The 40,649-nt window shown below is 44.8% G+C and carries 28 protein-coding genes and 1 pseudogene; 13 read left to right on the top strand and 16 right to left on the bottom strand.

Annotated elements, in window-relative coordinates:
• Positions 1-23 precede the first annotated feature (23 nt).
• The gene (gene malT / locus AB4623_RS15125) at positions 24-2,732 is read right to left on the bottom strand and encodes an HTH-type transcriptional regulator MalT (protein WP_017061867.1); all 2,709 of its coding nucleotides are present in this window, start codon (positions 2,730-2,732) and stop codon (positions 24-26) included.
• A 567-nt stretch (positions 2,733-3,299) separates the two neighbouring features.
• On the opposite strand from malT, the gene AB4623_RS15120 reads away from it, so the two are divergent.
• From AB4623_RS15120 to glgB, 3 genes are all read left to right on the top strand, one after another.
• Positions 3,300-5,753: a glycogen/starch/alpha-glucan phosphorylase gene (locus tag AB4623_RS15120; RefSeq protein ID WP_136981738.1), complete on the top strand. Its 2,454-nt coding sequence runs from the start codon at positions 3,300-3,302 to the stop codon at positions 5,751-5,753.
• Between the two features lie 185 nt (positions 5,754-5,938).
• Positions 5,939-8,119 carry a 4-alpha-glucanotransferase gene (malQ, locus tag AB4623_RS15115; protein ID WP_372100576.1) on the top strand — a complete coding sequence of 727 codons (2,181 nt, stop codon included), beginning with the start codon at positions 5,939-5,941 and terminating at the stop codon, positions 8,117-8,119.
• A 174-nt stretch (positions 8,120-8,293) separates the two neighbouring features.
• Positions 8,294-10,474 carry a 1,4-alpha-glucan branching protein GlgB gene (glgB, locus tag AB4623_RS15110; RefSeq protein ID WP_372146771.1) on the top strand — a complete coding sequence of 727 codons (2,181 nt, stop codon included), beginning with the start codon at positions 8,294-8,296 and terminating at the stop codon, positions 10,472-10,474.
• A gap of 98 nt (positions 10,475-10,572) precedes the next feature.
• Here glgB and AB4623_RS15105 read toward each other — a convergent pair whose 3' ends face one another.
• The 6 genes from AB4623_RS15105 to AB4623_RS15080 all read right to left on the bottom strand — a co-directional run bounded on the left by AB4623_RS15105 (position 10,573) and on the right by AB4623_RS15080 (position 16,174).
• Complete coding sequence (locus tag AB4623_RS15105; RefSeq protein WP_017061871.1) at positions 10,573-11,037, bottom strand: TetR/AcrR family transcriptional regulator; 465 nt, start codon at positions 11,035-11,037, stop codon at positions 10,573-10,575.
• A 223-nt stretch (positions 11,038-11,260) separates the two neighbouring features.
• On the bottom strand, positions 11,261-12,100 hold the full coding sequence (locus AB4623_RS15100; protein ID WP_372135980.1) for an energy-coupling factor transporter transmembrane protein EcfT: 840 nt from the start codon (positions 12,098-12,100) through the stop codon (positions 11,261-11,263).
• Positions 12,097-13,791 carry an ABC transporter ATP-binding protein gene (locus AB4623_RS15095; protein WP_017064242.1) on the bottom strand — a complete coding sequence of 565 codons (1,695 nt, stop codon included), beginning with the start codon at positions 13,789-13,791 and terminating at the stop codon, positions 12,097-12,099. Before AB4623_RS15095 ends, AB4623_RS15100 begins: the two co-directional genes overlap by 4 nt.
• Positions 13,792-13,797: 6 nt before the next feature.
• The gene (locus AB4623_RS15090) at positions 13,798-14,346 is read right to left on the bottom strand and encodes an ECF-type riboflavin transporter substrate-binding protein (protein ID WP_017066579.1); all 549 of its coding nucleotides are present in this window, start codon (positions 14,344-14,346) and stop codon (positions 13,798-13,800) included.
• 302 nt (positions 14,347-14,648) lie between these two features.
• Positions 14,649-15,779 carry an HlyD family secretion protein gene (locus AB4623_RS15085; protein ID WP_017064244.1) on the bottom strand — a complete coding sequence of 377 codons (1,131 nt, stop codon included), beginning with the start codon at positions 15,777-15,779 and terminating at the stop codon, positions 14,649-14,651.
• Complete coding sequence (locus tag AB4623_RS15080; RefSeq protein WP_017064245.1) at positions 15,779-16,174, bottom strand: DUF3302 domain-containing protein; 396 nt, start codon at positions 16,172-16,174, stop codon at positions 15,779-15,781. The genes AB4623_RS15085 and AB4623_RS15080 overlap by 1 nt, the downstream gene beginning before the upstream one ends.
• Before the next feature lie 250 nt (positions 16,175-16,424).
• Here AB4623_RS15080 and AB4623_RS15075 point away from each other — a divergent pair, with 250 nt between their 5' ends.
• Positions 16,425-17,327, top strand: a complete 903-nt coding sequence (locus tag AB4623_RS15075) for a DMT family transporter (RefSeq protein ID WP_017061876.1) — start codon at positions 16,425-16,427, stop codon at positions 17,325-17,327.
• 32 nt (positions 17,328-17,359) lie between these two features.
• Here AB4623_RS15075 and AB4623_RS15070 read toward each other — a convergent pair whose 3' ends face one another.
• The 4 genes from AB4623_RS15070 to deoD all read right to left on the bottom strand — a co-directional run bounded on the left by AB4623_RS15070 (position 17,360) and on the right by deoD (position 22,858).
• Complete coding sequence (locus tag AB4623_RS15070; protein WP_372057814.1) at positions 17,360-18,940, bottom strand: diguanylate cyclase domain-containing protein; 1,581 nt, start codon at positions 18,938-18,940, stop codon at positions 17,360-17,362.
• A complete protein-coding gene (locus AB4623_RS15065; RefSeq protein WP_136979020.1) occupies positions 18,940-20,409 on the bottom strand; it encodes a hypothetical protein in 1,470 nt (489 codons plus the stop codon). Before AB4623_RS15065 ends, AB4623_RS15070 begins: the two co-directional genes overlap by 1 nt.
• Positions 20,410-20,595: 186 nt before the next feature.
• Positions 20,596-22,065: a lactate dehydrogenase gene (locus AB4623_RS15060; RefSeq protein ID WP_017064249.1), complete on the bottom strand. Its 1,470-nt coding sequence runs from the start codon at positions 22,063-22,065 to the stop codon at positions 20,596-20,598.
• 82 nt (positions 22,066-22,147) lie between these two features.
• Positions 22,148-22,858 carry a purine-nucleoside phosphorylase gene (gene deoD / locus AB4623_RS15055; RefSeq protein WP_017061880.1) on the bottom strand — a complete coding sequence of 237 codons (711 nt, stop codon included), beginning with the start codon at positions 22,856-22,858 and terminating at the stop codon, positions 22,148-22,150.
• Between the two features lie 346 nt (positions 22,859-23,204).
• On the opposite strand from deoD, the gene AB4623_RS15050 reads away from it, so the two are divergent.
• Complete coding sequence (locus AB4623_RS15050) at positions 23,205-24,179, top strand: L,D-transpeptidase family protein (RefSeq protein ID WP_029235850.1); 975 nt, start codon at positions 23,205-23,207, stop codon at positions 24,177-24,179.
• A 157-nt stretch (positions 24,180-24,336) separates the two neighbouring features.
• Here AB4623_RS15050 and AB4623_RS15045 read toward each other — a convergent pair whose 3' ends face one another.
• Positions 24,337-24,603: an Lpp/OprI family alanine-zipper lipoprotein gene (locus AB4623_RS15045; RefSeq protein ID WP_017064250.1), complete on the bottom strand. Its 267-nt coding sequence runs from the start codon at positions 24,601-24,603 to the stop codon at positions 24,337-24,339.
• Between the two features lie 361 nt (positions 24,604-24,964).
• Between AB4623_RS15045 and AB4623_RS15040 the strand changes: the two genes are divergently transcribed.
• Entirely contained in the window at positions 24,965-26,296 is a 1,332-nt protein-coding gene (locus AB4623_RS15040; RefSeq protein ID WP_048609810.1) for a DEAD/DEAH box helicase, read from the top strand.
• A 132-nt stretch (positions 26,297-26,428) separates the two neighbouring features.
• Here AB4623_RS15040 and AB4623_RS15035 read toward each other — a convergent pair whose 3' ends face one another.
• Positions 26,429-27,676 (bottom strand): SGNH/GDSL hydrolase family protein, encoded by a 1,248-nt coding sequence (locus AB4623_RS15035; protein WP_372146786.1) that lies wholly within the window; start codon positions 27,674-27,676, stop codon positions 26,429-26,431.
• A gap of 524 nt (positions 27,677-28,200) precedes the next feature.
• On the opposite strand from AB4623_RS15035, the gene AB4623_RS15030 reads away from it, so the two are divergent.
• Together AB4623_RS15030 and AB4623_RS15025 are read left to right on the top strand one after the other, a co-directional pair.
• A complete protein-coding gene (locus tag AB4623_RS15030; RefSeq protein ID WP_372146769.1) occupies positions 28,201-29,142 on the top strand; it encodes a lipase family alpha/beta hydrolase in 942 nt (313 codons plus the stop codon).
• Positions 29,143-29,180: 38 nt separating this feature from the next.
• Positions 29,181-30,068 (top strand): lipase secretion chaperone, encoded by an 888-nt coding sequence (locus AB4623_RS15025; protein ID WP_017060037.1) that lies wholly within the window; start codon positions 29,181-29,183, stop codon positions 30,066-30,068.
• A gap of 107 nt (positions 30,069-30,175) precedes the next feature.
• Here AB4623_RS15025 and AB4623_RS15020 read toward each other — a convergent pair whose 3' ends face one another.
• Positions 30,176-31,819 carry a methyl-accepting chemotaxis protein gene (locus tag AB4623_RS15020; protein ID WP_372146767.1) on the bottom strand — a complete coding sequence of 548 codons (1,644 nt, stop codon included), beginning with the start codon at positions 31,817-31,819 and terminating at the stop codon, positions 30,176-30,178.
• A gap of 485 nt (positions 31,820-32,304) precedes the next feature.
• Between AB4623_RS15020 and AB4623_RS15015 the strand changes: the two genes are divergently transcribed.
• The 5 genes from AB4623_RS15015 to AB4623_RS14995 all read left to right on the top strand — a co-directional run bounded on the left by AB4623_RS15015 (position 32,305) and on the right by AB4623_RS14995 (position 38,367).
• On the top strand, positions 32,305-33,126 hold the full coding sequence (locus tag AB4623_RS15015; RefSeq protein ID WP_017064254.1) for a phosphate ABC transporter substrate-binding protein: 822 nt from the start codon (positions 32,305-32,307) through the stop codon (positions 33,124-33,126).
• A gap of 111 nt (positions 33,127-33,237) precedes the next feature.
• Positions 33,238-34,167: a phosphate ABC transporter permease subunit PstC gene (gene pstC / locus AB4623_RS15010; RefSeq protein ID WP_017064255.1), complete on the top strand. Its 930-nt coding sequence runs from the start codon at positions 33,238-33,240 to the stop codon at positions 34,165-34,167.
• A 15-nt stretch (positions 34,168-34,182) separates the two neighbouring features.
• Complete coding sequence (pstA, locus tag AB4623_RS15005) at positions 34,183-35,046, top strand: phosphate ABC transporter permease PstA (protein WP_017064256.1); 864 nt, start codon at positions 34,183-34,185, stop codon at positions 35,044-35,046.
• A gap of 90 nt (positions 35,047-35,136) precedes the next feature.
• Positions 35,137-35,886, top strand: a complete 750-nt coding sequence (pstB, locus tag AB4623_RS15000; protein WP_004737715.1) for a phosphate ABC transporter ATP-binding protein PstB — start codon at positions 35,137-35,139, stop codon at positions 35,884-35,886.
• A 336-nt stretch (positions 35,887-36,222) separates the two neighbouring features.
• Positions 36,223-38,367: a GGDEF domain-containing protein gene (locus tag AB4623_RS14995; protein ID WP_372146765.1), complete on the top strand. Its 2,145-nt coding sequence runs from the start codon at positions 36,223-36,225 to the stop codon at positions 38,365-38,367.
• 137 nt (positions 38,368-38,504) lie between these two features.
• On the opposite strand, the gene AB4623_RS14990 is transcribed toward AB4623_RS14995, so the two are convergent.
• Both AB4623_RS14990 and AB4623_RS14985 read right to left on the bottom strand, forming a co-directional pair.
• Positions 38,505-40,184 carry a BatD family protein gene (locus AB4623_RS14990; RefSeq protein WP_372146763.1) on the bottom strand — a complete coding sequence of 560 codons (1,680 nt, stop codon included), beginning with the start codon at positions 40,182-40,184 and terminating at the stop codon, positions 38,505-38,507.
• A gap of 2 nt (positions 40,185-40,186) precedes the next feature.
• Positions 40,187-40,649: pseudogene (locus AB4623_RS14985) on the bottom strand (hypothetical protein); the annotation flags it as partial.

Raw genomic sequence — 40,649 nt, 5'->3', positions numbered from 1 at the left:
GAATCTCGAATCTCGAATCCGTTTTAGTACCCCATCAACTGCAGCAAGTTCTCCGCTGTGCTGATTGCTTCTTTACGGTTAGCAATGTTGAGCTTTTGGTAAAGGTTACGGATGTGAGTCTTGATTGTGGTACCCGCTACATCGAGTTCTTGAGCGATCTGCTCATTACTGAATCCTGAGTAGATCAGACCAAGTACTTGCCATTCACGCTGGGTGAGTGGGCTAGTACGCACAAGCTCAGGAATGTTCGGGTGATTAACCAAGTTCTCAACAAAGTCTTCATCGAAGTGAACCGAGCGGCTGCGTTGGGTCGCGGAAATATCTTTCATGATTTGTTGTGCGCGGTGACGTTCTAAATCACCTAAGCCTGGCTTGTTGCTCAACTTATCCAAGATATGCCCGATAGTCCCACCGTCTACCAAGAAGTTACCGACCATACCGGTTTGGTTAGTCATATGAAGCGCTTCTTCGAGTAGTATTCGTGCGCTGTCTTCATCGTTAATTTGTGTACGTAACACGGCTTCAACGATCAAGTTGCGGTTGGTGTCTGTAATCAGGTGCGAACGCTGGGCTTCACTCTTAAGGAAAGTCAGCGCTTCTTCTGCGTCTTCATACTGCTCAAGGATGATGTGAGCACGAACGATGTTTCGCCACTGAAGTTGGCAGAAGTGGTTACTTGCCGATTCAGGTCGAACAGCCACACTCAGCCAATCACGGATAGCTTCTTTATCGCCTTTTACTTGCCAGAACAGAATCAAAGAAAGAGAAGCATTTGCCGTCCAATCTACGTGGTAAGTCGATTGACGCAATAGGTGCTGAATCTGGTCGATAAATTTCGACGCTTTATCAATCTCACCACGGCTCAATGAAATACGAGCCAACATAGAATAGCTGTGCAGGTGTTTACTCGGAGAGTGGTGACCAAGGATATCTAAGCCTTTGTAGCAACACTCTTCCGCTTCATCTAGTCGGTTCCAACACCAGAAGATCTGAGCGCGAACACGCAGCAAGAATTCGTGCAGAGGTACGTATTGCAGCTGATGTTCTTCAATCAATTTGAATGCACTGTCTTGTAGCTCAAATGCAGCTTGAACATAACCTTGAGCAATCAAGATTTCGCTTTGTTGCAGAATCGCCCACAGGGCCTGATGGTAAACCTGATACTGACGTGCCAGTTTTTCTGTTTGTTGCATCATCGGTAGCGCACGGCTTAGGTTACCCATTACGTGATTCACTTCGCCTACAACCGAGGTTGCGACAATGCGGCTACGATAAACGGTGGTGTTCAACTGACTCAACGAAAGCTCAGCCAATTCCAATGCTTTCTCAGGCTCATTGCTGTTGATGGCAACTTGTGCGCGTAAGGCGTTGTATTGGCCTTGCTGCTGAGTATCGAGTTCAATGTTTCGAGCTTGATATTGAGTCTCAGCCTCTTCCAACAAAGTACCCACTTGGTCATAACGGTGCTGACTTTGTGCAAGCCAAGCACGCAACATCGAAAGCTTTGGCTCACTGTAAAGTTGGTCGGTAGTCAGTTGCTTGATCGCCATCTCTAGTGACGACAGCTCACCTTGGTTGAACATCGGCCAACCGTGCTCAGTAAGGATTTGAATGATCAGTTCTGGATCTTCAGCGCGCTGTGCGTGACGTAGTGCTTGGTGCGGTGTGTTTTGCTTGATCCACGCTTTTGCAGCACTTCGATGCAGTTCTGCTTCTTGCTGAGGAATTCGAGCTTGGCGCTCATGTGCGAGGAATTCACCAAATAGATTGTGGAATCGGTACCAGTTTTTCTCGCCTTCAAGCGGGTAGATGAATAAGCCAAATCGGTTGAGTGATTCGATCATACCCAGTGCGTCTTCACGCTGTGTAAGCGCGCAGACTAATTCGTCATTGAAATGATCAAGTACTGAACACTGCATTAAGAACTGTCGGGTTTCTTTATCCAGTAGATCGAATACTTCTTCAACCAAGTAATCCCAAAGGTGGGCATGGTTAAAGTGAGAGAATGACTCTGCGGACTGTGCAAGAGTGCGTTTTTGGTGTTGTGCTTGTAGCGCGATAAGTTGTAGTGCAGAAGGCCAACCTTCTACATAACTACAAATGCTATCTGCCGTGGTGTCATCAATGCCGTCGGCTACGCGTTGGTTGAAAAAGCGTGTGGTTTCTTCGGTATCAAACGCCAACGAGTCATTACCTAATTCGATCATTAAGTCACGAACGCGCAGGTTTGCTGTACCAAGTGGTGGCGTACCACGACTGGTGACAACCAACGTTAGGTTATCGGGCATGTGTTTGAGGAAGAAGCGCATGGCTTCGTGGATGTCGTCATTGTTGACCAAGTGATAGTCATCCAACACCAGAAAGCACTCGTGATGGAATTCCGACATCTCGGCAAATACTTCACTTAATAAAGAATGCAGCGATGAAAACTGTCGCTTTTCTGCCAGTTTTTGGGCATTCGGACAGGCATTTTGAGTCGCTTTATTAAGTGATTGAAGTAGGTAGTTGATAAAGCGGAAGGCATCATTGTCGCTATCATCAATGCTGTACCAACCCACATTAGGTTTATCTACCAACCATTGTGCAGCCATGGTGGTTTTGCCGTAGCCCGCTGGAGAGCGGAACAACACAAGCTTATAGCAATCTGCATTGTGAAGCAGATCGAGAACCCTAGGTCGTAGGATTGCATTATGTAAGCGGCCGGGACGAGTCAGTTTCGAAGGGATCCACATATCGAAGTTTTACACCTATTCCGTGGCTATGTTCTGGAATATCCCAATCTATCGTTGAGTGCACTCCAATGACATGAGCCTAATTACTTAAGTCTTTACTCATATTACGTGAAGCCAAACGTTACCGACTACGATCCTCCTCAGAAACCTTGCACTCCTGCATGTTTTTGGGTGTCTACGCCCTTTATTTGAGACTTTGCTCACATAGCGGGTTGATTTGTGAATGTGACTTCCTTCATTCCAACACGTGAATCTATGCAAAAGATGAGAGTTGGAAATTATTTTCGTGATCTGAGTATCAGATTTGACAATGACTTTAATCTGGTTAAATAAAAGTCACATCAATTGAAGTTAAGTTATCGAACGGGAGCTTGTGATCTTAGTCACTCCAAGTTTTTGTTCTCAGTCAGAACATGAGAGTCAGATCACTAACCCTAAGTCGGTACGCCCCCTACGCCCTCCCATCTACTCCTAGTCAGTTGCATTAGCGGGAGGATGTTTAGTTTATGGTGACCATGCACGATATGTCACAGATGAATTAGAACTATTAAAAGCGAGATTTCTGAAATGAAACCAACTCAGCAAAAAACTTTCGATAAAGTGTCATTCCAAGAGAGTGTTAAGAAACATTTATCTGCAACCTACGCAACAACCGTTGAAACAGCAGACAGCCGTTCATGGTATCTAGCAATGGGTCGTGCTCTTGCAGAGCTAACGACTTTTGACCTGCTAGAAACTGAAAATGATGAAAAAATTAAGAACGCTAAGAGCGTTAACTACCTATCACTAGAGTTTTTGATTGGCCGTCTAACAGGTAACAACCTGATCAGCATGGGTCTATACGAACAGATCACTCATGCAATGGAAGAGCTAGGTCAAAACCTAACTGACCTTCTAGAAGAAGAACGCGATCCATCACTAGGTAATGGTGGTCTTGGTCGTCTAGCTGCTTGTTTCATGGATTCTTGTGCCGCTCAAGAATACCCAACAGTAGGCTACGGTCTTCACTACGAATACGGTTTATTCAAGCAGTCTTTCCAAGACGGTCGCCAACAAGAAGCACCTGACGCATGGCGCGGTGTTGAAGGTTACCCATGGGAAGTGGCTCGTCCAGAACTAGCACAACACATTGGTTTTTACGGTCATGTAGAAGTTGAATTCATCGACGGTAAAGAAGTACGTACTTGGGTTCCAGGTATGGAAGTGAAAGCAATGCCTTGGGATCTACCTATCGTAGGTTACGAGTCAAACACGGTTTACCCATTGCGTCTTTGGGAATGTCAGGCAATTGCACCATTCTCACTAGCAAGCTTTAACAACGGTGACTACTTCGAAGCGCAACACTCGCTAATCGATGCAGGTAACATCACTAAAGTACTTTATCCGAACGACAACCACGAGAAAGGCAAGACTCTGCGCCTAATGCAGCAGTACTTCCACTCAGCAGCGTCTGTTCGCGATATTCTACGTCGTCACGAAGCAGCAGGTTTCTCTCTAGAAGATCTGCCTAAGCAAGAAACGATTCAGCTTAACGATACTCACCCAACGATCGCGATTCCTGAGCTAATGCGCATCTTGATTGACGAGAAAGGTCTATCTTGGGATCAAGCATGGGAAATCAGTGCTCACACGTTCGCTTACACGAACCACACACTACTTCCAGAAGCGCTAGAGACTTGGTCTGAATCTTTAATCAATCGTCTTCTTCCACGTCACATGGAAATCATCTTTGAAATCAACCACCGCTTCATGCAAGAAGTTCGCAAGATGTGGCCTGGTGATGGTGAGAAGCAAGCGAAGCTTTCTATCATCCAAGAAGGTTTCCACCGTATGGTTCGCATGGCAAACCTATGTGTGATTGGTTCTTACAAAGTAAACGGTGTAGCTGCGCTTCACTCTCAACTGGTTAAGAAAGACTTGTTCCCTGAATTCAACGAAATCTTCCCAGGTAAACTGACTAACGTAACGAACGGCATCACGCCACGTCGTTGGTTGAAGTTCTGTAACCCAGGTCTATCTGCGCTAATCACGGGTAAGATCGGCACTGAATGGCCAGCAAAACTTGAGCAGCTAGAAGGCATCGCTAAGTTTGCAACAGACGCGAAATTCCAAAAAGAATTCATGGCTGTTAAGAAAGAAAACAAACAGCGCCTAGCTGATTGGGTTCAAGAGAACATGGGTATCGAGCTAGATACTAACGCTATCTTTGACGTTCAAATCAAACGTCTTCACGAATACAAGCGTCAGCACCTAGATTTGCTACACATTCTATCTCTGTACCACCGTATTCTTAACGAACCTGGTTTCGAGTGTGAGCCACGCGTATGTTTCTTCGCAGCGAAAGCAGCACCGGGTTACCACCTAGCGAAAGAGATCATCTTCGCGGTTAACAAGATTGCAGAGAAGATCAACAACGACCCTCGCATCGGTAACAAACTGAAAGTGGTATTCATTCCTGACTACCGTGTAAGCATGGCTGAAATCATCATCCCTGCAGCAGACGTTTCTCAGCAAATCTCACTAGCGGGTAAAGAAGCATCTGGTACGGGCAACATGAAGATGGCTCTAAACGGCGCGCTAACTATCGGTACGATGGATGGTGCAAACGTTGAGATTCGTGAAGAAGTGGGTGATGAAAACATCTACATCTTCGGCCTAGACGTTGATGGTGTTCAAGCTCTGAAAGCTCAAGGCTACAACCCATACGACTACTACAATGCAGACCCACTACTGAAAGCATCTCTAGACCTACTGACTGGCGATGAGTTCACTCCAGGTCAACCAGGCCTTCTACGTGCAACGTTTGATAGCCTGCTAGACGGTGGTGACCCTTACCTATGTCTTGCTGACTTCGCATCTTACGTGAAAGCGCACGAAGACATGGGCACGCAATACAAAGACCAAGCAGGTTGGGCTAAGAAAGCAATTCTTAACACAGCATTGGTTGGTAAGTTCACATCAGACCGCTCTATCCGCGACTACGTGAACAACATCTGGAAACTTGAAGCGGTTAACCGTTAATACTTCCAAAGTAGCCAAGGCAGTTTCTGCCTTGGCTCAATTAGCTTGTGAGCAAACGAAAGGCTTAAAGGTTTCGTTTATAAACAAGCTGCTTACAAACCGATTGTCACAAGCTAATTGATTAGTAAAAATTAAATTAACAACCCTACAAAATAGAAAGCGTCAGAACGTTTTCGGAGAGAGCGATGAAAGAACAGACCGTATTAAAACAAGTCGCAGAAATGGCAAACATTGCCGACAGTTACGTTAGTGCGTGGGGCGATGAAGCACAAGTATCAGACGAGACGATCACGTCTCTATTGGCTTCGTTGGGCTACGATACAAGCAGCGATGATGCACTGCTTAAGTCAGCAGAAAGAAAACACAAAAAAGATGTACTAGACCCAGTTCTTGTCTTGCGTGACGGTGAGCCAGTAGAAGTGGCGCTTAATCTAGGTGTAAGTGCTCGTGAAAGTGAGTTCAGCTGGCGCTTAGAAACCGAGCAAGGAGAGGTACTTGAAGGCTATCTTCAATCTCAAGTCATTCGTGACGAGCGTGCCGAGGGTGGCCCTTTAGTGTTTGCATTGCCAAGTGATTTGGCATGGGGTTATCACAAGCTCATTGTGAGCCGTAAGCGCCGTAAGAAGCCTTACGAGATGACACTGATTATTACGCCAAAAGCGTGTTTCAAGCAGTCACCAATCGAGCAAGGCAAAAAGCTTTGGGGACCCAGTGTTCAACTTTATACCCTAAGAACTCAGCATAACTGGGGTATTGGTGATTTCGGAGACCTAAAACAGCTTGTTGCGGATATCGCTTCTCGTGGTGGTGACTTCGTTGGTCTAAACCCAATTCACTCATTGTTCCCTGCGAACCCTGAAGGTGCGAGCCCATATAGCCCATCTTCTCGTCGCTGGTTGAACATCTTATACATTGATGTGAGTTCAGTTCCTGAATTTGCACTAAGTGCAGAAGCACAACAAACAGTCGGCAGCGCAGAGTTCCAACAGCGTCTACAAAAAGCGCGTGAAGCACACTGGGTAAACTACACCGAAGTGTCTGAGCTTAAGATGAGCATCTTGCCTCTGCTATTCGCAGAATTTAAGACTCGTCATCTAGACAAAAACAGCGACCGTGCACAAGCGTTCTTAGCCTTCGTAGAAGAGGGTGGCGATAGCCTGATGCATCAAGCGGCGTTTGATGCTCTACATGGTGAACTGCATGAAGAAGATTCTGGCATGTGGGGATGGCCGGTATTCCCTGAGAAGTACCGTACATTCGACAGCCCAGCGACACAGAAATACATCAAAGAGAACTTAGAAAACGTTCATCTGTACATGTACCTGCAATGGCTAGCAGATTGCCAGATCAACGATGCACAGTCTCTTGCAGAAGAGAAGGGCATGGCTGTTGGCCTGTACCGTGACTTAGCGGTAGGTGTTGCAGATTCAGGCAGCGAGACTTGGGCTGACGAAGGCAACCTAGTGATGGATGCGAGCATTGGTGCTCCACCTGATATTCTTGGTCCTTTGGGTCAGAACTGGGGTCTACCTCCGCTAAACCCAGAAGTGCTTCGAGAAACAAGCTACGACGCTTATATCAAGCTACTTCGTGCAAACATGAAGCATTGTGGTGCACTGCGTATTGACCACGTTTTAGGTCTACTGCGCTTGTGGTGGATTCCAAAGGGTGAGAACGCAACTAAGGGCGCGTACATCTACTACCCAGTACAAGATATGCTGTCTATTCTGGCGCTTGAATCTCACCGTTACCAATGTAGCGTTATCGGTGAAGATTTAGGAACGGTACCGGATGAGATTGTCGACATCCTTGCAGATGCTGGCGTGCACTCTTACAAAGTGTTCTTCTTCGAAACATCAGAAGATGACGGTGGTTTCATCTCACCAAAACACTACGCATCACAATCGATGGCGGCACTGTGTACTCACGATATGCCAACGCTTCGTGGGTTCTGGCACTGTGATGACCTGAAAATGGGCCAAGAGATTGGCTTATACCCAGATGCAGAACAATTAGAAACCTTGTTCGATGACCGCCTAGAGTGCAAGCAAGGTATCTTAGATTCAGTAGCATGGCATGGTTTCCTACCAGAAGGTGTGGGCCGCGATGCGAGCCAAGTACCGATGGACTCTTACCTTGCTGAGGCACTTCAACTGCACGTAGCGGCTGGTGGTTCAACACTACTGAGCGTTCAGCTAGAAGATTGGCTAGAGATGGACAAGCCAGTAAACATTCCTGGCACGGTTGATGAATACCCTAACTGGCGTCGTAAACTATCAATGAACTTGGACGAAATATTTGCTCACGAAGGCGTTAATCGTATCGCTTCTAAGCTGACTGACGTTCGAGAAAAAGCCGCTAAGTAATGACGTGAGTGACTTGAAATTAGGTGGTTTTTTGCTTACGCCGTACGAAACTACAACCTCGGTCACTCAATAATGAATGCTCATCTGGTAGAATAAACCGTCGTTATATTGCCCGCACTAATAGCGGGCATTTTTGTATTATGTTTTTTGGATGTTTGGTTAGGGAGAAACGTTTTGGAACTAAGTTCGATTTCAAAGCAAAAACAAATATATACCCAACTATCACAGGCTTGTTTCACAGACCCATTCGCGTTTTTAGGGCCATACCTACCTTCTGAGCAAGGTGCATTACGTGTGTGGATTCCTGGGGCAGATAAAGTCGAGTTGATTGTTGGAAAGGAACCTCGTATTGAGTTAGCGCGAGAGGGTGAAAGTGGTTTCATTCTTAAGCAAGAGAGAGACTTACGTTTTACTCACTATAAGCTTGCGGTTGATTGGGCTGGCGTAGAACAGATCATCGATGATCCTTACCAGTACCACGATCTGTACGCGAGTTATGAAGATCTTCATACACCTAAAGATATGTATCATCACATGGGGGCTCAGTTTATTACGCTAGAGCGTGATGGAAAGACGATTTCAGGTACGCGTTTCTTGGTGTACGCACCGCATGCAACTGCGGTAAGCTTGGTGGGTAACTTCAACGCTTGGGATGGTCGCCGCCACCCAATGCAACGCCTAGATTACGGTATGTGGGGCTTATTCATTCCTGAACTGGAAGAAGGCGCTCAATACAAGTTTGAATTAAAAGGACCAAATGGCGAAGGCTTACCACACAAAGCTGACCCATGGGGTTTCTACTCTGAGCAATACCCATCGTTCTCATCTGTAACTTACGATCACGCTCGTTACCAGTGGCAAGATACTCAATGGCAAAATCGCCCGGTAACGCAAAAGCGCAAAGAAGCGCTTTCGTTCTATGAATTGCATGCAGGTTCTTGGAAGCGTAACGCTGAAGGTGAATTCTTAAATTATCGCGAGCTTGCGGCAGAGCTGATCCCATACCTAACGGATCTTGGCTACACGCACGTTGAACTAATGCCAGTTTCAGAACATCCATTCTACGGTTCTTGGGGCTATCAGCCTGTAGGTCTATTTGCACCGACTAGCCGTTTTGGCTCTCCAGATGATTTCAAATACTTCGTCGATCAATGTCACCAAGCGGGTCTTGGCGTTGTTCTGGACTGGGTTCCTGCTCACTTCCCAAGTGATGATCACGGCCTAGCAAACTTCGATGGTACGCCATTATTCCATGATCCAGATCCACGTCGTGGTTGGCATCAAGATTGGAACTCGTACATTTACGATTTAGGCAAAGAGCATGTTCGTCGTTTCTTAGTTTCTAATGCACTGTACTGGTTCGAGCAATTCCACATTGATGGCATCCGTGTTGATGCGGTTGCTTCGATGTTGTACCTCGACTATTCGCGTAGCCATGACCAATGGATCCCGAATGCGGATGGCGGCAACGAAAACTACGACGCTATCGCAACCCTTAAGTGGATGAACGAAGAAGTGTATAAACACTTTCCGAATGCGATGACGATTGCTGAAGAATCAACGGCTTTCCCTGGTGTTTCAGCACCGACTTTTATGGGCGGCTTAGGTTTTGGCTTTAAGTGGAACATGGGTTGGATGCACGACAGCTTGTCTTACATTCAAGAAGACCCAATCAACCGTAAATATCACCACGATACGATTACCTTCCCACTGGTTTACGCACACAGTGAGAATTATGTATTGTCTCTGTCTCACGATGAGGTGGTTTACGGTAAAGGTTCTATCCACAACAAGATGCCTGGTGATGAATGGCAGCAAACGGCAAACCTACGTGCTTATATGGGTTACATGTATGCGCAACCAGGTAAGAAGCTGAACTTCATGGGTGCAGAATTTGGTCAGACGGCTGAATGGAACCATGACGACCAGCTGCAATGGTTTTTGCTGGATTACGAGCGTCATCAAGGTGTTCAGCGTTTAACGAAAGACCTGAACAATCTGTACCGCTCTGAAGCTGCAATGCACGATCTTGATTTTGATCCGAAAGGCTTTGAATGGCGTCTACAGGACTCTGCTGAAGCGAGCATTCTTGCGCACGAGCGCATCAGTGAATCTGGTGAGCGAGTATTGATAGTGTCTAACTTTACGCCAGTGCCTCACGAGCATTTCCGCTTAGGTGTTCCTGCAAAAGGTGAATACGCATTGTTGTTGAATACAGACTCTGTCGACTATGCAGGCAGCGGTTTTGAAGTGAAGCAGACTGCTGAGATTGAATCTGTAGAAAGCGAAGGGCTAGACACATCGATTGAGCTGCGTTTGCCGCCGTTATCGACCGTTTTTTACAAGCTAAATTAGGTCTATAAGTTGAGCAGGTCATCGCTGCTCACTTTTCTGAAAGTCTAAAAAAGGGAACCCTAGGGTTCCCTTTTTCTATTTCAGTAAGCTGGTTAGCGTTACTTGAAGTTGGTGAGATAGAACATTGAGCGTCCGACTACCATTTCAAGGATTCGAACTGAGTTGTTGCCGAAACTGTCCAACATCTTTTCACGAAATTCGCCGTTCGAGCTGAGGTTAAATTGCTCAGGATTCTTGATTTGCGAAGCATGGAAAAACATCAATTTAATCACGTATCGAAACTGCTCATTATCTAGAGCGGCTTGCCAAGATTGGATAAAAAGCGCTTCCGATGAAAAGTCTAGACTGTCTATAACGATCGATAGCATGTGTTCGTGAAGTACTGAGCGAATAGCGCGGGTCGACGGATAATAGCCCTGAAGCGTCGTTAAACTAATGCCAATCTCTTGAGCAATCCTTGCATAAGTTAGTGCTTCATGTCCTTCAGCCAGAAAAAGGTTTAGTACGATCTCATCGTAGTTTTTTTGATTTTCTAGTTTCTGTACTTGAGTAATTCGAGCCATTACAAATCTCTATTGAGTGTAACATTCTGTAAACGAGTATATTAAGAGCTTCTGAATTAAATCTCAAACTCCAAGGGTAAATAACTGGTCAATTTATCGTTAAATATAGTCAGTATTGTGTCATTGGTTCAATTATCAATCAGATTTTGGCATAAACAAAAACACCGCCCTATTGAGCGGTGTGTTATTTAAAGTCTTTGTTTATCTATGCTAATTCAGATGACTAGAACGGATACCAAAATAACTGCGGCTCTAGAATGCGTTTCGCAATGGCTAACACCACGATAAAAGCGATGACACCTAAACAAACAAAGTCGATACGTTTCAAAGGTGCATAGCTATACCAAGTGCGAGCTTTGTGTCGGCCAAAACCTCGTAACGTCATTGCGTTAGAGATCTCGTCTGCTCGGTCCAAGCTAGAGAAAATGAGCGGGCCTAGAACCTTAGCCACATTTTTGATTCGAGTAATTAGAGGCGCTTTCTTTGAGAGCTCTACACCACGAGCCTGTTGAGCATGCATGATATTGATGAAGTCTTTCTTAACTTCTGGCAAGTAACGCAGTGTTAAGCTGACCGCATAGGCGATCTTGTAAGGAACACCGATACGGTTGAGGCTAGCTGCAAACTCAGTCGGATGCGTTGTGAAGACAAAAATCAACGCTATCGGGAACATGCTCATGTATTTGAGCGTCACAGTAACCAAGTAAAACAGAGTCTCTTGGCTCAACGAGTAGTTACCCGGCAATGTCAGCAATAAGGTTTTGCTGCCGATGAGCTCAGTACCTTGCTGTGGAGCCAGCAGATACATGAACAAAGCATTTAGGCTCAATACACTCGCCGTACCCAATAACAGAGGCTTATATACGCGTACAGGCACATTGGTGAGCTTTAGCAGGTATAAACCAGTCACAATAAGCAGCGTAATCAATCTTAGGTCGAACGTAGTCAATACCACGGTTACCCAAGCTAAGAAGAGCGCAAATTTGGTGATGCCGTTAAGTGCATGAAGCGGTGATTTTGTATCAATGTAATTGATGCCGAATTTTACTTTTGATACGTTCATTGAGCGCTTCTCTCGTAGTCGATGAAGTACTGCATGAATGCGTTGGTGTCGTCGATTTTCATCATAGTCGCGAGTTCATAAATGCTGGTGGTACAAAGATTTGCGCGTTCTAACAGCGATGGCTGACTGAATACTTCCGTCATCGCGGCATTGGCAATCAGCTTGCTGTCAGCAATGACAATTGAGCGTGTGGTGTACTCTAGAACAAGGTGCATGTCGTGTGAAATGATCACGACGGTGATACCTAACTCGCGGTTAAGCTTTTGGATAAACGCCAGCATTGAGGTGTAGTTGCGGTAATCTTGACCCGCTGTTGGTTCATCCAAGATCAGAAGCTCTGGCTCCAATACTAAGATAGAAGCGATCGTTACGCGTTTTTTCTGACCGTAGCTTAGCGCTTCGATTGGCCAGTGGCGGAACTTGCTCAAGCCACACAGCTCAAGAACGTTTTCCACCTTCTCTTTGATTTCCTGCTCTGCAACCCCACGATTACGCAGACCGAATGCAACTTCATCAAAAATCATATGATGAGAGATCATATGATTTGGGTTCTGCATCACGACACCGACTTTCTGGCTTCTTTCAAAGATAGAAAGCTCAGATAGGTCTTCACCATTTAGATAGGAAGAGCCTGAATCGGCATCGATCACACCCATGATGAGTTTAGTGATGGTAGATTTGCCTGAACCGTTTTTGCCTAAGATTGAAACGAACTCACCCTTACCAATCTTAAAGCTGACATCTTCGAGAGCGTTCTTTTCACCATCGTAAGAGTAAGTCAGGCCGTGGACCTCAAGCAAAGGTTGGTACTGCTTCTCGGCAACTGGAGTCGGGCGCTCTGCAAACCAAGCCTGAACCGCAGGGCGGAATCTTTTGTAATCGAGAGCTTTGAGGTTTGATAGCTTATCTTCACTGGTCAAAGGTGCTTTCGCTGCCTTCAGAGCAGATAAATAAAGTGGTTCACGAATACCGTGTGTTTCAAGCAGTTCAGAAGCTAAGATTTCATCGGGTGTCATGTCCGCGACAATTTCACCGCGCTCCATCAAGATCACTCGATCGATATCGCGATGTAGTACATCTTCAAGGCGATGCTCGATGATGACTATAGTCTTGTTGGTTTCTTTATGAAGTTGGTCGATGATTTCGATAGTCGCTTTACCCGTTTTCGGGTCAAGGCTAGCCAAAGGTTCATCAAACAACAGGATGTCAACGTCATCAACTAAGATGCCCGCTAATGACACGCGTTGTTTCTGGCCGCCGGATAAATCATGTGGCGAGCGATCAAGCATATCTGCTAAGTCGACCATTTTTGCTGTCGACTTAACCAGAGGGTACATATCAATGTTCGACACTAACTGATTTTCCAGTGCGAATGCGATGTCTTCGCCAATACTCAAACCGACAAATTGGCTATCAGTATCTTGTAATACTGTGCCAACCTGCTCGGTATAGTCGTGCATAGAAAAATCAGAAATGTTCTTACCGTTGATCTCTAGAGAGCCAGTCACCTCACCTTTGATAGCATGAGGAATCAGACCGTTAAGGCATTGACCTAGGGTAGATTTACCACTACCGCTTGGTCCAATAATGACGATTTTCTCTCCTTTCTCTATCCTTAGATTGATATTTTTTAGCGTCGGTTTATCCAGCGACTCATATCTAAAAGAGAAGTTCGAAAATGCTATAGTCATTATCGCTTATGCCTCAGTCAGGTTACGGCTTTGTTTGTTGCGTTTAGCGACTGATTTTAGGATCAGTAAGCCAACAACAGCGATCAGAACGGTGTTACCCGCAGCAATGATAGAGAGTTGAGTGAAGACTTTAGTAAACGGTTCTGCATAAAGGATGGTATCTAGGAATGCAGAGCAGCCGTAACCAACCACATTACCGGCAAGGGCAAGTACCACAAACAGCGCGAAGTCCTTCATAGGCAACTCACCTTGCTGAAGGCGGTTCTTGGTCAACATCGGGAATAAGCCGATAACCATGCCTACGATACCTGAGCCTAAAACCCAAGTTAACCACACACCCCAGCCTGCGAACAGATCCGTTACCCAGTGACCGATAAAGCCAACTAAGAAGCCAACAATAGGGCCGAACAAAACAGAAAACAGTGCTAGAACTGCCATTGCTGGTTTCAATGTCGTGTTAGCAAACACTGGGACACCAAACATAGGTAAACCACCAATGCCGTACAGTGCCGCGCCAATGGCGATAACGACCACTGTTTTAGCTGAAAAGTTCATAGATAACCTCGAATTCTGAAAAATAAAGCAAAATAAAGAATAAATATTCGCCATTATTAATATGCGTCTCAATGAGAACGTTTTTTGGGCAAATATAAAAAATAAGGCGCGCATTATACAGTAGAACCCTTCCATAAGGGAAGGTAAGTGTCTAGATGTCTAAAATTCCATCTGAACACCTAAATATCGTGTAAAAAGCGTAATTTTACGGTTAATCCAGCAACAAAAAAGCCAGAGCGAGTCTGACTTTTTCATTCGTCTTAACAATGTGTTAAGCGGGTTCGTCACGTACCTTTGACCGTTTAGTGGTCTAGGTATAGATAGTTTTGCCAACTCTTCATGCGAATAAGGACCTTGCGCATGATTGAAACGTGGGTGAAGCTGTCAGAATAAACGGCAACTTCAACCGCGGTACCCATAGGTAAATGGTAGTCAGACAGGTCATCAGTGATGCTCAATTTAACAAACACACGACCACTAGTACGCAACGCATCAGTACCTAGAAGCGCGCCTCTAGCTTGGAATTGGCTCTCACCAATAGCTGGAATCACTTCATCAATACGTCCTTTAAATATTTTTCCTGGCAATGCTCTAAACAGGAACTCAGCTTCGTAACCCGGTTGTAGGCGTTGTAAGGAGTTCTGTCTAAATGCAGCGGTATAGAACTGAGCTTCAGTGTGAACAAACGTCATCACGGGAGCTAAAGGAAGTGGTACTGCCATTACACCTGGGCGTAATGCTAGTTGCGTAACGTATCCGTCAGTGGGAGCTCGAACCACGGTTTGTTCTAAATCAAACTGAGCTTTACGTAATTCAGCTAATAAGCTTAAAACCGCTGTATTCTCGCCACCTATTTCAGAGTCCAAGGCGATCTTTGTTTGTTCTAGGTTTGCATCTGCAACTTTCACGGCCGCTTCCGATGCTTTGTAAGCTTGTCTGCGAGTATCCAATTGCTGCTCGGTAAAAGCGCCACTGTCGTAACCGCGCTTGTAACGAGAAAACTCACGTTGAGCTTTATCTCTTTCCGCGATGGCTTTGATTTTTGCAGCCTCTGCTTCAACCACTTCAGATTCCATTCCAAGCGCACCTTGGCTTGCTTCTTTTACCTTAGCTTCTAACCTTGCGACTTCAGCTTCGAATGGAACTGGGTCGATTTTGAAAAGAATATCCCCTTGCTTCAGTGGTTTGTTTGCTTCTACAGGCACTTCGATAACTTTACCCCTAACGCCTGAAACGACTGGCGTTGTTGAGTAAACTTGGTTACCGATTTGTGTAAATGGATGGTTGTAGTTCATTAGTAGAATTAGGGTACCTACTATGATCACACCTCCAAGTACGGCAGTAGGTACTGTCCATTTATTTAGCGGTATATTGAACACCTTGAAAATGGTGATACAAAGTGCCGCATAGGTCATTATCAGCAGTAAATCCATTACTTAGCCTCCTGATCTTGAACGTTGTTTGTCTCTTTCTCTGGACTGCTTTGTTCAGCACCTGCTTGCTTGAGCTGTGCGATTTCTTCCTGAAGAGTACTCACTTGATCGATGAGAATATCGACGCGATGATGAATATCGTGTTGTTCTTCTTCTAATTTAGCGAAGCCCCAACCACGATCTTTGCGCCATAATGTTGCCCAAATCCAAAGAAATGGCCAAATAGTATGTAAAGTGAATAGGCTAACCCAGCCTGAGACGTGAATAGCATCTTGATGAGGGTGATTGCGTTCTTTCGCAATTTCATAGGGAATATCGTGAATAACGATGATGCCGTAAAAGATTACTAATGCTACGAAAATAAGTAAGCCGAGCGCAAAGTAGTCTAAAAACATAACAGATCCTTGTAATGTTAGATATTAGTTATAAATATACTACGCTATCATCCAAGTAATTGTTATAAAAATGATTTACCGAGTTGAAAATAATGTGTTGTCGCTTCTAATGCGAATAAAAGCATTGATGAATCTTATAAAATTTCATCGCGTTTGAAGAGGCTATTTCGGCTTTCTGGTTGGTATTTCAGCTGAAATGATGACAGCTACGATTCTAAATGACGTGCATAACCACAAGGGATAAATACGGATGTATATAGGTGAATTGGCGGCCATTGGCGCTGCAATTGTGTGGGCATGTGCGACATGGATCTATGGGCAATTTGGACATCGCTTCTCTGCGATGCAATTGAACATTGTTAAGGGTGTAGTAGCCTCTGGCATGATGCTGTTGGTCATGCCGTTAATACCGATGCCTGAATTTGAATTGAGTACCAACCATTTTCTGATATTGGCAATTTCAGGTGTGATTGGTATTGCGATTGGAGACAGCGCCTATTTTGCGGCGTTGAAAAGAATCGGTGCCAATAAGACGCTGTTACTGGAATCTTTAGCCCCGCCTCTTTCTGGTGTGCTGGCATTAATGTTCCTGGGCGCTGTATTGACAGTGCAAAGTTGGCTCGGTGTCGTGATTACAACACTAGCGGTGACCTTCGTTGTCTTCCAGCCATCAAAATCGGCGAGCGGTGAATCGAATAACAAAGCGCAGTGGGGTGGCATTGGTTATGGGCTTGTGGCGAGTGTCTGTCAGGCATCTGGTGTGGTTATTTCTCATTACGCGTTAGTGGCGGGTGATATTCCACCATTGTTAGGTGCTTTGATTCGCCTGACGATTGGCGTGTTTGCTGTGATGCTGATTATCCCTTTCGTTGAAAAGAAGCCGTATTCATCGATAAAAAGAGATTTATGGGAAATGACCAAGCTCGATAAACTGTGGTTATTAGGAGCAATCTTTGTCGGGACGTTTCTCGCTCTATGGCTTCAACAAGTGGCGTTGAAGAATGCTAACCCTGCGATTGCACAAACGTTGATAGCGACCAGCCCGGTCTTTATTTTGGTGATTTATGCGCTGAAAGGGGAGAAGGTGTCAAAGCAAAGTATCATAGGCACACTTGCCGCCCTTGCTGGTATTTCTCTGTTCTTTTATCAATAAGCAGTTGGCCTAAGCTACAGAGCTATATGCCACTACTCTGTACACACTTGATTACGGCCGTTGGCTTTAGCTCGGTATAGCGCTTTATCCGCACGGTAGAAGGTGCGTTGAGTATTCTCTCCGTCACGATGCAAAGTGATACCAATACTCACGGTCAAACCGCGCTCCCCAAGTATCTCATGCCAACCGAATTGGAAAATGCGCTCTCGATAATTTTCAGAGTGCGTTTCTGCCTTCGGAAGATCAGTGTTCTCTAGAATGACGAGGAACTCTTCTCCGCCAAACCTGACACACGATGCGCCTCTAAACTTAAAGTATGAACGCAGCTCTTGAGACACGCTAACAATCGCTTTATCACCCACTAAGTGACTCAGTTCATCATTGATAGACTTGAAGTGGTCAATATCAATAACCATCAGCGCGAAAGAGGTATCGTGCAGCAGCATGTCTTTCAGTTTCACATCTAACCAGCGGCGGTTGTGCAACCCTGTTAATGGATCTGTGAATACGTCTTGTTGAAGCTGAGCCACCGCATTCTTGTGTTGTTCGGTTGTCTCTTTGAGCTCTTTGTTCTCTTGTTCAGAGAGAATGAGTTTGAGTTGTAACTCAAAACGAGACAGTCGGCGTAGCTGGCTTGCACCGAGTTCACTGATCGGGATCTGCTTCATCAGATCGGTTTCAATTCGGTAGCCTTTTTTCTCATAGCTTAGCGCTTCTTGAAAACGCCCTTGATTCATACACACATCACTCAGCGAATCGTAGAATCGTTTTGCAAGTACTGGCGACGAGTAGGCTTTCACGCGTTTGTCTGTGCTCGACAAAATCATGCTCGCGTAGTCTTGCTTGCCGGTTGCACTTAGGCAATGTGAGAGCTCTAGACGAGTCATGGTTGCAAGCCAGCTTGCTTGAGTGCTGTTGGCTGGGTATTGAACCTTAGACAGACAGCGTAGCGCTTCATGGTGTTTTTTCTTAGCGCGCAGCACCTTTGCTTGGTAAAGCAGTATTTGAGCTGTGAGCAACTTGTCACTGACCAAAATACTCAGTTCTTCGCACTCATTCAGTAAATCGCTGGCTGCTGTAATGCGATTGAGTAGAAGTAGGCTTGCTACCATATGCAGCTTGAATTTGAGGCGAAGTGAGCGACTGCTTATCGCATGGTCTATGCTGCTGATTTTTTGGTAGTAACGAAGTGCTCTGTTGTGATCGCCATAGGAATCACACAGGTTGCCCATGCCTAAAATAGCTAATACATACTCATCGATATGACCGTGTTCAACCGCGATAGTCGATGAACTGACGAATTCATTGAGTGCTGAGGTGTAATCACCAGTTTCAACTAAGCGGTCACTTAAACTGGTTTTGACTGTCAGAATATCTTCGATATCGGCAGGAAGGTGGAGCAGATCGAGTGCTCGTCTCAACTCTTCGATACTGGTTTGATTTTGTTGTAACTCGGCACGGTATTCAGAGCTAATGATATAGCAGTGCGCTTGCTCTGTTTGCGTTGTCGAAACGTGCTGACGAATGTGGTTCCAGAAGATGATCGCTTCTTCACCTGATACTGATGAAGGGTCTAAACCGGCGTCTGTGATCTTGCTTAATAGAGTTTCCATTATTCTATTACCTCAGCATCGTCTTCTTCGAGTTGTTCAAGCGTGAACGGGAACGTCAAAATATCATTGAGGCTGACGCTTGGTTTCGAACCTTTTAATCCTTTTCTATGCCATGGATAGATATCGAGCATGGTGCTGAGAGTTTGGAAGGTTTTCTCTGCGGCTTCGCCTTTTTCGGAAAGCATAAGGGCCACACGTTCAGAACTTAGCCTTGCGATGAAGTCATTCTGGTTACATAAAGCATGAGCAATCTCGGTACAGACATCTAAGTAATCAGTATCGACATGATGGAACATAATGATGCTGTGGTTTGAACGTTTAAGCTCTGTCTTGAACAGCACCAACTTTTCCCACCAAAAGGTTTCAGAGACAACGTAAGAGAGGTGCTTTTCAGGATCGTACTCGTGCTGACCGCGAATACGATTAATCAGTTTTCGTGCTCTCTGTTCAAGTTGGCGTTTTGAACTGCGTGCTTTGTCCAAACCGACACGTGTCGTTTGCTCTTTGAGCATGCCGATAGAATATTGACGGTACTTTTTAAAGGCGACGAGCGCGGCTTGGAAGTCTTGGTTTTCTTCCGCCACCAAGGATTGTTGGTAACAGATTTGGCTCAGCAACTCGCCATTATCGAACTCGTTTGCGGATTGTTCTGCGAGCCTCAGTAATTCCGCCGCTTGTTCTGGTCTTTTTCTCAGGAGCTCCAATCTAGCTCGGCTGATGTATGAGTGCGCCTTCATCCAAACTAGGTTGTGTTCAACTGCCAGATTGTGCGCTTTGGCCGTGGCGCGCTCCGCGTCATCTAAGCGTTCAAGACCAAGTAGGGCAAGGCCTCGAAAGTCCCATACCTCTGCATGCCAAGTGTTATCTTTATGGTCTTTTAATGCTTCTTCTGCACCGTCCAATACCGACAGCATTTCAACATAGTTGTTGAGCAGGTAGTAATCCCACGCAAGCAGTATTCTGGCTTTACCCTCTAACCAACCAATACGGCTGTTGTTAGCCACTTTCACGGCAAGTTGGTGGGTTGAACGTGCAAGTTTATATTCGTGGGTCATCCGCCATATATTACCAAGGCCAATGAGGCATTCAATTTGAATTTCGACTTCATCAACCAATGCGGACTGCTCTAAGGCATTGATCCAAAACTGTTGGGCGGAGTAATACTTGGCTTGTCCCCAGAACTGGAGCGCGTGTAAATGGAGGATTTCAGGGAGAAAAAGGTCGGTATCTAGTCGGCTTTGGCGCTTGTAGGCTTCCTTGATGTACTTTAAACCTTTTTGGTAATCCATCAGGTTCCAGCTACATCTTGCCATTAACATTAATGACTGGATGGCGCCCTCTTCAAACAGAACTTGCTCTGATCGGACTAGGCACTGCTGGGCAACCTCTAGGATCACCGATGGCTCAGAGTCGACACGAGTTTTAAGTTTTTCTAATTCTGTTTCAAGAAGGTACTGATTTTTGTCCAAGACTTACATCCATGATTATCGAACATATTGATAACACAATCATTATAAGAGTGTGATTTGAGATAAGCACCAATTATCTTTCCTAGAGCGTCAAAGGAACATCGATCTTTTCTAATTATGGGTGTTACCTCATGTTGTTGCTTTAAAATCAATGAGTTCCCGAATAATTACCTAAAGGCTTTGTTGCTATGAAAGTAGTTGCTTTAGAGTTAATGGCAGCTCTGCTACGCCTAAGCGCTGTGCTGCCGTGAGCCCTTGCTTATCTTGGTAGCACAGATTGTGCCAAGCTCTAAATATGTCGAGCAATGGAAGAATGCCCCCAGGACGAAGCTTACGTCTGGGCTCATTAATAAAGCTATCAAATAACAGCTGAAAGCGTTGTTGATAGAACTTAGTTTGTTGAATTGAGGCCGTGTTAAACCACTGTTTTGGTTCTGGATTGTTACCGGTTAGGTAGCAGATACCTTTCTGGTTATCACCTTGATTCGCAATAGCCCAGCGATCGCGCCACCAACTCATGTGAACGATGTCGATCTTTTCAAAACTTTGATCGTCTTGCCAGCCTGAATCTTCCTCGACGTACATAAGGTCAATATTTTGACTCTGAATACGCGGCAAACATACGCTTAAAGCGGCAGATCTTAGTAATGGATCTTGTGGCATATAGATGGCGACATGCTTGTCTTCGTTACACATATCCAACACATGTAAGAAGTGAGCATAAGAGGTATAAGGCGGTCGAATGAGTGCGCCTTTTGAAGGGTAGCTAAATGTGGTGAGGTTACCCATAGGGTCCTCAACGTTACCTCTCGCAAGAATCACTTGGTATTGCTGTTCAATGCGCTCTTTTAGTTTGTCAGAGGGCTGAGGCAGTTCGAGATTTGCTTCTGAAGAGTGCTCCTTGGATACAAAGCGTGCCACATCATCATAAGGGTTGTGGTCGACGTTCCCTGATGGTTCTTCATTTTGAGAGTAGTTGACGTGCTGGCAAAGGATATAACCAGAATGCGCCTCGCCCGTCGCTATCCATACCACACCGTTGTTACTTTGTGGTTGCAGACGCTGGTAGTGAGATGCGAATTCGTAATCTTTTGCATGGTTAACCCATCGTGCATCGATCATCGCTAATTTACGACGACAACGGCTCGCGATATGGTCAACATGATCATAGAAAGTCTTTGGGTTGATCTCTAATTTTCGGCAGATTTCACGTACGGAATAGCCCATGAACAGTAAGCCCATGAGGTTCTCTTGAAATTGGAGTTTTTTATTGGATCCAGACCATTTATCAACGAAGGTTGTTTGGCAGTCTTTGCATCGATAACGCTGCCTGTCGCCACTGTAGCCGAAGGCATGATAAAGATGTTTATGGGTATGAACCGATAAGCCGAAGTTATCGCAATCATCATTACGACAAGCAGGGAGCCCGTCGCTGTGAAGTTGTCTTAGGCGATGAAGTTCGCTTAACACTTCACGATTGTTAAGTAAGGGGGGGAAAGCTCCACATTCACGACAAACCATCGCTGGACGCTTAGGGTTCGCGTGTTGCAAAACATACCGTTTTGCATCGCTCAAGCCAAAGTTGTCACACGCCAATGTTTTACAAAAGTTGAGTTGCAAACCATCCGCATCTTTTGGCAGCTTGTCGTTAGACACGATCTCCCCCTCGGGATTATTTGAGCAGCCAAGCGAGCCTGGCTGCGGGGTAACGCTTTTCAATGTATCTTTTATCAAATCGTTAGATGTTGATTGCTGTCTCTAGAGCAACTTTCATCATGTCGTTGAAAGACTTTTGACGCTCTTCAGAACTTAGTTTTTCACCACGGATGATGTGGTCAGATACTGTTAGGATAGTTAGTGCTTTAGCACCAAGGTCTGCAGCAACGCCGTAGATACCAGCCGCTTCCATATCAACACCTAGGATGCCTAGCTTTTCCATTTTTTCGAAAAGGTCAGCTTCTGGAGTGTAGAAAAGGTCTGCAGAGAATACGTTACCAACTTTAACTGGAACTTCTTGTGCACGAGCTTGGTTTACTGCTTCTTCTAGAAGGCCGAAATCAGCGATAGCAGCGAAGTCGTGGTTGTTGAAACGAATGCGGTTTACTTTTGAGTCAGTAGATGCACCCATACCGATAACAACGTCCATTAGTTTAACGTCGTCACGTACTGCGCCACAGCTACCAACGCGAATTACGTTTTTCACGCCGAACTCAGCGATTAGCTCGTGTACGTAGATGCAGCATGATGGGATACCCATACCGTGGCCCATTACAGAAACTTTCTTACCTTTGTAAGTACCTGTGTAGCCAAACATGTTGCGAACGTCACAAACTTGCTTCACGTCATCAAGGAATGTTTCTGCAATGTATTTTGCGCGAAGCGGGTCGCCCGGCATAAGTACTGTTTCTGCGAAATCACCAGCTTGAGCATTAATATGAGGTGTAGCCATGGTCGTTCTCCAAAGTTTAAACGGTAATTATAGGAACAGGATTTAATCAATTACCGATTCTGTTGAATTGAATTCGTTTTGTTGAGGCAATATTAGCGAGTTAGAACGTGGCTCCATGAGACTTTAGTCACAAAATAGGTCTGCCATTATAGTTTTATTAATATTGATAACCAAATATGTTGAAAGCGTAAAGGCAATCGATTTTGTATGGGTAAATTGCAAGTGAATGAGAAGAAAAGGCTTACATATAAACTTGTTGCCTATTAGTTTCGAGACAACAATACGTTGTAGAGACGTTTGATCAGAGATAATCTAAACTTTGATAAAAGACAAACCAAGGATTTGTATGTCGCATTGCGCTAACTCGACGCCTTTGCCGTCAATGAAAACACGACTTCACAGGGCGGTGTCGCTTGTTGTAAGAACTACTTTGCTTGCCAGCGGGATAGCTTCATCGTGGGTGTCTGCTGCAACCTTTGAATTGCCACCAACGGAAAGCCGCATTGTGGGCAGAATCCAGCAGCATGAAGTGGCGGCGGGCGAAACCTTGGCCATCATTGCCAAGCAATACGATATTGGTTTTCTCTCTTTAATGGCAGCCAACAAAGGGGTGGATCCTTTTCTTCCCGCGGAAGGCTATGTGTTAAGCATTCCAAGCCGCTTGATTTTGCCTGACACCCCAAGAAAGGGGATTGTCATCAATCTTGCTGAGTTAAGGTTGTATTACTTTGAGCCTGAGAAAAATCAGGTGCATGTTTTCCCTGTCGGCATCGGTCGAGTGGGGCGTGATACTCCCGAGATGATCACCAAGATAAGCCAAAAAAGACCGAATCCAACATGGACGCCACCAAATTCAATCCGCAACGAGTATCTTGAAAAGGGCATTGAATTACCGAGAGTGGTTCCTGCCGGGCCGGAAAATCCATTGGGAGAGTACGCTTTGAGGCTTGCTTATGGCGCTGGCGACTATTTGATCCATGGTACAAACAAAGATTTCGGGATAGGTTTACGAGTTAGCTCTGGTTGTATCCGAATGGAACCTAAAGACATTGAGTGGCTGTTTGAGCAAGTGAACCGTGGTGAACAGGTCACCATTATCAATGAGCCGATTAAGGTGTCATTAGAGCCTGATAGAAGTGTGTTTGTAGAAGCGCACGAGCCATTAACTCGAAGTGATGGTTCAAAGAAATCATTACAGATTCCTGTGGAACTAAAATGGTGGCTTGAAGACGCAGAACTGCCAAATTCAAAGGCGAAAGCGGTTATCTTTGCTCAAAACGGCGTACCTGTAGAGATAGCACCACCTGTGATTGAGTTTTAATTCGATTGCCTCTTCTGCAACAAGGGGCGGTTTTATCTTGTTTACTCGCATTAGTGTCACCCAAAAAAAGCACCACATCCGATAAGAAGTGGTGCTGTCTATATACTGCTTTTTGCGACTTATTTAATCTACAGCTTAATCGCGATTAGATCTCAAACTACTTAGTGTAAGACTCAGCGATGTTGTCGATACGGTCGTTAGCACGGTCCGCTTCTTCTTTCGCTGCCATTGCGGCTGCTTCTGCTTCTTGAGCCTTCATTTCAGCGGCTGCTTTGTCACTCTTAAGTGCTTCAACTTCGCTTGTTAGTTGAGCGACTTGGTTAGTTAGTTGATCCATTTCTGACACTGCAGCTTCTTCTGGCTCTGAAGAACAACCGGCTAAAATGAAAACTGAGGCTGCAGCTGCGATTAACGTCTTATTCATAAGAACTCCTTGCTTATTTATCATCAAAAGATGCGCTATACATTCTTTATCATATAGTCGCTTCATTAATGATTGTAGCGACTAATTTTTTAACTGCAAAAACAATAACTAAAGAAATTGCTAAATTTTTGAGGTAATTAGCTAAGTATCACGTTGTGTCTCATTTATGAGATGAAGGATTTAGAGACGACTTGAAGGTGTTTTTGGAGAGCTATCCCTTTGCTAGCAATGCATACGTTGTTCTAGCTAAAGATAGATAAAGGGATAAATTTACTGTGATCTCTATCCTTATAAAGTACTTTCGCGGTATCATGTCACGTTAAATTAATTTTATTCAATACCATCATGACTGGAGAGTCCTTTGCACTTTAAAGATTTAGGCTTAGATAACCGCTTACTGAAGAACTTAAAACATTACGACTTCAAGAAGGCGACAGAGATCCAATCAAAAGCGATCCCTGTTGCTATTGCTGGTAAGGATCTATTGGCTTCATCAAAAACGGGATCAGGAAAAACATTGGCGTTTGTGTTGCCAATGATACATAAAGCATTAAAAACAAAAGCGTTTTCTGCTAAAGATCCTCGTGGTGTAATTTTGGCTCCTACTCGTGAGCTAGCGAAGCAAGTTTACGGCGAACTGCGTAGCATGCTTGGTGGTCTGTCTTATGAAGCGGCGCTTATCTTAGGTGGTGAGAACTTTAACGACCAAGTTAAAGCACTGCGTAAGTACCCTCGTTTTATCGTTGCGACTCCAGGCCGTCTTGCTGACCACCTAGAACATCGTTCATTGTTCCTAGATGGTGTTGAAACGCTAATCCTTGATGAAGCGGACCGTATGCTTGATCTGGGTTTCGCTCCAGAACTTCGTCGCATTGCCAATGCAGCTAAACACCGTCGTCGTCAAACGTTGATGTTCTCTGCAACGTTAGATCACGCTGAAGTAAATGGCATTGCAAATGAAATGCTAGACGCACCTAAGCGTATCTCTGTTGGTGTTTCTAACGAGCAACACTTAGATATCACACAGAAATTCTACTTATGTGATCACCTAGATCACAAAGAAGCGATTTTAGACCGTGTACTGGAAGAAGCTGAATACCGTCAGGTAATGATCTTCACAGCAACACGCGCTGATACTGACCGTTTAACAGATAAGTTGAACGAGAAGAAGCTTAAAGCGGTAGCACTGAGTGGTAACCTAAACCAAACGCAACGTAATGCTATTATGAGCCAGTTCGAGCGTGCGGTTTACAAGATCTTGGTAACTACCGATGTTGCTTCACGTGGTATTGATATTCCAAACGTGAGCCACGTTATCAACTTTGATATGCCTAAGCATACGGAAGAGTACGTGCACCGTGTAGGTCGTACTGGCCGTGCGGGTAACAAAGGCGATGCGATTTCTTTGGTTGGTCCAAAAGACTGGGACAGCTTCAAGCGTGTTGAACTTTACCTTCAACAAGATTTGACCTTCTCTGTACTTGAAGGCCTAAAAGGTAAATTCAAAGGCATTAAGCCACGTAAACCTGCGTTTGCTAAAGGCGGTCCTGCTAAGAAGAAGACCAACACTCAAGCGAAGAAAACGCCGAAGAAACCAGTTAAGCGCGATAAGAGCTTCCACCAGAATGTGGCTGTGGGTGATACCGTGTTTATCCCTAAGAAGAAAGTTGCGCCAAAAACTGACGACGAGTAATCAACAGCCAGTTAAAAGCGTTTGTTTGTAAAACTGATGTAAATAAAAACCGCCAATATTAGGCGGTTTTTTTGTATCTGACTTTTGTGCCTAAGAGGTGCTGCCTAAGGTTACGGAGTTACTCTAAAGGCTTTAGAAATCAAAAGTCGAGAAAGAAAAAGCTAAGATATGGTCTGCAATGTATTTATGAGTAGCTGTAGTTGGGTGCGTCACGCCCCAGAATACATAACTGTCTGCACCATAGGTCGCACAATCATTGGTTAAGCTGTGGCTTTTCAGGTAGTCCGCGGCTGAGCTTCGATTAATATCAAGACAAGCGTCACTCGCGTTTCGAAATCCATGTTGTTCTGGGTTATCGGTAATGCTGGCGAACAAGGCACTCGCATCGAACAACACCACATTTTTCCCCATACCTTGGTAATACCCGGCTTGAGCTTTGATGAACTGGTTAAATTCTAAGATCTTGCCACGAACTTTTATGATCTCTTGTTCGGTAGAGTATTTGAATTGAGGGGCTTTGGTAGCATCGGGTAAGGTGAACAGCAAGATATTGTTCGCACCGGATTCCGTTAAGCGGATCAGCGCGCTGCTAAAGTCAGCCTTCACATCGGCGACTTCTCGGTTGTAGTTCATGAAGTCATTAAGGCCAAACTCGAGAGTAAACAGTGAGTTTTCCGGGCGATAGTTTTTGGCGACTTTCATGTAGGTCAGATAAGAGGTGACTTGATCATAAACACCAGTCAATGCGACGTATTGGTTGGTACCTGCTGCTCCGCCCACTGCCCAGTTATACAGAGGGACATCTTTCGCTTTTGCTAAGTATTCCGTCCAGACTAAACCATTCGAAAAGTGCCCTAAAAACCACGAATCTGCGTTCGGAAAAACCCATTGAGAGCCATTAAATAGATTACCCGTGTCGGACAGGCTGTCACCAAAGGTGACAATACGATTGATGCTATTGGCCTGGAACGCGTTATCGTTGGTCCAGATTGAGTGGTTGTAAGAGAAGCGATTATCTGCGGCAAAGTAGGTGATGTCAGCGGCGTCATGTTGGATGTCGAGCGTCTGTTCACAACGCTGTTTGATTTCAGATTGAGGCGCATCACTGTAGAACATGTTTTTGAAAGAAACAGAAGACCACCAATATCCGTTGATCGTGTAGTAATCACCATTCTCTTTCTTTGCCCATTTCCAATCGGTGGCTGGGGAATCATGAGAGGCATCGGTTCGATACCAACATCTAACATATGAATAGGTCTCTGAGCCTTGTGCACTGAGTACTTGTGCAGATGTAATCGATTCAGGTGTTGGTATTGAGTCTTCAGCGGCATAAGCGCCAAAAGGCAGGGCTAACGTGAGTATTAAAGCCGTATTTTTCATCACTGTATTCTCTTTTATATTTAGATGAGCCAAACAAAAACGTTGTTGCTTGTTTCTTGTTTCTTGTTTCTTGATAAGTGGATAAGTGGATAAGTGGATAAGTGGATAAGTGGATAAGTAAATAACTGGTACGACCTATATCTAAAATCAATAATTAGCGTCAATATATTCAGGGTTGTGGTGTGTCGTTAATGGAATAAGCCTCAAGTTATCAACGAGTTTTTGGTTGAAAAATACCTGTTTCCAAACGGTTATTTGTCGAATAATTTTGGTTTATTGAGAATGTTGAATTGATATTTGAGTCGGGATATTGAAAGAACAATCTCATCAACCTTAGTTAAATGTTAATTTAATCAATTGCTTATATTTTTGTTTTTCTCCTGATTCTGTTTGCCTGATGTTCATCGCACCTGTTTAATTCAAGTTCGCCATCACAAATATGAAGTCGTTACTTTCTGTTTTATAAAATCATCATCTACGGTCATTTTACTCATCAGAGGTCTAATCTGTTTAAGGAAAGAGCATTGAAAAAGATATTAATTTGGACGATAGCCTGCCTATCCAGTTTTGGCGTATATGCCGGAACGAGCGCATCAGCATTAGAAGCCAGGGGATACACTGAAACGAAATACCCCATTATGTTGGTACATGGTCTGTTTGGTTTCGATACATTAGCGGGCGTTGACTATTTCTATGGCGTACCTGAATCCCTAACCAAAGATGGCGCGAACGTATATGTCGCTCAGGTCTCTGCAACCAACAGTTCAGAGGTCCGTGGTGAACAGTTACTCAGCCAAGTTGAAACGCTGTTAGCTGCAGCAGGAGCAAGTAAGGTGAATCTGGTTGGTCATAGCCACGGTGGGCCTACGGCTCGTTATGTTGCGTCAGTTCGACCTGATCTTGTTGCTTCAGTGACCAGTATTGGCGGTGTACATAAAGGTTCTAAGGTCGCTGATCTCGTTCGAGGGAACGTATCTGAAGGCTCTGTCACAGAAGGTATCGCGGTTAAATTAGCAGGTGGATTAACGACACTGATTAACCTTTTATCTGGTGGAACGGATCTCGACCAAGACGGCCTCGCTTCTCTTGAAGCATTGACCACAGAAGGCTCGCTAGCCTTCAACCAGTTTTACCCTGAGGGCGTTCCGACGTCTGAGTGTGGCGATGGTGAGTGGCAAGCAAGTAACGGCGTTTATTACTATTCATGGACAGGGTCTTCCACTTTTACCAACCTTCTTGATCCTACCGACGGAGCGATGACAATCCTAGGCTTAGCCTTCAACGAACCTAATGATGGCTTAGTAGGAGCATGCAGCGCGCATTTGGGCAAAGTGATTGGTGATGATTACAAAATGAACCACCTAGATGAGATTAATGGGTTATTGGGAATTCACCACTTGTTTGAGACAGATCCTGTAACTCTATATCGTCAGCATGCCAATCGATTGAAGTTGGCTGGCTTGTAGTCTGCAAAGCCGTTTAACAAGAAAACAAGGGAAGTATGATGAAAAAGACCGCCATTTTGTCGATAACCACGATAGCCCTGATGAGCACAGCGGCGGTCTTTTTATATCTAAATAATCAAGATACACATACTGACGACGAACAACGCGTCTCCTCATTGAAAGTCACCTCTCAGCAAGATACCGACATCGATAACGCATCAGCAAAAGACATGATGGAATATTTCGTGTCAGGTAATGCAGAATTAACCCTTGAAGATATTCGAGACAACGTGGCGAAACACCACGAACAAGCATCAACAACCGTGGTTGATGAAGCACTGTTTGCCAAATATCTTGAGTATAAGTCGGCACTGACATCGTTGGACGTGCAGTTCGGTACCACATCCATTTCCGCTGATGATCTACGTGCACTCAATCAAGCGCTCCTTGACCTCCAAGCTCAGTTTTTCAGTGAGAGCGAGATAAGTATTCTGTTTACGCACGACAACAGAATGAGAGAAATCGCCTTAGAAAAGTTACTTCTGAAACAGGAGGGATTAGAGGATGAAGAATACCAACAAAGACTCGAATCCTATCTATCTGAGCAACCTGATTATGTTCAGTCGAGTCACCAGAATCAGGTGTTACTCCAACAGCTCTCTAGCTCTGAAGGTCTCGATGAACAGGGTAAATACTTAAAGAGAAGCGAACTTGTCGGTGAAGAAGCAACCCAGAGACTTGAAGCACTTGATAAACAAAGAGCGGCCTTTGAAGACTCGTTAGAGGTCTACTTCGCAGAACGAAATGATGTCTTGAAAGATTCATTCCTATCAAAAACCGAACAACAAGAGAAGATTGCGCAACTTAGGACTGAACATTTCCTACCAGAACAGCTTAGAAGGGTAGAAGCGATTGAAAGAATTCGAGCGGCTGAATCTCGCCAGTAGTGTCTAAAAGCGAAAAACCAGCCATGATGGCTGGCTTTTTGTTTATCGGCGAGTTCTAAAGAGCATACAGCCTGAATCTGTTTGCCTTGAACTTCGTACCTTGAAGCCTATACCTTAAAGTAATCCAACTGCTGCTTCTGTTGTTCTGCTAGGTTAGAAAGCTCGTGGCTTGCTGCAGCGGCTTGAGTAATGCCGGTAACGTTTTGGCTTACTAGGCTGTAGATGTTTGAGATGTTACGGTTGATGTCTGAGGTTACTTGGCTTTGCTCTTCGGCGGCAGAGGCAACCTGAGTGTTAATCTCAGTCATGTCCGTTACCGAGTTAGCAATGCCTGAAAGCGCCGCGCTTACTTCACCTGCAAGAGTTTGGTTGTGTTCCAGCATAGATAATGAGCTGCTCATGCTTTCATTCGCGTTACCGGATTGAACCTGCAAACCTTCTATGATGGTTTGGATCTCTTTGGTTGAATCTTGTGTACGTGCCGCTAGCATTCGAACTTCATCAGCAACCACTGCGAAACCACGACCGCTTTCACCTGCACGAGCGGCTTCGATTGCTGCGTTAAGCGCCAGCAGGTTAGTTTGTTCAGAGATACTTTGAATTACCTCAATCACTTTACCAATCTGTTCAGAGTGCTCTTTTAGCGTGCCCACAACATTTGCAGCTTCGCTTAGCTGAATCGCCATCTGTTCGTTAGCTTTGTTGCTTTCATTAAACAAGCTCATGCTGTGTGTCGCCATTTCGTCAGCTTGCTTAGACGCTGAGTCGGCTTGTACTGCGTTCTCATTAACGTGTGCTGCTGTGCTTTCCAATTGGTTCACAGCAGAAGCAACTTGCTCCACCTCTTGCTTCTCTTGGTCTGAGTTAACGCTGGACTGTGTCATTACAGCCGCTAGCTCTGTCGACGCAGAAGCCACTTCGATACTGATTCGAGACAGCGAGCTTACCGTGTCACGCAGCTGTTCAACAGACTGGTTTACGTCTTGCGCTAGGCGTGAGATTTCGTTGTCGCCATACTCTTCTGCTTTAACTAACAAGTTACCTTTTGCTACTTCCCGCATCGTTTCTTGAATGTTGCTGATCGGCTTAACAATGATACCAGCCAGCGTCCAACTGATAATTAGAGCTACAGACAGGATCACCAACAGTGCAATGGTCGCAGTAGTCAGCGTGCTAGCGTGTTGCTGGCCGTTGATGTCGACCTCTTGAGTGGCAAGCAAGTTCAGCTTTTTAGACAGAGTATTGATCGCTTGCACCATTTCATTACCCGCATGTCGGTATTGGTCGATTGCGATCTGGTAGCGGTTTTCAAAATCTGAAGATAGTGATGCATCGCCGTGTTTCGCTCTTAATAGCGGAAGCATGGTGGTACGAGAAAAATCGACATAGTGATTCATCGCTTTGTTCATCGCGGCCACTTCATCTTGCATGCCTGGCACTGTGTCTAATGAATTCAGTAGGCGAGTATTCTGATCGCGTTTTTGGTTTAGTGTTTCAACCAATGTTTTTACGTCACCAGCATTGAATAGACTGTAAATCGCTTTGATGCGCATGCCATAGCTGTTGTCGACGATTTCGCTTAGTTCTTCTTTATGTAAGATTAATTGGTCGGTCGCTACTGATACATCTTTGAATGCACTTTCTAGCTTTTCACTACCGATAATGACACCGGCTAAAAGTAAAACGACGGAAAATAGTACGGGTATAAGAATTTGTATTTTGATTGATAAGCCACTGAGAAGTTGGCGCATGTAATGTCCTTCTTGAATAAAACAAATAGATGAGAATTATTATTATTATTATTAGAATTAGTTGGCGATTCTAACTAATGAGACTGACAATTCAATCAGTAAAGGCTTTGATTTCGTTATATGCGATAGGTATTTGATATAGATGGTTGTTTATTGTTCTAAATGGCGATAAAGGTGGATCTTTTTATCCATCGTGTTAGGGCTAATTGATTGATAAATAGAGAAATATATTGGTTAGTATTCGATATAAATAGGGAAGGAAATCTAGCTTTTTGGTGCTCAAACGATGGTGAGACCTGCATTCACTAACTGCATCTGATGGGGGCGCGACTATCAATTCATCGAGTAGGAGAGAAATTAGCCATTAATTTGTAGTTGTCATATAGGCTTCAATTAAGTGAAACACAACTGTCACATTCGGATTCTAAAGTAGGCCTCGTTCAAGCAAAACATTACGGCAATAACGCCACTAAAGGAAATTTGTGATGAAAAAGACAGTTATCGGTGCAATCGCACTACTAGGCGCTCTAACAGTGAATACAGCTTCAGCTAAAGAAACTATCTCTGTAGTTGGCTCTAACAGTGCTTCTCCACTGGTTGAAGTTTTTGCAGAAACCTACATGAATAAAGGCGAACCAGTGTTCATCGAAATTCAAGCACCAGGTTCTTCTGCAGGCATCAAAGCAGCAAAAAATGGAAGTGCTGACCTTGGTATCTCTTCTCGTGACCTAAAAGAAGAAGAGAAAACAGCTGACCTGAAAGAGCTAGTTATCGCTCGTGACGGTATCGCAGTTGTTGTTAATCCGAACAACGAAGTATCTGCTCTTACTGCTGAGCAAATCACTTCAATCTACAAAGGCGACATCACTAACTGGAAAGATGTTGGCGGTGCTGACAAGCCAATCGTAGCAATCACTCGTGATACTGCATCAGGTACACGTGGTGCATTCGAAGACATCATGAAGCTTAAGAAGAAGATTGGCGATAAGAAAGTATCGGCTATCTCTCAACGTGCACAAGTTGCAAACGGTAACGGCGCACTTAAAGTTTCTGTAGCAAGCAACCCATACGCTATCGGCTTTATCTCTCTAGGTACAGTTGACGAATCTGTTCAAGCTCTAACTATCGACGGCGCTGCTGCGACTGTAGACAACGTTAAGAACGGTTCTTACAAAGTTGCTCGTCCATTCCTAGTTCTTTACAAAGCAGGCGCTCCAACAGCTGAAACTCAACAATTCCTAGATTGGATGGTTGCAGATGAAGCTCAAGCTATCGCTGGTAAGAAAGGCTACATCACAGTTAACTAATCTTAACTGACTCAATCTTAATTATTGCTCAGCCTGCTTTAGGCTGAGCCTTTTCTTTCAACTTTGTTTATTTCGAGCTCTTATTGAGCCACAAAGTTTGAGATTTTATATATGACCATCGCAAATAGTGAAAAGCTTATGAATACTGAAGCGACTCAAATCAACAAGCCAAGTCTACGTGCTAAGAAGCGCATCGACTGGAGAGAAAGAATCTTCCACGGCTTGTTCTTATCGAGTGCTGTAATCGGCATCGTATCACTAGCCGTTATCGCTTACTTTATCGTTGCAGAGAGTATCCCTGCATTCCAAGAGGCCGGTGTTTCTGGCATCGTTCTGGGTGTTGACTGGTTACCTCCAGCTCTATTCGGTGTTGCAACCATGATTGTTGCATCGATTGTTTCGACACTTGGAGCTGTAGTTGTTGGTGTGCCAGTTGGTGTATTAACCGCTATTTTTATTGCTGAGATTGCTCCAAAGCGTCTTGCAGATATTATTCGACCAGCAGTTGAGCTTCTAGCGGGTATCCCGTCGGTAGTTTACGGCTTCTTCGGTCTAGTAATTATCGTTCCAATGATTCAAAACGTTTTCCAAGTACCAGCGGGTAACACTATCCTGGCGGGTATCATTGTTCTGGGTATCATGATTCTTCCTACCGTTATCACGGTTTCTGAAACTTCGATTCGTGCGGTACCTCGTACATACAAAGAAGGTTCACTTGCACTGGGTGCTTCGAAAATCTACACGATTTTTAAGCTACTCGTTCCTGCTGCACGTTCAGGCATTATGACTGGTGTGATTTTGGGTATCGGCCGCGCACTTGGCGAAACGATGGCAATCATCATGGTTATGGGTAACGCGCCAGCAATGCCAGAAGGCATTTTGGACTCTGCTCGTACGCTAACAGCAAACATTGCAATTGAAATGTCTTACGCAAGTGGCGTTCACGCTAACGCACTGTACGCAACAGGTGTTGTACTTCTAGTGTTCATCATGATGTTAAATGGTGCTCTACTTTATCTTAACCGTGAAAAAGCGAAGTAGGCGAGGATAAGTAATATGGATCGCGTAAAACTAAAACAAGCACGTCAAACCAAAGATAACATCCTAAAAGGTTTTATCTGGGCAGCTGCAGCTGTAACCGTTGGTTTCTTATTCTGGATTATTTGGTACATCCTATCGAACGGTCTGCAATACGTAGATTGGAACTTCATCACTGACGATTACACTCGTACTGGTGAAGAACGTGGTATTTTCCCAATGATCATTGCCACGATCTACATGGTAATCGCATCGATTGCGGTAGCCGCGCCACTGGGCATCATGACGGCGATATACTTAACTGAATATGCGAAAGTAGGTAGCCGATTGGTGAAAGTGATTCGATTCTGTACTGAGTCGTTAGCTGGTATCCCATCGATCATCTTTGGTCTGTTCGGTATGACCTTCTTTGTTTCGATTCTTGGTCTTGGCTTCTCGATTCTGTCGGGTGCACTAACGCTAAGTATCCTGATTCTTCCTGTAATCATTCGTACTACAGAAGAAGCATTGATGGCAGTGCCACAAACTTACCGCGAAGGCTCATACGGCCTTGGCGCTTCAAAAATCTACACTATCTGGCGTTTGATCTTACCAAGCGCAATGCCAGGTATCTTAACTTCGGTCATTCTTAGTATTGGTCGTGTAATTGGCGAATCAGCACCTGTATTTTTAACAGCAGGTATGGTGGCACGTGTTCCTGAGTCGGTATTCGATTCTGGCCGTACACTAACGGTTCACCTATATAAGCTGACAACAGAGCTATTTACTATCGATGAGTGGAACCAAGCCTACGGCACGGCGACAGTCCTAATCGTACTGGTTCTCTTGATCAACATGGTTACAAAACTGATTGCGAGACGCTTCAACACGGCAACTTACTAAGCTCATTAGCTGGCTCATAAATAAAGCGAGCCCCCGTGATAAAGAAAGCATCAAGTTAGACACGAATTTAAGAATTTAGAGATTACGAACATGAATAAATTTGATATTGAGAACCTAGATCTGTTTTACGGCGACAACCAAGCGCTTAAATCTATCAACCTGCCAATTCCAACTCGCCAGGTTACTGCTCTGATTGGCCCGTCTGGCTGTGGTAAATCAACACTATTGCGTTGTTTGAACCGCATGAATGACCTAATTGAAGGCGTTACGATTAAGGGTAAGCTGGATATGGATGGCACTGACATCTACGGTAATATCGATGTCGCTGACCTACGTATCCGCGTAGGCATGGTATTCCAAAAGCCAAACCCGTTCCCAATGAGCATCTACGAGAACGTGGCATACGGCCTACGTGCTCAAGGTATCAAAGACAAAAAACACATCGATGAAGTGGTTGAGCGCTCGCTACGCAGTGCTGCACTGTGGGATGAAGTAAAAGACCGTCTTAAAGCGCATGCATTTGGTCTGTCTGGTGGTCAACAACAGCGTCTATGTATCGCACGTACCATTGCAATGGAACCAGATGTAATCCTGATGGATGAACCAACATCGGCTCTAGACCCAATCGCGACACACAAGATTGAAGAATTGATGGAAGATCTGAAGAAAGACTTCACTATCGTTATCGTAACGCACTCAATGCAGCAAGCGCGTCGTATCTCAGACCGCACGGCTTTCTTCCTAATGGGAGAGCTTGTAGAGCATAACGAAACCAGCGTTATCTTCAGTGAACCAAAAGATGATCGTACTAAAGGTTACGTAAACGGTGACTTCGGTTAATCGACGATTTACGTGTGGTATTTAAGCGATTAGATACCTTTACACACTAACTGAAACGCAGGTTAGATAATCGAATAGAACAACAGAATTATCACTATAACTATAAGCGATGGAAGTTTTGCCCCACTATAGGTGGGGCTTTTTTATGTGTCTAAAAAATCCCCAATGTCGATGTGATTTTGGGCAGAGAATCCCATTTTTGTCGTCCTTCTCATGCTTGTGATAATGTTAAAGGTGAAACTGCGACCCGCTTAACATCTCATTTTTACTTACATTGATTGCATATCAAGCCTTCTGTATTTTTGCTTTATTCTTAATCGCCAATGGAAGGAAGCTGTGCCTGTTAAAGCCTTTGCAAAACAAATATCTGCGACACGCGACCATCGTCTGTTGGCTGAGTCTCTTTTTGACTATCTGGTTAAGGTACTTACTCCAAAAGGGATAGGAATATTTGCTGAACCGACGCCGGAGAGCGACGCATTACCGCTTTTTTCTTATGGCGACCTAACCTCATTGGCGAGCTACCCCTCTACATTTTGGCCGTGGGTCTCACAGTTTGATACCGCAGACGGGGTTTTGCCAATGGCTATCAACACCTGCAAGTGGGAACACATGAAAGTGCTTGGTGGGGAGTCGTTTATCATGATGCTCGACAACGCACCTGCCTCCAGAACTTATTTAATTGTTCAAAATTGCAATGCTGAGAAGGTTAATCAAACCTTTGACCAAGATCTTGATGTGTTACAGCTCGCGGCTGCCCGTTGGCAATGTATTCGTGCCGAAAAGAACGCGGCGCTAGAAATCAAACACAGAGACACACGTGAAGCTCAATACTTAGATGAGATAAAGTTACGTGAGCTGTTTGTAGAGAACATGAAGCTGGTTCATCAGGTCGCGCTTGAGCTTTCTAACCCTGAGTCACTCGATGCTTTGTATAAAGCATCGGTTGAGGCTGTGCGAGACAGGTTAGGGTTTGATCGTGCGATCTTCATGTTGCTTGATATGAAAAAGCGTTGTTTCAGCGGCACTTATGGCACTGACGAAGCGGGTAAAACCAACAGTGAACACCACACTCAATACGATTTGCACCAACTTGAAGCGGAATACATTGAAGCGCTGTCTGATAACCATACTAATCTAGTCATCATCGATAATGCGCCCCTGTATACAGAAGGTAAGGTGGTCGGGCAGGGGTGGAATGGCATGCTTATCTTGCGTGAAGGCGACAAACCTGTCGGCTGGATCGCCATGGATAACTACATTCATCGCTCACCGATTACTAACTATCAAAAGCAGATGCTTGAGTCTTTTGGCTCTTTGCTTTCTCAAATCTATATTCGCAAGCGCCAAGAGCAGAACATACGTATGTTGCACTCGAGTATGGTTGAGCTGTCTCGATGCGATAGCGTCAGTGAAGTCTGTAAGTCCGCGGTTAGTTTTGCGATTCAACATCTAGGTATCGATCGACTGGCTGTTTTCCTAACAGACAAAAAGTGCAGTTACATGCAAGGTACTTGGGGCACTGACATCAAAGGCGATATTGTCGATGAGTCCTATTATCGCTCTGAGCTGGTGGAACGTGACATTGTAGCCGCAGCTCGTGCTTGCCCTAATCAAGTTGCCTTTGAAGAATCAGTGCCGATTTATCACGATTTCAATATTGTGGGAGTCGGTTGGACGGCAATGACCATGCTCACCACCAATACGGGTGAGCCGATTGCGTTTATCGCTGCTGATAACCTATTAACTCGCAGTCCTTTAACCTCACAGCTTCGTGAGGTAATACGTATCTTTGCTTCGAGCCTTGCTGAGGTGCTGCAAAGAACCATGGCTCAAGAAGAACTGAAAAAGCTCAATGAAACATTGGAGCAAGAAGTCAGTAAGCGTACCCAAGAGCTAGAGTTGGCGAATGAGCAATTGGATATCATTTCTAAGCTAGATCCTCTTACGCGCCTTGGAAACCGCCGTATGTTGTCGCAGGTTCTAGAAGACTTGAACGGTGACGATCAAGGTGCCTTTGCCTTACAGAACGAAATTACATTTGGCTTGATTCTTGTCGACCTCGACCACTTTGGTTTGTACAACAGTGTCTATGGTCATACTGAAGGGGATGCGGCTCTGAGGACGGTAGGTGAGATACTGAATGCCCATGTTCACAATGATAAAGAAACCTTCTGCCGGATTGGCGGAGAGGAGTTTATGTTGTTGATGATTGGCACGAATCACTCAGAGACAAAGCAACGTGCAGAGTCGATTAGAAAATGCATTGAAGAGGCAAAAATCCTGCATTGTGAAAGTAGTACCAGCCCATATTTAACGGCATCCGTTGGCTATGCCTCGATAACTTCTGATCAGCGCCAGTTTGACTTCGACCTACTGTATGGCAAGGCAGACAAAGCCTTGTATCAAGCCAAAGACTCTGGGAGAAATCGAATCGTTTCTGCGTTGAAACGTAAAAAGGTCGCAGTTTCAATTTCTTAGTGCGGTATCTGTTTCTCTCTAGCGTAAAAATGAATGAAGCCGTGATGATCACTATGTGGTCATCACGGCTTCGTTCTTTTCAGCTTACTTCAATTTTCTGCTCAACTAGCTTTCTGCTTACTTAGATTGCTAGTTAACTAAAGCTTTTCCAATGTGCTCTTGCGTGCTTTGCTTGTGACCCGCTTTGGCTTCTTAACTGCTTTGATTGCTTGAGCCGGGTCCCATGACTGACTTGGTGAATCAGCTTCAGCATAGAGGCTTTGGTTGAGCTTGCTTAGCTCGGCTTCGACGGCTTCTAACGTTTCATCATCCAAGCCTGGGTTTTCTGCTTTCCACTGTTCAAACAAAGTTCTGGTCATCACGCCATCTTTCGTTTTTAGAGCTTCAATAAGCGCGTCTGCCGTATCTGATTGATGTTGAACTGGGCGCTTAGGTTTTACTGCTGCACCACGTCGTGACCAGAAATAGAAAGCCATGGCTGAGCTGATTAACCATAAAACAGCAAACAGAGCGGTGAGATAAGGCCAGATCCCAGGGCTATCCACAGTAACAACCGTCGGGCTTACTTGTTGGGCGGGCGTAGCAGTCACTGGTGGAGTGCTTGACGCTGCGCGATCACTTGCTTTTACCGCTAACTCTAGCCCTTGCGCTTTGCTGGTTTGTTCTGATTGCAAATCGGTGTTAAACCAAGCTTGAGACACATCAGGAAGCGAGATATTTCCAGCCTCTTTCGGAATCAATACTTGCTTGTAAACAACGACAGCATCACCTGACTGAGTTGTGCCAAATTGCGGCTTCTCTTCATAAACACGTACCGAATTAGGGTAGGTGATATTCAGTTTTGGCAGTTGGTGTTGCGTTAAGTTGCTAGCCGTCATCGTGATGGTACGAGTTAACGAATCACCCGCTTCCATTTCAATGGATGGGTTGTCGCCTTCTAAACCATTACTATTTCCCAGTTGATTGCCTTGGCTATCTGACCATTGTTGAATCAGTTTGAAGTTTGATGTTGGTAACCACTCACCTTGGTAGCCTTTTGGTACGTCCTTCACGGTTACATCTAAGGTTTCAACAGGTGTGTCGAGCTGGAACAGACGCGTTGTACTGGAGTTGTTGGTTGAGTAAACAACGGCTCCATTCAGCTTCGGTCCATTCAGCTTAAACTGTCCGGCCTTTTGTGAAGAGATACGGAAAGACTGTTGAACTACCGTCACCTCTTGTCCATTGAGAACATCTTGAAATTGCTTCGATTCACCAATAGGTTCCACATCTAAGCCCGGCGAGCTCGGTGGCGCTATTTTAGGATCTTGCAGCCTTCTTGGGTCAGCTTTGATGATGAGTTTTACATCAAGCTCAGCCACTTCTTCTGGGTACAGCGAGTTCTTGCTGAGATTAAGCTGGAACTCTGCCATATCATGTTGAGTTGGAGCGGCTTTGTTAATTGCAACATTGATGGTGATAGGCTTGGTTTTTGCCCCTTCAATATCAAAACTCGGGATTTGCAACTTACCCAAACGCAGTGGAGCAAGGCTAATGTTCCATTCACTTGATACCGAACGGCTGCCATTGACGATTCGCATCGAAGACCCAAAGTTTGGTGTGCCAACATAGAAATCCTGCTGGAGCGCTGTTAGATCTAGAGCATCAGAGGAGACCTTTTCATCGGTTGCAACTCTAAGAAGGAACACTTCATCTTTGGTGACACTGTTATGTGAAACGCTCGCCACGGCGTTTGCAGCCAATACTGAGAAGGACGAGAAAGCTCCCAACAACAATGTTAGGAGTACGGATAAAAATGGCTTGTTTAAAAATCGCATGGTTACCACTTTTTGTTCTGGTTGTTAGGAGCACTTTTTTGTCGTGCTTGTAAAATCATTTGCGCTTTAAGCAGTTGGCTCGGGTCACGGGCGCTTTCTACTTGCTCAAGTTTTCGCATGTCAGGGTCGCTCGACAGAGGTTGATCTGAGGTTTGTGCTACAGCTTGCTGACTACTTTGCTCCCCATCTTCTTTTGAAGCTTGTTGTGCGCTAGCACTTTGAGGTGTAGCGCCTTCTTGGTCACTCTGTTTCGGCTGATCACTGTTACTTTGTTGCGTGGCTTGCTTGTCGTCTTGTTTAGACTTTTCAGAGTCAGAGTGATTTTCAGGTTGGCCTTGAGATGAGTTTTGGTCTTGGCTACCGCGTTGATCTTGGTTACTGCTTTGATCTTGCGACTTGCCACTGGAGCTTTGTTGTTGATCCTGAGAGCTTTGCGAAGAATCATTTTGCTGACCTTGCTGACCT

Source organism: Vibrio sp. 10N.222.52.C12, from assembly GCF_041474215.1.
GTDB lineage: Bacteria > Pseudomonadota > Gammaproteobacteria > Enterobacterales > Vibrionaceae > Vibrio > Vibrio crassostreae_C.
The sequence above is the reverse complement of the archived record's forward strand: the minus strand, read 5'-3'. Positions and strand labels throughout refer to the sequence as shown.

What these genes read in the sequence shown, in the direction of transcription:
- malT (WP_017061867.1), bottom strand. Translation starts at nt 2,732, where the DNA reads ATGTGGATCCCTTCGAAACTGACTCGTCCCGGCCGCTTACATAATGCA.
- AB4623_RS15120 (WP_136981738.1), top strand. Translation starts at nt 3,300, where the DNA reads ATGAAACCAACTCAGCAAAAAACTTTCGATAAAGTGTCATTCCAAGAG.
- malQ (WP_372100576.1), top strand. Translation starts at nt 5,939, where the DNA reads ATGAAAGAACAGACCGTATTAAAACAAGTCGCAGAAATGGCAAACATT.
- AB4623_RS15105 (WP_017061871.1), bottom strand. Translation starts at nt 11,037, where the DNA reads ATGGCTCGAATTACTCAAGTACAGAAACTAGAAAATCAAAAAAACTAC.
- AB4623_RS15100 (WP_372135980.1), bottom strand. Translation starts at nt 12,100, where the DNA reads ATGAACGTATCAAAAGTAAAATTCGGCATCAATTACATTGATACAAAA.
- AB4623_RS15095 (WP_017064242.1), bottom strand. Translation starts at nt 13,791, where the DNA reads ATGACTATAGCATTTTCGAACTTCTCTTTTAGATATGAGTCGCTGGAT.
- AB4623_RS15090 (WP_017066579.1), bottom strand. Translation starts at nt 14,346, where the DNA reads ATGAACTTTTCAGCTAAAACAGTGGTCGTTATCGCCATTGGCGCGGCA.
- AB4623_RS15085 (WP_017064244.1), bottom strand. Translation starts at nt 15,779, where the DNA reads ATGGATTTACTGCTGATAATGACCTATGCGGCACTTTGTATCACCATT.
- AB4623_RS15080 (WP_017064245.1), bottom strand. Translation starts at nt 16,174, where the DNA reads ATGTTTTTAGACTACTTTGCGCTCGGCTTACTTATTTTCGTAGCATTA.
- AB4623_RS15075 (WP_017061876.1), top strand. Translation starts at nt 16,425, where the DNA reads ATGTATATAGGTGAATTGGCGGCCATTGGCGCTGCAATTGTGTGGGCA.
- AB4623_RS15070 (WP_372057814.1), bottom strand. Translation starts at nt 18,940, where the DNA reads ATGGAAACTCTATTAAGCAAGATCACAGACGCCGGTTTAGACCCTTCA.
- deoD (WP_017061880.1), bottom strand. Translation starts at nt 22,858, where the DNA reads ATGGCTACACCTCATATTAATGCTCAAGCTGGTGATTTCGCAGAAACA.
- AB4623_RS15050 (WP_029235850.1), top strand. Translation starts at nt 23,205, where the DNA reads ATGTCGCATTGCGCTAACTCGACGCCTTTGCCGTCAATGAAAACACGA.
- AB4623_RS15045 (WP_017064250.1), bottom strand. Translation starts at nt 24,603, where the DNA reads ATGAATAAGACGTTAATCGCAGCTGCAGCCTCAGTTTTCATTTTAGCC.
- AB4623_RS15035 (WP_372146786.1), bottom strand. Translation starts at nt 27,676, where the DNA reads ATGAAAAATACGGCTTTAATACTCACGTTAGCCCTGCCTTTTGGCGCT.
- AB4623_RS15025 (WP_017060037.1), top strand. Translation starts at nt 29,181, where the DNA reads ATGAAAAAGACCGCCATTTTGTCGATAACCACGATAGCCCTGATGAGC.
- AB4623_RS15020 (WP_372146767.1), bottom strand. Translation starts at nt 31,819, where the DNA reads ATGCGCCAACTTCTCAGTGGCTTATCAATCAAAATACAAATTCTTATA.
- AB4623_RS15015 (WP_017064254.1), top strand. Translation starts at nt 32,305, where the DNA reads ATGAAAAAGACAGTTATCGGTGCAATCGCACTACTAGGCGCTCTAACA.
- pstC (WP_017064255.1), top strand. Translation starts at nt 33,238, where the DNA reads ATGACCATCGCAAATAGTGAAAAGCTTATGAATACTGAAGCGACTCAA.
- pstA (WP_017064256.1), top strand. Translation starts at nt 34,183, where the DNA reads ATGGATCGCGTAAAACTAAAACAAGCACGTCAAACCAAAGATAACATC.
- pstB (WP_004737715.1), top strand. Translation starts at nt 35,137, where the DNA reads ATGAATAAATTTGATATTGAGAACCTAGATCTGTTTTACGGCGACAAC.
- AB4623_RS14990 (WP_372146763.1), bottom strand. Translation starts at nt 40,184, where the DNA reads ATGCGATTTTTAAACAAGCCATTTTTATCCGTACTCCTAACATTGTTG.